Here is a 43102-nt window from a genome sequence, read left to right as displayed (position 1 = left end):
TGCAACATCTGTGGACGCCCCCTTCAGGGCAAGGGAAAACTTCAGAATTGCGGTGACGCGTAGTCGGATGCTGCCATCTGTCCGGCCTCTTACGCGGTCACGGACCGCCGGCCTGCATGGGAGTTCGCGGATCGGGTCCAGATCAAGGTCGCGTACTCAAGGTACGGTGTTGCACACTGGTTTTCCCGATCCCGTCTCGCCGACTGTTGCGCCATGCTCTCCTTGCGCTCGCCCTACGCCTCGGTGGCCACGACGGGCTTACGCCGCCACGGCCGGAGCCTTGTACGTGCCGCCCTTGACCAGTAGAGCCCAGACAATGCGGGCCATCTTATTGGCCAGGGCGGTGGTGACCAGCATGCGCGGCTTGCGCGCGAGCATCTGCGCCAGCCACGAGCCTGCCGCTGCTCCACGATGGACGGCCCAGCGCACAACCGAGCTGGCGCCCAGAATGAGCAGCCGCCGAATGGTTCGCTCGCCCATCTTCGAGATGGCCCCAAGCTTCTGTTTGCCACCGGTCGACTTCTGCAGCGGCGTCAAGCCGAGCCAGGCGGCGAAGTCTCGCCCGGCGCGAAAGCCCTCCGGCGCGGGCACGAGGGCGGTGATCGCAGTCGCCGCGATCGGACCAATGCCGGGGATCGTCATGAGCCGGCGCGCCACGGGGTCGGCCTTCGCACGCCGGTTGATCTCAGCATCAAGGTCGTCAATCTGCTTTCCGAGTGCCTCGAGCGTCTTGATCAGCACCTGCAAGATGATCTGCGCGGCCTCCGGGAGAGCTGACGCAGGATCCTCAACCAGGGCAGTCAGCCGATCAACGTGATCGGTCCCCTTTGGGACAACATGGCCGTACTCGGTCAGGTGCCCACGCAAAGCGTTGATGCACTGCGTACGTTGTCGCACCAGCAGGTCACGGGTCCGGAATACAAGCGCGTTCGCCTGCTGTGCTTCAGTCTTCACCGGCACAAAGCGCATGCTCGGCCGCTGCACCGCCTCACAGATCGCCTCAGCATCCGCCACATCGCTCTTTTGCCGCTTGATGAACGGCTTCACATAGGCGGGCGGGATCAGCCGCACCGTATGGCCCAGCTTGCCGATCTCCCGTGCCCAATGGTGTGCTCCGCCACAAGCCTCCAGCGCCACAACACACGGCGCCTGCCCCGCGAAGAACTCGAGTACTTTGGCCCGCGCCAGGCGCTTGCGAAGCACCACCCGCCCGCCCGCATCAGCGCCATGGGCCTGGAATACCTGCTTCGCAATGTCGAGCCCGATCGTGCTAGCCTGTCCCACGGACGCCTCCTTTGGTGGTTGCTCAACACCTCCACTTTGGCACGTCGATGCCGTCGGGGGGCGTCCACCCCATCAAGCTCAATGCACGCGCGAAGCAGTGCTTGCCGTTAGACTCTCCAATCGGCAGCAGAACCGAACCATCTTCCGGTGGTGCCCAGCGCCACTGCCCCGTCCCCGCCTGCCACCGATCGCGGCCCGCCTACCGAGGCGCTGGCCGGCCTGGTCGAGCGCGTCACCTACCACAATTCCGAGAACGGCTTCTGCGTGCTGCGGGTGAAGGCGCGCGGGCACCGGGATCTCGTGACGGTGGTCGGGCACGCCGCCTCCATCGCGGCCGGCGAGTGGGTCCAGCTCTCGGGCAGCTGGGTCAACGACCGCGCCCATGGCTTGCAATTCCGGGCAGGATTTTTGAAGGCAACCCAGCCCACCACGGTCGAGGGCATCGGGAAGTATCTTGGCTCCGGGATGATCCGCGGCATCGGCCCGGTCTACGCGAGGAAGTTGGTCCGGGCCTTCGGAGCGGCCGTCTTCGACTTGATCGAGGCCGAGCCCGACCGGTTGCGCGAGGTCACCGGCATCGGGCCCAAACGGGCAGCCCGCATCGTCGCCGGCTGGGCCGAGCAGAAGGTGATCCGCGAGATTATGCTGTTTCTGCATGCCAATGAGGTCGGCACCTCGCGGGCGGTGCGGATCTACAAGACCTATGGCGCGAACGCGGTCGAGGTCATCACCGAGAACCCCTACCGGCTCGCGCGTGACATCCGCGGCATCGGGTTCCGGACGGCCGACATCGTGGCCGGCAAGCTCGGGATCGTGCCCACGGCGATGATCCGGGTCCGCGCCGGCATCTCCTTCGCCCTCGCCGAGGCCACCGGCGAGGGCCATTGCGGCTTGCCCGTCGGCGATCTGACTGCGCTCGCGGGCAAGCTTCTGGAGGTCCCCCCTGAGCTGATCGAGACTGCCCTCACCCTCGAGCTTGAGGCAGGTGAGGTCGTGGCCGACACGTTGGAGGAGGAGCGCTGCGTGTTCCTGGCCGGCCTCTACCGCGCCGAGCAAGGCATAGCCGAGCGGCTGGGGCGCCTCGCTGCCGGCCGGCAACCCTGGCCGGCGATCGATGCGGACAAGGCGATCCCCTGGGTGGAGGGACGCACCGGCCTCTCCCTGGCCGGGAGCCAGCGACAGGCGCTGCGGCTTGCCCTCGCCTCCAAGGTGCTGGTGGTTACCGGCGGCCCTGGCGTGGGCAAGACCACGCTGGTCAACTCGGTCCTGAAGGTGATCCGGGCCAAGGGGATAGAGGTGGCCCTCTGCGCACCCACGGGCCGCGCGGCCAAGCGCCTGACCGAGAGCACTGGGCTTGAGGCCCGGACCATTCACCGCCTGCTGGAGAGCGATCCCAAGACAGGCGGGTTCAAGCGCGACGAGACGAACCCTCTCAGCTGCGAGCTGCTGGTGGTGGACGAGACCTCGACGGTGGATGTGCCGCTGATGCGGGCCTTGCTCCGGGCGCTGCCGGACGAGGCGGCATTGCTCTTGGTGGGCGACGTGGACCAGCTACCGAGTGTCGGGCCTGGGCAGGTGCTGGCCGACATCATCGGCTCGGGCGCCGTCCCGGTGGTGCGCCTGACCGAGGTGTTCCGCCAAGCGGCCGAGAGCCAGGTTGTGGTGAATGCGCATCGCATCAACCGCGGCCAGCTGCCCGAGCTCAAGGCCGCCGCGGGCAGCGACTTCTTCTTCGTCGAGGCCGAGGAGCCCGAGGACGGTGTCCGCAAGTTGCTGGCCATGGTGCGCGAGCGCATCCCGGCCCGCTTCGGGCTCGATCCGGTCCGCGACGTCCAGGTGCTCTGCCCGATGAACCGGGGCGGCCTTGGCGCACGGGCCCTGAATATCGAGCTGCAGCAGGCGCTCAACCCACCCGGCGAGCTCCGGGTCGAGCGCTTCGGCTGGACCTTCGGCCCCGGCGACAAGGTCATGCAGGTGGCCAACAGCTACGACCGGGAAGTGTTCAACGGCGACCTTGGCGTGATCACGGGCATGGACATGGATGAGGGTGAGCTCACGGTCAGCTTCGACGGCCGGGAGGTCACCTACGGCTTTGGCGAGCTCGATGAGCTGGTGCTGGCCTACGCCACCACTATCCATAAGGCGCAGGGATCGGAGTATCCGGCCGTGGTGATTCCCCTCACGACACAGCACTACGCCATGCTGGCGCGCAACCTGCTCTACACCGGCGTGACCCGGGGCAAGAAGCTGGTCGTGCTCGTCGGGCAGCGCAGGGCCCTGGTCATTGCCGTCCGCAACGGGGGTGCGCGCCGGCGCTGGTCGAAGCTCCGGGAGTGGTTGGCGCCCCGCGGCACCTTATTTGTCGCCTCCACAGCCGTGAAGAGCTGAACATGCCGCCACGTGCCCGGGTCTCCCGCTCACGCCTTACCCCACCACCGGTGGCCGATGAGGAACCCGCGGCGCCCTCCCCCGCCCGCTCGAAGCCGAAGAGGACCACATCCCGGTCCCGCACCCTCAGCATCGAGGCGCTGGAGCAGTTGGGCGCGCGACGGCTGGCCGAGCTGCTGATGGCGCAGGCCAAAGGTGATGCCGCGCTGGCCCGCACGCTGCGCCTGGCACTCGCCGGGACCGATGGCGGTGGCCGGCTTGCCACCGAGGTGGAGAGGCGGCTGCGCACCATTGGGCGCTCGCGGGGGTTCGTCGAGTGGGACAAGGTGCGCCCCCTCGCCCGTGAGCTCGACAGCCTGCGCGAGACGATCGCCGGACCGTTGGCCGCGACGGATCCGCGCGCGGCCGTGGCGCAGATGCGGCTGCTGCTCGGCCTCGCAGATAACGTGTTCGGGCGCAGCGACGACGGCAGCGGCACGCTGGGCGAGGTGTTCCGGCAGGCCGGCGCCGAACTCGGGCGGCTCTGGGCCCTGCTGCCGCACCGCGATCCGGTGGCGCTGGCCGGCGAGGTGCTGGTGCTCTGGGATGCCGATGGCTACGGCGAGACCGACCGGCTGCTGGAAGCGGCCGGCCCGGCGCTCGGCCCCGAGGACCGGGCGGAACTGCGCCGGCTGCTGGAGGCGCGTCTCGCCGCGCTGCCGCGTTCCCGCAAGCCCGGCGCGTTCGACAGCTGGCATGGGCGGGGTCAGATCACCTTCCGCATGCGTTGCCTGGCTGACCTCGAGGGGGACGTTGACGCCTATATCGCCGCCACCAAAGCAGGCGGTCGGGCGGAGAACCTCGCCGGCGACATCGCCGAGCGCCTGATCGCTCATGGGCGTCCGAGCGAGGCGCTCGCCTGGCTGGACCGGGCGCCCGACCGGCACGTGAGCGAGGAGGTCCGGCACACGGACCTGCGCATCGCGGTGCTGGACGCGCTCGGGCGGCGCGAGGAGGCACAGGCACTGCGCTGGACCGCGTACCAGCGCTGGCTGACGCCGCAGCACCTGCGCCCCTATCTGCGCGGCCTGCCGGATTTCGACGACGTGGAAGCGGAGGAGCGGGCGGTGGCGCACGCGCTGGCACATCCCGACCGCAACCTGGCGCTCAGTTTCCTGATCAGCTGGCCGAACCTCGAAGCGGCGAACCGGCTGGTGCGGGCGCATCATGGCGAGATGGACGGGCGCGACTACGGCCGGCTCCGCCCTGCGGCCGAGGCGCTGGCCGAGCGATATCCGGCCGCTGCAACGCTGCTGCACCGGACCTTGGCCGAGGACGTGCTGCGGCGGGCCTCCTCGCGGCAGTACCAGTATGCGGTGCGCGACGTCGGGCCTGCACCAGCCTCGCGCCACTGCTGCCGGAGGAGCCCGGCCTCGAGAACCATGACGGGTTCCTGACGCGCCTCAGGCGTGAGCATGGCCGTAAGTCCGGGTTCTGGGCTCTGCTGGAGGGTCGCATCTGATGGCGGCCTGTCCTGCTGGTTCATGATCGCTACGTCTCAGGCTAGCCTCACCCAGTTCTCATTCAGTCAGCCGGAGCATCCGGTCGACAACTTCGGCCGTCTTGATGAAGAGATCTATGCTCTAGTTGTGACTGATTAAGTTGGATCAGCTGTTACAGACGCCTCCCGCAAAGGGTTCAAAGGTGACAGATCGTGCTTTCCGTCGCCAGATCCGCATCTGCAACGGCTTGGATGCGGCTTGAGGCTTATTGTAGGGAAAGAGAGTTGCGGAAAGTGGAGGAGGCCAGCCCCACCACACCTCTTCTCGTGCTTCTCCTCCCTCGTCCACACATCTTACGCCGTAAGATGTCGAGCATGTTTTGTGGTGTGAGACCACGTTGCTGACGACGGGTTGCCTCGGCCCGAGGCGGCTATCATAGTCGGTCAATGGTAAACGGCCGTATTACGTGGGGACGAGCATGGCAAAGGCAGCAGGGAGCAGAAAACCCGCCAGGGGCACGATGAAGGATTCGGTACCCGCTACCATTCAGCCGACTCACCCCAAGATCCTGGTTTGTTCGTCCGGTAAGGGCGGCAGCGGCAAGACATGTCTCACCCGGAACTTGGCCGTCTTCGCGGCACATGCTGGCCTACGTGTGGCAACCATCGACTTAGATCCACAGCGTGGCCTAACAAATTGGTATGCGGTCCGCCCGGCTGAAGCGGCCGCTATTCCGAACGTGGCCATTCCTTTGTCGAACCTTAGAGAGGCCATGCGCCAAGCCGAGACCCTAGGGGATCTCGACCTCGTTGTTATAGATACTCCGCCTGGTGTCGATGCGTCGCCAGCAGAGATGCGTCAGCTCCTCCTGCTGGCTGACTTTGTCCTTGTGCCCACAGGGCAAGGAGCCGGTGACCTGAGGTCCGTTGTTGAATGGATGGCTTTCATTCGCCGTGAGCAGCGGCCGTCTGCCTTCGTCCTTAACCTCACTGTCCGAACGGCAGGGAGCTTTGATCGGGCCAAGCAGCGCCTTATCGAAGCTGGTGACCTCTGTCCCTTTGACATCCGACTATACGAGAGCATCCGGGTCAGCGATGAAATCGGCCTCGGGGTGGCCGAGATGAAAGGCGCTAATGGCCTATCTGACATCCGGGGCGTCTTTACTTTTGCAATGCATGCTCTTGGAATGAAGGTGCCTGTCGATGTCTAAACCGCCCTTGAAGACTTTCTCGGCAAAGGACATCAAGGCCCGGGCGGCTGCCGCGCCTATCGTGTCCACAACTTCCCGTGTCGAGGATTTTGCTGCTACCATACTCCCCTTGAACCGGCCCGAGGACTATGTTCGCGAGATCGGGAAGCTTTGGGACGAGGCGCAGCGACGCTTCTTGTCAATCGGCCGCTACTTACGGCATGCTATCCAGGCTAACCGCGGTGAGTTCGAGGCCAAGATCTTGCCTCAGCTTCCATTCGGCCGAGCTGTGGCATATCAGCTTCGAGAGGTCGCAGAAGCTGTCGAATCGGGACGCTTCAGTGAGACTGAGCTCCCACGGAGCTACAGCGCGGCCTATTACCTAACCCTGGTTCCCGAGCAGCACATTTCGTTGGCACGAAATCGCGGATTGGTTCGCCCCCAGGCAGCGCGCTCCGAAATAATGCGCTTCCTGGCTGAGATAAAGCCTGTGGATGCATCGGCTTCAAAGCGGAGGGAGAACCTTCTGAAACGCCGTGACATCCTTGTCCGGCAGATGGCGCGGATCCGCGAAGAGATAGCTGAAATTGAGAGTGAACTTGGCCCCGGACCTTTGTTCATAGAAGGTCAATCCGAAGCCATGGGTTGAAATCGGGGGCCGTAGTGTGTTGCGTCGGTCGGCCTGGCGATCCGCCCGGGGTCGGCTAATGAGGGAACGATGCCCTGCCATCCTCGGAAGGTGCCGAGCTTGTCATTCAAGGCGAATGCCCACCGTGGCCATCGCGTTCCGAAGCAGCGGTTCCGGGCAACGAACTGGAGTAAGTACGACACCGCCCTGCGTGGGCGTGGCAGTCTAACGGTCTGGTTCACGGACGCGGCGATCGCGGCATGGTAGGCTAAGCTGCGGACCACGCGCGGCAGTCGCCCTATTCCGTCTGTCGGTCCGCCAGACCGAGGGCCTGATCGGCTCCACTTTAGATCTGCTCGGTCTCGATCTGGCTACGCCGGTCTGTCGCACTCATGTCGCCAGGCGGAGGCAGTGGAGGCGCCACAATCTCGCCCCGTGGACCCGCTGGTGGACAGCACGGGGCTGAGGCTGTGCGGGCCTGGCGAGTAACTGATTGAAAAGCACGGAAGCAGGACGCGCCCGTTGTGGTGGAAGCCGCACATTGGTGTCGACGCTGACACTGGACGGATCATCGCGTCGTCATTGACGTCGAGCGATTCCGATGACGCCTGTAAACAGGACGGTGTCTGCGGCGAGGTCGCCGCAAGGGGCACCCCGATGCTGCCCTGATCGTGCGAACCCGGTCCAGTGCCGAGTGCGACGGCCGAGACGGCACTAACGCAGCTCGACCATCACCTCGGGACGATTGCCGATCGCGGACGCACTGCTGGCATAACGCCCCGGCTACAAACTGGCGCACCCTGGTCGAGGCGGATGATGCGCGCTTCAAGCGGGTCATTGGCGGCGGATTGCGCTCGCGCACGGACCGTCGCCGCGCTGAACCGCATGCTTGAGCTCGGACGGCCGGAGTATCTCCGGCTCGCATGACTGCGGGCCCGGTGCCTGCGTTCCTGCGTCTTCAAGGCTCGTCCATGCAACGCAATCAGGGAGGGAGAGACCAAGGATTGTATCTGCTTCTAAAGATCACACCGTCCGCCGTGACGGCTCCTTGGGGTCGTGATCTCTGGCAGCACAAGATTTCCGCCGCCTGCCAGGAAGGGGTGGGCAGCCGTGATCTTTGGAAGCAGTCCTTACCGACTCATCGGTCGCCGATGAGCTTCTCGGCCACTGGCGGTCGGGACGGGTGCAGCACGAGGCCACGCCCTTCGATGTCCTCGTCCACACGAGCTTCTGGATAGACTGCCAGAGCCAGCTTTAGGTTTGGCACGAACTTGGTCTTGAAGTTGTTCATCTGCGCGAAGCCGGTGCCGAACTGGGTCTTCAGGGCGCGCCAGGACAGCGGCGTAGGCTTGGACAGGCTATGTAGCCGGTAGGCGAGCCAGACATAGATGTCGATTGCCATGCTGTTGTTAGAGATGGCTCTAATAGCCGACTCCTGAATGGGGACTGGATGCCTCTTAAGGCCCTCAAAAAAGGCCTCGGATAGCCGTGCAGTCTGGGCAAACAGTGTGCCGTGCACCTCATCCTCGGCAGGCTCCAAGAAGATGGCGCTATCCATGATGTTCTGGTTCGCCAGTCCCACTCTGTTGCCTTGCCGGACTTCGAACGTGAGGCGGCAACGGCTGATACGTTCGGTCTGGTCTCGTACGATCGACAGATTTTTGCCGCCCACCGGAATGCCCATCCTCCCCATCCAGTCGCGCAGGCTCGTTCCGAGCACTACGTCACGGCTGCCCGTACGCAGGGCCTCCGATTGCAGATAAATGAGGATCAGGCGGGCTCTGCTTCCATAGGGCACACCAACGTGGACTGGCTCTCCTCCGGGACCACGACGCATGCCGGGCTCAACAATGAGGCAGTATCGGTCAGCAACAACCTGCCAGCCCTTACTATCCAGGAGCCTTCGATGAGGGAGGGCGGCTTGACACCATCCGCTATAAAGGAAGCCGATGCTGCCGTCCTCATCGGCCATGTAGGTGGCTGCGGCCTCGACCACGCGACGGTCGAAGTCGAGTTGCAGGGTTGCTTGCCGCCCCTTTGCTTCCAGGATGTCGTGCACCGTTCCCATGCGTCCGAACATACCTGTTCCGGTCCATCTGTCGCCGTGCACTTTGGAAGCATCAGCTACTAGGTAAGATATTTGATTCTTCTACTTGTAGTGCGCTCCCAGAGTGCACGGGATAACCCTCCTAAGCGTCTGATTTCTCAGCCCGCCTTTTGAGGCCACTTTTCCAAAGTGCACGGGAGTGCTTCCAAAGTGCACGCCAGTGACGGTGGGCCACGCATCGCGACTCGACGCCACCTTCCATCTGCCGCCCAGCCCTCTATATGCATGCATTGACGACATGCGCAGCAGGGGGACGCCATGGCTACTCTCACCGTCCGCAACCTCGGCGATGACGTGGTCCGAGCACTGCGCATCCGGGCGGCCGAGCATGGCCGGTCCGCCGAGGCCGAGCACAGGGAGATCCTCAGGCAGACCTTGACCGGCGATCGCCAGAGCTCCCCCCGCACAGCCGCCGCCGAGCGCCTGGCCGAGTTCCGCCACCGGACTGCTGGCCGCGGCTCCGCCACTGTCGCCGAGCTCCTTGAGGAATCTCGGGCGGGCAGGGCAGGGGACCTCCTCGGCAAGCAGGGCGCCCGGTGACGCTGGTCGTCGACGCCTCGGTCGCGCTGAAGTGGGTGCTGGACGAGCCTGACAGCCATCTTGCCCAGGCACTGGCCGAGGGCGAGGAGGAGCTCCTGGTGCCGGACTTCCTGTTGTATGAGGCTTGCAACGTCTGCTGGCTCCAGGTCCGTAAGGGTAAGTGGTCGGCAGACGAGGCGAGAGAAGGGTTGGCACTGCTCCGCGCCCTGGTGCCGCCGACTGCGACCGGCGACCTAGAACTGCACGACGTCGCCCTCGACATCGGCTTGGCAGTCAACCACTCGACCTACGACACCCTCTATGTGGCCTTCACAGTCGCGACGGGTGCCCGGGGCGTCGTCGTCGCCGACGGGCCGTTCTTTGCCGACATGAGCCGACATCCGGATCCTGTGCTGGCGGGCATGCTCATTCCGCTTGCCGACTGGGGGCAGGGTAGGGAGCGCGCGTGACTGAGGAAGAGATGGCCACCCTGCGGCAGCGGGCATTCCGCGAGGAGTGGGACCAGCACCGCTTTGGATGGTGGCCTTTGGCGAGGTGACGGCAGATGAGGTGTCCGAGCGCGCCCAGATCCGCGAAGGCGCGCAAAAGCTGAAGGGGCCGCCACAGGAGCAGTGGCCGCCTTTCCAAGTTCGCTGGGACCTCTCGGTCGAAGCTCGACCCATGCGGCAGTTCGAGCTCGAGCTCAGCCTGAGCAGGCCTACTATAAACCCTTTGCCGGCTGGCTGCGGGACCGACTGGAGAACGCGACAGAGGTGATGGCTGTTGGTGGCAACATCCTGAAGGACAAGTGGGACACACCCGATGTCATCGGGGTGCTCAAACCTCAGACTGGCGGAGGAGGACTGTTCCCCTTCGCCCCACCTACCACATCCTCAGCAGTTCAGAGGCAGAGGAAATCGCGGAGAACGGCGATCTGGACGCGAGGGGACGGGTCGTCTCCTACCCCGAGGCGACCCACTTTGGCATGGATGATGGCTTCATCGTCGTCCGGTTCACCTCGGAGGGGCTGGCGGAGGAGTGGCTCTCGTCGATCGGCGTTGCTGGCGCGGGAAATGGCTCTGATCCTCACGAGCCGTAAGGTGCTGGGGGAGGCGAAGAGCCGAACGGGGTGCGCCTTCAGAGCGTCAGCCCAGCCGCTATCACTCGCCGAAGATCAGCAAATCTAGGCCCAGCAGGCATCTCCCGGCAGCCCTTAGGCACGATAATCCTGCATTATCGTGCCCGTGGGGGAGAAGGGGGCGGATTGCCATGGGAGCACCTGCTCTGGCACCTTGGGGCGGGCCGCGGAGGCGGACGCGGGGGCGTCGGCTGGACGGCTCGAGAGGGGCAGGGGGCTGGATGAGGTCGACAGGTTCGAATGGCGGGAAGTCAGCAAAATCAAGGCGCTTGCGTCCTCCGGTGACAGAGGAGGGGGCATCGGTCGGTTCTCGCCCGGACAGCGGCCTCGTCCCTGCTCAGGCGGACATGACCCTGCCCGCCCGCGCCGCACGGCTTTTCGGTCCCTTTGGCGGCGTCGAGCTTGAACTTCCGTCCCGATCCGCCGAACTCGAGCGGTCGCCGCCGAGCGTTGCCCAGCGCGCGGCCTCCTCGGGCACCGAGGGGTGATGTGACAGACCGACCCTCAGGTCGTCCTGCCCCTCTACCCCCAGCCGTTCGGCGCCTGGTGGGGGAGGTCCTTCCACCCGAGGCCCTGGCCGTGCTCGCCGGGCCCGTCGGCGAGGCCGTGGCGCGCGCGGCTGGCTATGCCGGGCGCGCGCTCTCGCACAACACCAAGCGGGCCTATGAGTCGGACTGGCGCGCCTTTTGCCGGTGGTGCGAGGCGGGCGGCATTTCTTCTCTTCCGGCCTCGCCGGTGGTGGTCGCCGGCCACCTCGCCAGCCTCGCCGGGACCCTCGGCCGCAGCGGGCTGCGCCGGCGGCTGGCCGCCATCGCGCACCAGCACCGCGGGGCCGGGCATCCCTGGGAGACGCGGCACCCCGCGATCGCTGCCACGATGCGCGGCATCCTCGCGACTCACGGCAAGACCGCGCGTCCGGCCGCAGCCCTGACCTCGGCCGAGGTGAAGCGGCTGCTCGCAGCCTGCGGAACGGACACGGCCGGGTACCGCGACCGGGCGCTGCTGCTGCTGGGCTTTGCCGGCGCCCTGCGGCGCTCGGAGCTGGTCGCGATCGACCGCGAGCACCTGCGCTTCACGGGGGAGGGGATGACCCTGTTCATCCCGCGCTCCAAGCGGGATCAGGAAGGGGAGGGGGCCACGATCGGGATCCCGCGCGGGCTGAACCCGCTCTCCTGCCCGGTGCGGGCGATGGAGGAGTGGCTCCGGCGCACGCGGATCGAGTGGGGGGCGGTGTTTCGCCGGCTCAGCCCCGGGGGCGCGCTGGAGGACCGGCTGAGCCCGCAGGGGATGTGGAAGATCCTGCGGCGTCGGGCGGAGCTGGCCCGACTCACCGTGGATGAGACGGAGCGCCTGTCCCCGCACGGGCTCAGGGCGGGGTTCATCACCGAGGCCTATCTCAAGGGCGCGCTCGACGAGCAGGTGATGCACCACACGCGCCAGAAGAGCATCGCCACCACCCAGGGCTACCGGCGCCGGGCCAAGATCACGAGGGACAGCCCGGCCCGGCTGCTCGACCTGTGAGTCGCGGGGCGGGCGGGCGGAGGATGGGGGAGGGCTGCGGTCGTGCGCGCGATGGCACGCGTCAGCGGTTCAGGACGCGGCGGCCTTCCTCATACGCGGCCTCGGCACCTGAGAAGCCCTGGGCGGCGCGGGAGACGAGCGTCGTCCCGCGCCAGATCGACCAGCGCCAGCTGTTCCGGCCAGAGCCCTCCTTGCTGACCCGGATCTCCTTGGCCTCGGGAACGTCCTGCATGGGGCGGAGTTGTTTCGCGAACATGGCCGGCCTCTAAGGACGTCAGCGAGGGATGCCAAGTCAGAAGAGCGAGACCATTGCTGCCGGGGATCGGGAGGACGCGCCGACCCCGCTCTGGCAGCCCACCCCTGTCCCGGTGGATTGGCTGTACAACGTCCTGACCGTCGGCGGCCTCGGTGAGGCGGTCGCGCGCTTCCAGGCGGCCGCGGCCGGTCCGGGCGTGATCCCCTGGACACTGGATCTCGCCGCCATGGAGGAAGAGTTCCTCCTGCCCATGGCTGGCCCGCAGGACGGGGTGCGGGCGATCAGCCTCTCGGGTGCCAAGATCCTCGCCCGCCGCCTCCGCGACGCCGCGGCCGCCAACCACCAAGCGGCCCTCGCCCGGATGGCCACGGACCGCAGCTGTCCCTTCGACCTGCACCGGCTGCTGCCCGTGCCAGCTTCGATCCTCGCCCTGGGGCCGGAGGAGGGGGCGAGTCGGGACTGGCTCCGCCGCCACTGGAGCGTGACTCGTCCGCTCCGCCACGTCCAGGTCCTCCCGAGCGACCTCGATGGCCGCAAGAAGAGGATGGGCCAGATGCGGGTCGGGTTCTGGTCGGCCGATTGGTCGCCCTGGCAGGCCGTCGCGCGCCTGCGCCGCACCTGGCCCGACCTCTCCCTCGACCTGCGGCCGGACTACGCGCCGGGCGCGGCGGGTGGTACCGGGGCTGACCAGGGCGGGGCGGGCCGGGAAGGCAAAGGTCGAAAGCCCAGCAGCCTGCGCGGGCGTGTCGCGCGTGGCTGAGGCCGACCTCCTGGAGGCACCGGGTGAGAGCCCGGACCGGGAGGGGAGGGAGGGCCGCGCCTCCGAGGGCGACGCCACCCCGCATCTGAGCGTGGAGGGCTTCGAGGGGCCGCTCGACTTTCTGCTGGAGATGGTCCGCCGCCAGCGGGTCGACCTTGCTCCGCTCTCCATCCTGGCCCTGACCGACCAGCTGGTCGCGGCCGTCGAGAATAGTGGGGGCAGGATCCGCCTCGAGCGCCGGGCGGAGTGGCTGGTGATGGCAAGCCAGCTCCTGCTGCTCAAGGCGCAGCTGCTGGCGCCTGCCAGCCCCGAAGCGGCCGAGGAGGCCGGAGCGGAGGCGCGCAGGAGGCTGGCCCAGCTCGACGAGCTCGCGCGCATGCGGGCCGGCGCCGACTGGCTGGCCTCAAGGCCGCAGCTCGGGAGGGCGGTGTTCGGCAGGGGAGGGAGCACGCCACCCCCGGCGCGGCCGCAGACGGAGCTGTATCTGGCCTTCCTGGAAGCCACCCTCGTCCTGCTGGAAGGCCGGGAAAGGCAGGGTGCCGAACCGCCGCCCAGCTATCGGCCCAGCCCGGCAGACCTGTGGCGCATCTCCGATGCCCTGGAGCACATCACCGCGTTGCTCCAGCAGAAGCCAACAGGCCTGCCCCTCGAGCGCTGCCTTCCACCCATTCCACCGCGCCTGCCCGACCGGCCGATCCGCCTCCGGGCTGCCCTCGCCAGTACCCTCGTGGCCGGGCTGGAACTGGCGCGCGACGGCTCCCTTGAGCTGGATCAATGTGAGCCTTTCGCCGCGATCAAATTTCGCGCGGTTCACGCGTGACGGGCGTTGGACGCTTGGCGATGACGGCCACTTCTCCTCCAGAATAGCAGATGCGAAACATGACGCTGGACAAGCGCATCCGGCTTCCTGCCCCCCAATTTTGCCTTTTGAGTTCAAGAGATGTCCGACAAGCATGATTGGCGGCGCGACCGCAAATCCCGCAAGCGCGGGTCCGATGACGACATGCCACAGGACGGCGGCTGGTCCGTGCCCGCGTATTCGCCGTCCGGAATTTCGGCGTTCTCACGGCAGCCCTCCGTTACATCGGACCCGGAGGTCGGTGCTGTGGTCAAAAGGTTTGATGCTGAGAGGGGCTTCGGCTTCGTCGCGCTCGATAGTGGCTCAGGTGATGCCTTCTTGCACATCAGCGCCCTCCAAAAGGCTGGGGCGGATGCGGTCGCCCCAGGCACCCGGTTGAGGGTGCGGGTGGGCCAGGGTCAGCGAGGGCCGCAGGTCACAGAGGTGCTCGAAGTCGGAGACATCGATGAGACCTCGCCGCCACCGCGAGTGCCCCGGGCGGCTCCACCGATCTTCGGATCGACACAGACTGGGCAGGGGGAGGAAGTCCGCGGCACGGTGAAATGGTACAGCGCCGAAAAGGGCTTCGGCTTCGTCGCACCGAATGAGGGCGGCAAGGATGTGTTCGTGCACGCCTCGGCCTTGGAGCGAAGCGGCACGGCGCCGCTCTCGGAGGGCCAAGCTGTGACCATGCAGGTGGTCCAGGGCAAAAAGGGGCCGGAGGCAAGCACCGTTAAACCGGGTCCCAGTAACCAGAGCCTATAGGGCCGTATCCAAGGGATATGATCCTCACAGCCCATGGACGCGGCCGTCTCGCGTGCGTTCTGGTCTGACCCGGGCGAAGGCAGCCATCAGCGCTGACCAGACCACGAGCACACACGGCATAGGCTGGACGAACTGCTGCCCTGGAACTGGCGCAAGGCCTGCGGGGATGCGGCTGCGGCCGAGGCAGCCTGACCATGACCGCGCCCAGCTGCGTGTTCACCATCGCCCATGTCGCCTTGATGCTCGGCGGGAACGAGGAATGGCTGCAGGATCTCGCCAGGTAACTCGAGCCCGAGGACGGTCGCCTCTGGATTTACGGCACCGATGATCGCGTGACGTTCGAATTCACCGAACGGGGCATCGAAAGCCTCAAGGAACTCAGCCTCGACCAGAAGCGGTGAGCGCGGTCAGCACGTCTGCGCTCGATAGACCGCGGTCCCGGCCGGATGGATGCGTCAATGTACGGAGCGGGGGTGGTCGCGTGACCGTCACTGCCCACCACCGCGTCCAGAGCTTGGTCGCGGGAACGCGGCCCGGAGGCTCGGACGACGTGGGCGTGGGCGAAGCCGGAGAGCTGATTCTCGTTCAAGAGGCTGTCAGGATAGCGCACTGAGATCCGCTGCGGGGCGTCGGTCCCCAGGATGAGGGCGCCGAAGTTCGGCAGCACCTTAGCGGCAAGGCCGAGATACTGGTCCGAGATCGGGCTGTGGCAGACGACGCGACAAAAGCCGGTGGCCTGCTGCTCGTTGAGCCGGGCATGCTCCCCCTGAGGTTCGCCGTCGTAGGAGGCGAGAACCACCGGCTTGGCCCGCCCCGCGAGCGTCACGGCCAAGCGTCAGGTGATCTGGACGCCCAGGGTTGCCGCCAAACAGTAAAAATCGAGCGGGCCATTCGGATTCCAGCTTGTCGTCCGCAACTAGCCCGTCCAGTATGGCTGTCAGACAGCTTTACCGCTCGGTCGATGCGGTCGGCCTCGGGCCTAGGAAGGACAAGGAATGCAGGTCCCAGTGAACAAGATCGCCGTGCTGGTCGGTGACGGCTATCAAGAAATGGGCTTCTGGTACCCGCTCCTCCGCTTCCGGGAGGAGGGCGTCAGCGTCACAGTCATCGCAGAAGCCGCTGATCAGGAGTACCGCGGCGACCTAGGCTATCCCGTCATCGCCGACATTGCGATGAGCGACGCCAGGGTGTCGGACTACGACGCCGTCATCCTTCCGGGTGGTGCCGAAAATGACCTTACGCTCGGCTTCGTCAGCGAGGCTCAGCGCGCCGGCCTTGTGATCGGTGCATCCGCCACCGCCGCGAAGGCACTTTCCATTGCCGGGACGGGTAGGACCGCGATGGACGCCGTCGCCGAGCCCGTGGTCACCGATGGCCGCCTCGTCACTGCCCGTAGCGCCGATGACCTGCCCGGCTACTTCCTGGCCCTGACCTCCGCGCTCGCCACGGCGCGTGCCTGATCTCCAAGACGCATCGAACGGACGAGGACCCGAATCATGGCAGCCATCCGCACAGTGCTCGGCGACATCTCTCCCGATGAGGCGGGTGTCACACTCACCCATGAGCACCTCCGCTACGCCTATGCCGGCACGGAGTTCGACCATCACAACGCGTGGACCTTCGAGGAGACGGCCGCCGACGTCACCCGCGCTCTCAACGACGGCATGGAGCACGGCATCCGCACCGTCGTCGACATGACGCCAGCCGAGATTGGGCGACATCCCGAGCTCTTTGCGGAAACATCACGCCGCAGCGGCATGCATGTTGTCGCTGTCACCGGGTTCTTTCCGGAGAGCGCCGGAATGGGCATCCCCTTCCATTGGCGCCGGACCTCGCTCGAGTACACGACCGAGATGCTCGTCCGGGACCTGACGGAAGGCATGATGTATGATGGCTACAAGACGCCCTATAAGGCCGGTCTGCTGAAGTGCTCGACCGGCGGTCTCGGTGCCAACGAGCCGACGCCGATGGGCGATGACGGCCGTCGCATCGGCAAGTTCGAGCGCCACGCCATCGCCGCCGTAGCGCGCGCTCAGCGCCAGGTTGGCTGTTGCATCAACACCCACACCCAGCCGCGCGACTACGCCCTTACGAATCCCGGCATCGAGCTGCTGGACGAGATCGAGATGAATGGTGGCGACCCGACCAAGGTCATCATCGGCCACGCCTTCGTCCACCCGAATGTCGACCAGCTCCTCGCCATCTGCAAGCGGGACGCCAACCTGCAGATCGACCATATCGGCATTCCCTGGCAGAACGAGAGTGCCGATCAGCTGGACGAGGATATCGCCAATGCCGTCTGCGCCGTGGCGGATGCCGGTTACCTCGACCGCATGGTCTTCTCCTATGACCGTTTCTTCAGCCATGCTCGCGGACCGGTGTCGAAGAACGAGCCCGAGCAGCTGAACGAGATAGTCGAAATGGGATACCTCTTCGAGAAGTTCGCTCCCCGCTTGGAGAAGAAGGGCTTCGGCAAGGCCGAGATGCACCAGGTCATGGTCGAGAATCCGAAGCGGCTCCTCGCCTTCTGACGCCACAACGTCTGGGCCGGCCCGCGCCGGGCCCGCCCCCATCCGGATCCGGAGCGTCTCATGAACCTTGCCAATGCGCAGATCGCCGTCCTCGCCGAGAGCCAGTACCAGGAGCTGGAGCTCTGGTACCCGCTGCTTCGCCTGCGTGAGACGGGCGCCAATGTCCTCGTCGTCGGCCCCGCTGTCGGCCAGATCTACTCGAGTAAGCTCGGCTACCCCGTCCGTGCCGATATTGCTGCCGCCGACGTGCGGGCCGCGGATCTTGATGCCGTCATCATCCCCGGCGGCTTCGCGCCCGAGGGCATGCGCCGCACCCCCGCCATGGTGAACCTGGTACGGGACGTGCAGGCCCAAGGTGGTCTGGTCGCGGCGATCTGCCACGCCGGCTGGATGCTCGCCTCCGCCGGCATCGCCCGCGGCCGCAACATGACGTGCGTGTCCATCATCAAGGACGACGTGATCGCCGCCGGTGGTAAGTATGTGGACGAGCCAGTTGTGCGGGACGGCAACGTCATCACCTCCCGCCTGCCTAGCGACCTGCCGGTCTTCTGCAAGGAGATCGTCTCCTATCTGCAGTCCACGCCGTCCCGCCGCGCCAGCAACGCCGCCACCCTGCCGCGCGGCGGCAAGGCGTCCACGGCGAACTTCGTGAAGCCGGCCAAGCTCGTCATGGCTGCGCGCGGCAAAGCCTCAGCCAACTACACCACCCTTGTCGTCGGCGGCGAATACGCGGCCTGAACGGGGGGGGCGCCCGCGAACCGGCGGGCAGCACGCCAGCGTCCCACCAGCACCGATGCATGATCTCAGGAGAAAATGAGTATGTCATACATCAACTGGCGTCAGGCGCGGCGGCGCGTGCTGCCTGCTCTCCTCGCGGCGGCCCTCGCCGCGCAGCCCATGTCGGTCGCCACCGCCGTAGCACAGACTGCCCCGGCCACGGCCACGGCTGAATCCGCCCGCGCCCTGCTGCCGCCTGAGGTCCGCGCCCGCGGCACTCTCATCGCCGGCATGCCGCTCGACTTCGAGCCGTACAACTACCTCGACGCGCAGAACAACAAGCTCGGCCTGGACGTGGACCTGTTCAACGCCGTCGCCGAGGTGCTGGGACTGCGCCCTGACATCCAGCGCATGGGCTTTGCCTCGATCATTCCCTCGGTCGCCAGCGGCCGCGTTGATGTGGGCATGTCTGCCATGGCGATCACGCCCGTGCGCCTGCAGCAGGTCTCGTTCGTGCGCTACGGCATCTACGCGAACGGACTGATCGTGCGGAAGGGTAACCCGAGCGGCATCACCACCACCGATGCCTGTGGCCATTCCGTCGCTGTAGAGAAGGGCACTCAGCCCCTGATCGTCTGGACCGACAAGTCCAAGGAGTGCGAGGCTGCGGGCAAGCCGCCCATCCGGATCCTGGTTTTTGACGGCAAGGGCCCGCAGGTCCTCGCCGTGGAATCCGGCCGGGCCGATGCCGCCGGGGTCGGCTTCGCCACCGCCCTGGTCGCCATCCACCACTCAGACGGCCGGCTGGATACGGCTCCGGGCGGTCCGGTCCCCGGTGCCTCCTCGGACTCCGGCATCTCCTTCAGCCGCCAGCGCGAGCAGCTGGGGCGGGCTATCGAGGCAGCGCTGCAGGTGCTGGCAGCTGACGGCCGCTACAAGGCGATCTTCGAGAAGTGGTCCATGCCGGACTCTCAGTCCACGCCGCAGCTGCGCCTGGCGGCGCAGTAGCGGCCAGAGAGGGGGGCGTGTCATGAGTGGGCGGCAGGCGGCGCACGCCGAACCGGGGGATCTGACCGAGGGCCTCGTGCTGGACGCCCTCGTTCCGCGCCGCCATCCATGGCGGGTTGTCGGCATGGTCGTGGTTGCCATCCTCGTGATGGTTGTTGCGCACTCCGTCCTGGGGAACCCCAACTTCCAGTGGCCCGTCGTCGCCCGCTACATGTTCCACAAGGACATCCTGGAAGGTGTGCTGCTCACCATCCAGCTCACCGTCACGGCGATGCTGATCGGGACGGCGATTGGGGTGGTCGTGGCGTTGATGGGCCTCTCCTCCAACCCGCTCCTCTCCCGCGCCGCCACGCTCTACGTCGCCGCTTTCCGCGGCGTGCCGGCTCTGGTCCAGCTCCTCTTCTGGTACAACCTCGCCGCGCTCTATCCGACGATCGCGATCAGCATTCCCTTCGGTCCCACGCTCCTCTCTATGGACGCCAATCTCGCCATCACCCCGCTCATCGCAGCCAATCTTGGCCTCGGCCTGTGCGAGGGGGCCTTCATGGCGGAGATTGTGCGGGGCGGCATTCTCAGCGTTGACCGTGGCCAGACCGAGGCCGCGCTCGCGGTCGGCATGAGCCGCGGCCAGGCAATGCGCCGGATCATCCTGCCCCAGGCCATGCGCGTGATCGTGCCGCCCACCGGGAACCAGGTGATCGGCATGATGAAGCACACCTCGCTCGCCAGCGTGATCTCGGTGACCGAGCTGCTGGCCTCCTCCGAGCTGATCTACACCCGAACCTTCGAGACGATCCCGCTGCTGATCGTCACCTCCATCTGGTACATGGCCCTGACCGCTGTCCTGTCTCTCGTGCAGCGCGCCATCGAGCGCCGCTTCGCCCGCGGGGATCGCGAACTGGGCCTATCAGTGGGTGCCCGCCTGAGGGAGTGGCGCGCCAGACGGGCGCTCGCCTCCGTCGAGGGAACGGCGGGCCCATGAGTACCGCGCTGATCCAGGCCCAGCAGGCCACGGTGTCCTCGTCCCCGGCTGTGCCGCCCATGATCATCGTCAAGGGGCTGTACAAGTCCTACGGCCCTCTGAAGGTGCTGCACGACATCAACCTTGATGTGCAGCCCGGGCAAGTCGTCTGCCTCGTCGGTCCCTCTGGAGCCGGAAAGTCAACCCTGCTGCGCTGCATGAACCATCTCGACCGTCCAAGCGGAGGCGTCATCGTCATCGACGGCGAGTTCGTCGGCACTCGGCGGGTCGGCAACCGCCTGCATGAGGCCGAGGAGCGAGACCTGTGCCGCGCCCGGCAGAAGACCGGCATGGTCTTCCAGCGCTTCAACCTCTTCGGCCACCTCACCGCACTGGAGAACGTGGCCCTCGCGCCTACCGTCGTGAAGGGCGTCCCCGCCGTGCAGGCCCGGGCCCATGCCCTGGCGCTTCTGGACCGCGTGGGTCTTGCGGCGAAGAAGGATTTCTACCCGCGTCAACTCTCCGGCGGCCAGCAGCAGCGCGTCGCCATCGCCCGCGCGCTCGCCATGGAGCCGCGCGTGATGCTCTTCGACGAGCCCACCTCCGCCCTCGACCCGGAGTTGGTCGGCGAGGTGCTGGAGGTGATGCGAGAGCTGGCGGAAAGCGGCATGACCATGGTCGTTGTCACCCATGAGATGGGCTTCGCCCGGGATGTCGCGGACGAGATCGTCTTCATGGATCGCGGCGCGATCGTCGAGCGTGGCGCGCCCGAGCAACTGCTCCGCGATCCGCGCGAGCCGCGCACGCGGGAATTCCTCGCCCGCATTCTGTGAAGCGCGGACGGCAGAGACGGAAGGATAGACACGTGGCTGATCTGCACGAGCTCGTCGCCAGGGCGGGCGCGAACGACCTCGCCTACACCGATCCCAGCTTTCCCGACCGGCCGATGATGTTGCGCAGTGCCTGCCCGCGGGGCATCGGGCCGGAGACGCGCGTCGTCTTCGCCTATCACGGCGCCGCCCGGAACGGCTGGGACTACCGTGACTTCTGGCTGCCCTTCGTGGACGAGGCGAATCTCCTCGTCATCGCCCCGGAATTCCCGCACGAGACCTTCCCCGGTACCGGCCTGTACAACTTCGGCGCGGTCACGGAGGAAGACGGCACGCCGCGCCCCCGTGCCACCTGGTCCTATGCCATCCACCGGCGCCTCTTTGCGGATTTGCGGGCGGCAGGGATCGTTCGGTGCCGTGGGTACGGGCTCTTCGGTCATTCGGCTGGCGGCCAGGTGGTGCAGCGCCTCATCTCCCTCGGCCAGCAGGAGGATGTGGAGGTCGCCATCGCCGCCAATGCCGGAACCTATGGCATGCCGCAACTCGATGTTGCCTATCCCTACGGCCTCGGTGGGCTTGGGCTGACGGAGAATGACCTCCGGCGGGCGTTTGCCTTCCCGCTCACCATCATGGCCGGTACGGAGGACACGGACGCCAGCGGCCCGGCCTTCCCGAACGAACCTGAGGCGATGGCCCAGGGCGAGCACCGCTATGCCCGCGCGCAACGCTGCCTCGCCATCGCGCGGGAACAGGCTGCGCGCCTGTCCACACCCTGCCGGTGGCGCCTGCTGGATGTGCCGGGCGTGGGCCACCATGGCGCAGAGATCACGGCCTCCGCGGCAAGGGTGATGGCGGCGGAGCTGCCGCAGTTCCAGGTGGCGCCGGCCTGACGCGGCAAATGGGAGGAAGGGCCGGAAGGACCCCCTCCCAACACTACGCGGCCCGGATCTGGCGGGTCAGTCCTACGGCCCGTCGAGGCGGTCCCGAGCCCCGTCGAAGGCCCTCAGATGCATTTCCATCGCGTGCCCCGCTGCATGTGCGTCTCCACGAGCCAATGCATCAAAGATGGCCTGATGCTCTGCTACCTCCGCAAGGCGCCGCTCCGGCAGGACGATCTTCGTTGTCGCCTGTTCGCGGAGCGTCGCACGCAGTTCACCAACTAAACGGACGAGAATAGGATTACCCGTTGCCTCGGCAATGCCGAGGTGAAAAAGGTCGTCGATCTCGTGGCGGCGCTTCTCGTCCTCCTCTGTTCTCAGAGCCTGCTGCAACTGACCGAGTTGGCGCACCTGCTCCGGGCTACGCCGCACGGCGGCCATGCTTGCTGCGGGCACTTCCACGAGGAGCCGCACTTCCGTCAGATCGTTGCTGGGGAAGCGGCGCGTCAGCTGAGTCGTGTTCACCTGCCTGGAGACGACGAAAGTCCCCCGCCCGGTACGGGAGGCCGTTAATCCCAGTGCGTTCAGCCCAACCAATGCCTCGCGTACCATAGGCCGGCTGACGTTGAAGGATTTCGCGAGCGAATTTTCTGATGGAAGCTTCTCGTCCACCCGGAAGTGACCGGACTCGATCAGCGAGACAAGCTGCGCGCGCACATCATCCACCACGGAACGGCGGTTCACTCGGATGATGGGGTCGCGCTCCGCCCCGGGGAGATCAGCCGGATCTGGCATATCCTGCATAAGAGAGCTTCACGCCCTTTGGAATTCGGGTCCTCATGCCATGGCCCCACGCTGTGTCGCAATAAGCAAGCTCGCCTTCAGGGGCTGCGTGGCGGCACGCGCCGCTGGTTATGGGCTCGCTCACTACCTTGTGCTGCTTGCCCCGGCTTCACTGGTTTCGACGATCCGGCGCAGCGTTAGGCGCGGCAGGTGTCGCGGATCACTCGCCAGAAGCTCCGCTCCCTCTCCGGACATGATCGGCACATCCGGCGGTAGTGCTTCGAGGTTAGCTCGTTCCTCGGCGGCCACTCGGCGGTCCAGTGCCACAATGTCCTTCTCAGGCACATCAACTTCACGGTCGTTCCGCGCCTCCAGGCGGCTGACGACGGACCACCGGTCCGCCAGCGGAGCGGCAGCGGTGAGCATCACTCGCTCCAACCCCGATGCATAGGACAGCCGTAGGACGCGCGTGGCCGGCGCCCACCAACTCACGCTACCGGACACCGGCCCGTTTCCACCCGGAAGCACGAAGCGTACGACCTGGCCGAACCCCAGATCCTCGACCGAGCGTATCTCTGCGCCCGCGAGCTGAGAATCCCTCATGAGGTCGAGCGAGGAGTCCGCCAGCCGGAAAATGCTCACGCGCCATCGCTCATGAAGAGTTTGCACTACACGGAAGTGCGCCAATCCCAGCTCCGGCACCTTTGGGACAGGCACCATCGGCTTCTCCGTCGCCACCCAGGCTAGTCCGTACAGACCAACGGCGAAGTACGGCCTCACATGAGCACGCGGACCAGGCACCAGAGCCGGCCGCTGCGGGATCCGGACGCAATGTCCGCCGGCGTCGAACTCCCAGTGGTGATGTGGGCAGACCAGCCGGTTACCGCAGACCTCGCCCGGCGACAGGCGCACCGCCTCGTGCCCGCAGCGATCGGCAAGAGCTGAGACCACGCCGTCGGATCCCTGCCAAACGACCATATCCTGTTGGAAGAGTGAGAAGGCTTGCGGAGCGCCGGCCAGCCGGGCTTGCGAGCTGATGGGATACCAGAAGCGGCGGAAGACGGGGAGGTCGGCAATCTTCAAGGCACGGCATCTCTGGCTGGGAACGGCGCCCATCGGGTTGCCGCTATCCTGGGATACAGGGCAATGGGTCTTCTCTAGCTACTCGGAACCCAGCAGCGTTGCCAGTGTCGCGGTTGGCTCGACCGGCATGGTCGTCGATGGCTGTGCTCTCTCCTCCACGTTCATGGCGCGGTTATCCGACATCACGGTGCGCGGACAAGACGCGACCCGCTGCCGCTGTTCTCACCGCGTAGGCGCCCCAGCATTCTACCGTTCCGCCGATCCGCGCGATTCGCCGTCAGTATGGTCCCGTTGCGAAGCTTGCGGTGAGATGCGAGTGACCACGCCGGGCAACAGATCAAACCGCAATCTGGAGCTGGTTGTCGATGAATTTGGTTTGCGCTCGCATGTCTCGTCCACCGATCCGCCGCACTTGCCCCTTCCTGATCATTCCCATCGCCTCGTAGCCAGCCAGTGTTCGTCGTGCCGTATGGAAACTGCCGAAGCGAGCCCCGGCCTGACCAGGCGTTTCACGCGCCGGTGGTCCTGTTCCACAATATTGTTCAGGAACTTACATTGCCGCAGGCGGGAGAAGCGCCACAGCTCGCCCTCCTCCTTCAGCTGCTCGATGGCGGCACGGGCAATGACACGCTTACCGGCGGCGCCGGAGACGACGTCCTGACCGGTGGCGCGGGCCGCGACACGCTCAACGGCGGCTCCGGCAATGATCACCTGATCGGTGGCCTGGACAGCGACACCATGTCGGGCGGCTCGGGGAACGACACCTTCACCTTCACCCAGCTTCTCGACTCCAAGGTCGGCAGCGGCCATGACACCATCCTCGACTTCGGCCATGGCGACGTCATCGACCTCTCCGTCATCGACGCCCTGCCGAGCACCAGCGGCGACGATGCCTTCACCAAGCAGGCTGGCGAACTGCACGCCATCCAGTCCGGCGCCAACACGTTGGTCCAGGTCGATCTGACCGGCGACGGCAAGGCCGACTTCCAGATCGAGTTCTCCGGCCACCACGCCATGACCGCATCCGATTTCATCTTCTAAGCACCGCTCGACACACCAGCACCACCGGCCTCGGCTCCCCCCAGGAGCTGGGGCCGGATTGCGTCCCCCGGAGGGTTGCTTCTCCTCCTGCAGACGGACCAGCTCCGCCCGTTCGCGGCCCTCGCCGCACCTCGCTTTTATTCGTGTCGTAGATATGTTGTATCCACCACCTCAAGTGGTCCTTTGTCGGGAAGTGCCCCATATCAGGGCCAACAAGACGACGACGAACAGCCGCCGTCATCCACGAAAAGGATACGGTACGATGTCTAACATTTCGAAGACCCTCCGGGCGCTTGGCCTTGCCGCGGCCCTGCTGGGCCCGATGATGGCCGCCCCGGCCTTCGCTGACGGCGAATACATTGCCGGCCCGACCGCAGTTGGTTCCTGGGCGGATGCTCACCCCGAGAGCCGCACGCCGCTGGCTAGCCAGGGCACGGCCATGACCCAGGGTCAGGCCGCGCTCCAGTCTCTGGAGCAGTCCGGCGCCACGGGCGGTGGCGGTCAGCACGCCTGATCACTGCACTCCGCAGATGAACTGACGGAGGGCCGCTGGAAGAATCTGGCGGCCCTTTTCTTTGGGCAACGCGGCTTCGCCCAGGCGCGAGCGCTAACCTTCAACCCTGGAGATGCAGCCATGTCTTGCGGCTTTATCGTCCGGATCTACCGAGATGCTGCGGCTGACGAACGCGGTGTGATCGAGACGCCGCCCTTCCCCACCTACGCCGAGGCCCGCGCATTTGGCCTGCGGCAGATCGACAAGGGGATGACGGTCGTGAGGATCTGTGCCCCTAAGAAGGGCAAGCCTTCCGCCTGGTGTGTCAAGGAGACGTTCAGGCGAGTGGTGGAGAGTAACGTGACGTCCGGCTATGAGGTCCTTGATGACCGTTGCGCCGGATTTAGGACAGCCGCCGGCTAGCAAGGCGGCCAGTACGCTTGATCGGCGCAGTTTAGAGGTCCGCTCGCATCCCATGGCCGGGGTGGCCAATGACGAATCTACTCAGAGACCATAAGCGGTAAGCGGGGTCATCAGGCATAAACCCCCAAAAAAAGCCCCGGCTGGATTTCTCCAGCCGGGGCTCAAAGCCCATCGCAGCGCGTGCGCTACGACGGTGAAGCCAGGGGAGCGACGGAGCCCGTCGCTCAACCCTTAGGCGAGGCGCAGATTGCCGGCCGAGAGCTTACCCTGCTGGCCGCTCTGCACGTCGTACTCGATCTTGTCGCCTTCACGCGGCTCCTGCATGCCGGCGCGCTGGACGTCGGAGATGTGCAGGAAGACGTCCTTGGAGCCGTCCTCAGGCTGGATGAAGCCGTAGCCCTTGGTGCCATTGAACCACTTAACGGTGCCGATAGACATGATTTGATTCCGATCAAAACGGAAAACCGGTGAGCAACATTACGCACCGGATCATCTTCACTTTGAGACGGAAACAAACCGATGCTCAAATGAATGAGCAGAATAAGCAAACCGAAACAACGAACCTGACGAAGCCTATATGGGCGCGATTGCTCTATTTTGCAAGTTTAATCGGGCGTCGGCTTTTCCGGCGGCCCGAATTTGAATTGTTCTTGATGATGTCAGGATTTTTCTTGATGCGCAGCCCCTACCCTCCCCGCCGCTCATGAAACCAGGCCACCGCGCCGCAGCGGGGCAGCACCTTCTGGGCATACCGGGCCGGCATGGTGGGCGACTTCCACCGGCCGGCCGCCGCCACGTTGGAACGGCCCAGTATCGCCTGCACGACGTGCAGCTTTGCTGCCGTAATCCAAGGAATGGCTGGCGTGGGAGCTTCACACGTCGCCCTAAAAGGGGGCCGCCGGGGGCGCCTGGCCCCCTTTTCTCATAGCCGCCCCGCGTGCGGCCGGTCATCAGCCGTCTTTGATGATCGCTTTGATCCGGCTGGCCAATGCTTCCATCGCGAATGGCTTGGTGAGCACGTGCATGCCGGGCTCCAGGTGGCCATTGCTGATCACCGCGTTGTCCGCGTAGCCGGTGATGAAAAGAACCTTGAGGTTCGGACGAACTTGGCGGCCCGCATCGGCCAACTGGCGTCCATTCAGGCCCCCAGGCAGCCCGACGTCGCTGATCAACAGGTCAATCCGAACCTGTGACTGAAGCAGCTTCAGCCCGGATGGTCCGTCCGCCGCTTCGATCGCCGCATAGCCGAGGTCCTCCAGCACCTCGGTCACGAGCATCCGCACGGTCGGCTCGTCATCGACGACCAACACCGTCTCGCCGTGTTCGGCCCTCGGCCCCGTGGAGAGCTCCGCCAGGGGCTCCGCATCCTCCTCTGCGCCTCGATAGCGCGGCAGGTAGAGGCACATGGTCGTGCCCTGGCCCAGTTCGGAATAGATCCGCACCTGCCCGCCGGACTGGCGCACGAAGCCGTGCACCATGGAAAGCCCCAGCCCGGTCCCCTGGCCGATGGGCTTGGTGGTGAAGAAGGGATCAAAGACCCGCTCGATCACCTCGGGGGCCATCCCCGTGCCGGTATCGGTAACGCAGAGCGAGATGAATTGCCCGGGCGGCAGATCCCGCTCCTGCGCTATGCGGGCGTCCATCCACATGTTCGTGGTCTCGATCGTGATCCGCCCCCCCTCGGGCATCGCATCCCGCGCGTTGATGCACAGGTTCAGCAGCGCGCTCTCCAGCTGGTTCGGATCGGCCAGCACCGCCCACAGTCCCGCGCTCCCGATCACCTCTACCGTGATCGCCGGGCCCACAGTGCGCCTGATCAGATCCTCCATCCCCGCAATCAGCCGGTTGACGTTGGTCGGCCTGGGATCCAGCGTCTGCCGTCGCGCGAAGGCCAGCAGCCGATGCGTCAGCGCTGCCGCCCGCCCCGCAGCCCCCTTGGCGGTCGCGACGTAGCGGTTCAGGTCGTTCAGCCGCCCCTGCGCTATGCGTGTCTCCAGCAGCTCCAGGCTGCCCGATATCCCGGCGAGCAGGTTGTTGAAGTCATGCGCGAGCCCGCCGGTCAGCTGACCTAGCGCCTCCATCTTCTGCGCCTGGAAGAGCTGCTCGCGGGACTGCTCCAGCTGCAGTTGGGCCTCGCGCCGCTCGGTCAGGTCGCGGGTGACCTTGCCGAAACCGATCAGCTCCCCATCGCGGCGGATGGGGTCGATGACGACCATGGCCCAGAAGCGGCTGCCATCCTTGCGGACGCGCCAAGCCTCGGTGGTGAAGCGCCCTGTTTCGAGGGCGGTCTGCAAGGCCTGCTGCGGCGCCCCGCGGAGGCGGTCCTCCTCCGTGTAGAACCGGGAGAAGTGCTCGCCGATAGTCTCCTCAGCCGTGTAGCCCTTGATTCGCTCCGCGCCCATGTTCCAGCTCACTACCCGCCCTTGGAGGTCGAGCATGTAGATCGCGTAATCCACCACACCCTGAATGAGCAGTTGGTAGAGGTCAGCGGCAGGAAATGGTTTGGAGCCGTTCATTGGATTACAGAAGCCTGCATCACCCGAAGCACGTTCATAGCCCCACTTTCGCCGCCGCATTGTCCACGAACAAGCCTCCACGCCTCTGCTGGTTGAAGGCCCCAATCGTTCGGCTGCACCGCTCAGTCGCAACGTCCACGGCATTCCGGCCTCGATTGGAAGATGCAGTGAGGCGGGGGTAACTCCCGATTTCCTTGAACTATGCGATGCCGCGCTGCACGCATTCCGCTGGATTCCTAGCTAGGGATGGAGGGCCCGCAGCCTGTACCGGAACTTGGCGTGAAGGGCTTTGGGCGACCGCAGCTTCCGACAGGAGCATCACCGCAATAACGCCGACGGTCTTTCCCATGTCCATCATTCCCGCCGCCCCTCATAGAACGGCGGCACAGCCCCACGGCTTGCCACCATCCGCTCTGCATAGCGCGCCGGCATGGTCGGGGAGCGCCACCGCCCGGCCTGCATGATCGCCGGCAGCTCGGTGCCGCTGGCGGCCAGGTCCTGCGTCATCCCCACGCGACAGGAGTGCCCGGAGACGCCGTGGGCATTGAGCCCGGCCAGGGCCGCCACGCGCTTGAGGATGCGCGACACGTCAGCGGCCGGAAGTCGTCCCCCGACCCGGCCCGCCTTGTTGACGCTGCGGAAGACCGGCCCTTCCGCGATCCCGGCTGAATCCAGCCAGCTGCGCAGATGGGTGACAGTGCGCGGCGACAGCCACCGCACCTCGCCCTGGCCCTCCTGGTCCGTCTTGCTGCGCGCGATGAGGACAGTGGCGGAGCCATCTTTGGCGAAGGTCAGGTGCGCCACATCCAGCGCCACGGCTTCCGACCGGCGCGCGAGCAGATCCCGCATCACCAGCATGAGGGCGAGGTTGCGCAGGGTGGCGCGGGAAGGGGAGGGGCCTGCTGCCCGGATCGCCAGGCGCACGTCATCATCCACCAACGGGGCCGCCTGCCGCTGGCGAGTGCCGGCGGCGCGGGCCATGCGCTTGAGGGCCAGGCGGACCACCTCGGCCTTGGTCGGATTCTCGACACCAGCGGCGCGGTGCATGGCGCCGATCGCCCACATGGCCTGCGGATCCCGGAGGGTGCGCGGCCAGCCTGCGCCAGCTCATCGACGTAGAGGGCGACGGTGGCGGCCGAGGCAGGGAGGGGGTCAACGCCCTTCCGGCCGGCCCAGGCGGTAAAGGCAGCCGAGGCCTTCCGCAGGGCCCGTTCCGTCTCCGGAGCCAGGACACCGCGCGCAGCCTTGGCATGCTCCTCCAGCCGCACCGCCAGATCGGACGGCAGGGCAGGGGAGACGACGGCGGGGAGGGTGGTGCTCATTCCGACCCTTCGTCGGGCCGCTTCTCGCGGATAGCCCCGCGGTAACGCTCCTTCATCTCCTCGACCCTCTTCTCCACCAGGGTGTTGCCCGCGAAGGGAGCCGCCAGGGCGTCAATGGCGCCCTCCATTTCAGCCATGGCCCTTTCGACGCTGGCGAGATTGTCGGGATCAAAGGTTAGGTCCATCGACCAGCGCTCGAGGGCGGCGGTGAAGGTCGCCAGCTCGGCTGGAATGTCGCGCGCCATGCCTCAGCCCTCATCATGCGTGGTAACTGCCATTGTCGGACATCAGGAATACGGGGGCGTGAGGAGGCGGGTCAGGCCGGGGCAACCGGGCACTTAGCTCACGCTAGGCACGATAATCATAGAAGCTGTGCCTAACTGCCCATCGACAGCGTCCGGCCGGATGGAGCTAAAGCCAGCGCTCGTCTGACACTCCCTGACAGCCGATTCTGGCGGGCCACAAGGGGCCCTGCCGATGTGACTGGGTCTCGTGATCTATCGACCCGGTATGTCAGCCATGCCCGGCGGCGCAGGCTGTGCAAAGCAGCGTCGGAAGTAGCGCGCGCCACGAGCGCCGCTCAATGCCCCACAGCATCAGACCGACATGTGGTAGGGATATCAACGTGATCAGACCATGCGGCTGCCTGGTCTTTGACAAGGAGGGTGCAGAATGTCACGCGACCGGCACGGCGCGAGCGGAACACCAGGACCACGCCCGAGAACGGATCCTGCCCCAGCATCTCGGCGGCCAGCGCCGCCAGGCCATGCGCCCCCTTGCGGAAGTCCACAGGCTGCGTGGCGAGGAGGATGCGTGCGCCCGCCGGGAGCGCGATCACGCCTCCAGCGCCGCGGCCAGCCGGGCGACCACAGCCGCGTCCGCCTCACTCCCGACCCGCAGCACGCGGCCGTTCCGCAGCACAACCTCGATCGCTGCCCCGACCGTCTCCCGGACGGGCGACGCGACGACCTCCGGCACCGCGACCGGGACGCCTGGCCCGACCACCAGCGGCACCAGCTGCGGCGGGCGCGGGACCGTCTTGCGTTTCACCGGCCTGCCCTCGGCCTCGCGCCGCCAACGGTGGATCAGGCTCGGCGAGATGCCGTGCCGCTGGGCCACCTCCAGCACCCGTGCCCCCGGCTCGGCAGCCTCGACCAGGAACACCGCCTTCTCCTCAGCCGTGTAGTCCCGCCGCGCGCCGCGGGTGACGATCTCCACCCGCTCCATCGCTCCAGTGCTAGCACCGGTGCTGGCATTCGTGTTCGCCACCCATCGCGCCATCGCAACACCTCCGTGGCGGACTACCTCGCGAGGTCAAAGACAGCGCGCAAGAAGGGCCTCTACGCCGCGCTTACCGTGAATGCTGGCCGTGCTCGTCATGTCGGGCCGCATCGACGGGCAGGTCGCCACGTCCGTGATCACCTGCGCCATGTCGTCGTCGCACGTCTCCGTCACGTGCACCTTGTAGCCGGTCCAGTGCAGCTGCCGCTTCATGCTGAAGTGCGCCTCCGGGTCATAGGGTGACTGCACGCGCTCGGCCACTGGCGGCAGTTCTGTCGTGGAACGCCAGCGCAGCCGCCCGGCCTTGCGGGCATAGTGCACGCGCCACACGTCGCGCAGCGTCTGGACCATGGGCAGTGCGCAGGCTGCGGCCGGTGCGCCTGGCCCGTCCAAGGCAGCCAGGAGGAGGAAGCCGTCCTCTCCTACCAACAGGGCGAAGGCCTCACGCTTGCCCTGCCCCTTGGGCAGGCGGTACTCCTCGGTGCGGCGGCCATACCGCTCGAACCATTCCGGCGGCGAGATCGTGCGCAACCAGTCCGGCACGACGGCGGCAAGGTCGTCGAGGGTGGCGCGAAGCGTCTCGGCCACGAGCTCCAAGAGGTTCAGGTTGTGCACAGCAGCCAGTACGTGTGTGCTGTCAGTGCGCTGCCTGCCACGAGCCTTGACCAGGCCGCGCTGCTTGAAGCCCTCGAGCATCTGGTCGAGCAGAAGGTGCTCTGCCCGGCCCGCCACCAGGCGGGCCCGGAAATCGCTCAGAACACTGAAGTGGAAACCCGGGTTGGTCAGTTCGAGCCCGAGCGCATACTTCCAGTCGATGCGGGCCCGCACAGCGTCCGCCGCCTGACGGTCACTGAGCTGCTCGAGAAACTGCAAAACCGTCACCAGGGCCAATCGCCATGGCGCGAGCCCCGGCTGACCCCGACTGGAGTACAACGCGCGGAAGTCCGCGTCCTCGAAGAGATCGGAGAACTCGTCTCTAAACCGCATCACCAAGCTGCCCCTGGGGAATGCGGCTTTGGCAACCCGCGCCGTCTCGGTCGGGATCTCGCCTATGGACATCGGGTGCAAGCTCATTGGGGAGACTCGTGGGAGCCGCCTTGACCGGGCAACCGGTCCAGATCTCAAAATTCGACCCGTTCTGATGACCTTGTATCGTCCCCCGACATTGCCAGTTCAGGTGGTATCGCCCCGAATTAACCGACAGTATCAGGTGTTTTTGCGTATAAACGGCGTGCTGCATTACCTCTGGCGAGCGGTGGACCAGCACGGCGTGGTGCTGGACATCCTCGTTCAGGACCGGCGGAACGGGAGTGCGGCCAAGCGGTTCTTCAAGCGCCTGCTCGCGGGCCTCAAGTACAAGCCGCGCCGGCTGGTCACTGACGGGTTGAAGAGCTACGGCGTGGCAAGGCGCGAACTCCTACCCGAGGTCCGGCATCGCAGCAGCCGTTACCTGAACAACCGGGCCGAGAACTCGCATCGGCCCACCCGACGGCGGGAGCGGCAGATGCAACGGTTCAAGTCGGCTGAACAGGCCCAGCGGTTTCTCTCAGCGCACAGCATGATCTATGGCCATTTCCGTCCACGCCGGCACCTGATGACGGCCGGCGAGTATCGGCGCGCCCGCACCAAGGCCTTTCGCAGCTGGCAGCAGGAGACGTGCGCCCAAGCGGCATCATGATCCTGCCGCACCCTCGATCATGCGGCCGAACTTGCCTTCTCGTCGAACAACTTGCCAATGCCCTCCAGCGCCACAACACACGGCGCCTGCCCCGCGAAGAACTCGAGTACTTTGGCCCGCGCCAAGCGCTTGCGAAGCACCACCCGCCCGCCCGCATCAGCGCCATGGGCCTGGAATGCCTGCTTCGCAATGTCGAGCCCGATCGTGCTAGCCTGTCCCACGGACGCCTCCTTTGGTGGTTGCTCAACACCTCCACCTTGGCACGTCGATGCCGTCGGGGGGCGTCCACCCCATCAAGGTCCCGCCGCGGCACGGCGTGGCGGCTTTCCGCGTCTGCGGCGCGCCAAACTCGGCGGGCTGCGGATCTGCATGCCAGTGTCCGAGGCACGTACCCGTGCTCAGCGCGATTTTCCCCAGGCGCTTAGAGCGAAATGCCGGCATCACGGATCACCCGCTCCCACTTCCGAGCTAGGTCTACCATCACTGCCTTTACCTCATCCGGTGAGCGCGGAGGAGCGACCACGAAGCCTTGTGTCTTGAGAATCTCCTTCGTCGAGGCTTCGGACAGGACCTTAGTGATCGCTTCGTTTAACCGCATCACGACTGCCGCGGATGTGCCGGCTGGTGCGTAGAGCACGTTCCAGCCGGACGACTCGAAGCCTGGAATGCCAGCCTCCGAGAGGGTAGGGACGCCTGGCAGCATGTCCACCCGTTCGGTCGAAGTGACAGCAAGCGCTCTCAGCCGGCCGTTGGTGATCTCCGGCAGCGCGAGGGGGAATGTGCTGAAGATCATGGAAACACGCCCCGCTATGACATCCACCAGGGCAGGTGGAATGCCGAGATAGGGGACATGGAGCGTATCCACTCCCGTCATCCGGTTGAACAGCTCGCCACTCAGATGGCCAGGGCCGCCGATGCCATATGATGCATAGGCCACCTCGCCTGGATGCGCGCGCGCGTAAGCGATCAGCTCGGCCAAGTTCTTTACGGGCACCTGGGGGTGCACGACGAGCACGAAGGGAATGGAGGCCAGCTGCGCGACGGGGGTAAGATCGCGCTGCGGATCGTAGGGCAGCGACCGCATGAGAAACTTGTTCAGCTCGACACTGCTGCTGGCCGAGAGCAGCGTATAGCCGTCGGGCTCGGCGCGAGTGACGAGCTGCGTGCCGATCACCGTTGTTCCCCCAGGGCGGTTCTCAATCACCAACGGCTGGCCCAGTATCGCCGAAATCTGGGGCGCAATAGCACGGGTAAGCAGATCGACGCTGCCACCAGCGGTAAGAGGGACGACTACTCGGATGGGCCGAGTCGGATAGGCTTCCTCCGATGCGGCCCTGGCGGAGCCCTCACCTTTCCAGGCCGCCAAGCCTGCCCCGAACAGTCCCAGCCCGGCACGTCGTCCGATACCCGTCATTCCGTCGCTCCCTCTTCCAAAACTGTTCGCCCGCAACCTTTGTGACACGCCCTTTTCTGGACCCGCCGGCAGTGCTGGCGCACCGGTGCGTACTCCGCAGAAGCGAGCCGCCGCAGGAGGCGAAGCTTTACCTTCCGGCACGCGGCCGTGGGACATCGAGATGGTCTCGCAGTGTGGTGCCCTCATAGGCGGTGCGGAAGAGACCGCGACGCTGCAGGATCGGCACGACCTCGTCGATGAAGATATCGAGCATTGAGGGAAGCACCGGTGGCATCAGGTTGAAACCGTCCGCGGCGCCGTCCTGGAACCACTCCTCGATCAGGTCGGCGATCTGCTCCGGCGTGCCGACCGTGGTGAAATGACCCCGCGCGCCTGCCAGATAGGATAGAAGCTGCCGTAGCGTCGGCTTCTCACGCCGCACGAAGCTGACAATGACCTCGGTCCGGCTTCGTGCCGCCTGAACCGTGCTGGGATCCGGGAAATCCTCGGGCGAGAGCGTTTTGTCGAGCGGCAAGTGCGAGAAGTCGTACCCCCCGAAACGCGTGCTGAGGCGCTCGCGGCCCACCGCAGGATCGGTGAGATCGTTCAGCTCGTCGGCAAGACGTTGCGCGGCAGCCTCGGTAGGTGCGATCACCGGGCTGAGGCCTGGCAGGATCAGCACATGCTCGGGCCGCCTGCCCTCGACCTCAGCGAGGGACTTCAGATCCGCATAGAAATCCCGCGCCGCCTGCTTCTCCATCTGCGCAGTGAACACGGCCTCCGTGTGGCGCGCGGCGAAGCGCCGGCCTGTTTCCGAGGAGCCCGCCTGCACGAAAACCGGCCGGCCCTGCGGCCCGCGCGGCATGTTGAGCGGCCCTGCAACCTGATAGTACTGGCCGGCGTGATCGATCGGCCGGATCGCCTCCATCCGCGCATAGTCGCCGCCAGCGCGGTCGTCGAGCACCGCGTCGTCCGCCCAGCTGTCCCACAACGCCTTCACCACCTGCACGAACTCTTCGCCGCGCGCATAGCGGTCATCATGGCTGACCAGCTGGTCCCCTCCGAAGTTCCGCGCCGCGGCAGGTAGCCAGGAGGTCACGATGTTCCAGCCTACGCGCCCGCCGCTGATGTGGTCGAGCGAGCCGAATTGGCGCGCGAGGTTGAAGGGTTCCGAATAGGTCGTGGAGGCCGTGGCGATCAGCCCGATGCGGCGTGTCGATCCCGCGATGGCGGCCAGGGTGGTGATGGGCTCCAACCAAGTGCTGGGCGCGTGCCGGGCTGTGTTCGCAAGGGCGAGCGTGTCCGCGAGAAAGATGGAATCGAAGAATCCCTCCTCGGCACGGCGCGCGAGATCCCGAAAATACTCGATGTCCGTCAGCGCGCGGGGCGAGGCCTCGGGATGCCGCCAGGAGGCCTCGTGATGGCCGCGGCTGTGGATGAAGAGATTCAGGTGAAGCTGGCGTGTCATCGCTCGCCCTCGTTCGAACGGTTGGTCTAGATCCCGCGGGAGCGCGGAACGCGGCACGGCATCAGCGATAGCTGACGACGTGCTGGCGCTGCGTGCCCAGCCCCTCGATCCCAAGCTCCACCACGTCGCCGGGCTTGAGCCAGACCGGCTCCGGCTTCTGTCCCATGCCGACTCCCGAGGGTGTGCCGGTCGCGATGATGTCGCCGGGCATGAGCGTCATGTAGCGGCTGACATAGGAGATGATGGCCTTCACGCCGAAGATCATTGTGCGCGTGTTGCCATCCTGCATACGCCGGCCATTCACGGAGAGCGACATGGGAAGAGCTTGCGGATCCGGCACCTCGTCCTTCGTCACGAGCCAGGGGCCGGCCGGCCCGAAAGTGTCGCAGCCCTTGCCCTTGTCCCACTGGCTACTCTGCATCTGAAAGGCCCGCTCGGAAACGTCGTTGACAACGCAGTAGCCGGCGACGAAATCCAGCGCCTTCTCCTCCGGCACGTTGCGCGCAAGCGCGCCGATCACCACGCCCAGCTCCACCTCCCAATCAAGCTTAGTGGAGTTCAGGGGCTGGATGGTGTCATCATTAGGCCCGCAGATCGCGGAGTTCGCCTTAAAGAAGACGATCGGCTCCGAGGGGATCGGCAGGCCAGATTCGGCGGCGTGCTCGGAGTAGTTCAATCCGATGCAGATGAACTTCGAGGCGTTAGCGACTGGCACGCCATAGCGCGGCTTGTCCTCGATCAGCGGCAGGTTCGTGGCACTGATGGCAGCCAGCTTGGCCAGGCCCGCCGCCGAGAGGGCGCTACCGTCGATATCCGGCAGGACGGCGGAGAGGTCGCGAAGGCGCCCTTGGTCATCGACCAGAGCGGGCTTCTCCTGACCCGGTGCGCCAACGCGGCAAAGCTTCATGATTCCTGCTTTCCTGAGATGATATGGTCGCCACGGCCGGCGAAGGGAATGGTGGCCAGGCCGACTTCAGCCGCCTGATGACGCCGGGCCGCCTCCCTGCCTGGCCTTCATGCCGGACCGGCTGGCGGTGTCGAAGCTGTCCAGGGCGGCCCGGTTCACCTGAGCGTCGTCCAGCTCAGGCCAGTAGCCCGCCGGAAGCACCATGCTCCCGCGCTCGAAGGGCGGAGGGTTACGGAGCAAGGGGCTGGACAGCTTCAAATATCCGTTCATCTCCCCGGCATTGTCGATCACCTGTGGCGCGACCGCCGCCTCCATCCAGCAAATGATCTCCGTGGCCACGCCGTCGCCCATCACCAGGCCCAGCCCTGCCTCACGTGCAATCCGGCCGGCCGTGACGAGGCCGTCGAGCGTTCCGAACTTCTTCAGCTTAATCTTGACGTAACCGACGCCGGGGATCTCACCAGCACGGCGGATGTCGCCAGTGTCGTAGATGGACTCGTCCAACATGACCGGCACGGTGGAAACGGCGGCGACGGCGGTATTCGCGTCCCAATCGTCCATGGCACAGGGCTGTTCGAACAGCTCGATCCCGCCCGGCTCCAGCTCCCCGGCGAAGCGGATGCCATCCTCGCGGCTGAATCCCCGGTTGGCATCCAAGCGCAGCGTGGCGCGTCCCCGCACCAGCTGTTGGATCTCGCGCACCCGCCTCGTATCCGCGGCGGCCTCGAATCCAACCTTCACCTTCAGGGCGCCATAGCCCTCGGCGAGCAACTCCTCGAGCTCCGCCTCCAGCGACGGCCCGGAGGTAGCATGGATCGGGGCCAGAAGTGGAATCCGGCACTCCCGGTCCATCCGCAGCGCGGGGTGCCGGCAGGCCATCTCGATGGCCGTGCCAAGGACCGTCACCGCATGGGAGTCGCCGGGCAAGGACCGGGTCAGCATCCCGATCGCCTCCCTCGGCTCCATCCCGACAAGGCGCGCGGCATGCCCGCGCACGAAGGCCCATCCGCTCTCCGGCAACTCATGCCCGTAACCTGGGCTGATGACCGCCTCGCCAAAGCCGACGCGCCCATCCGACAGGGTCACGCGCGCGACGATCGGGTCGAAGGCCGTGAAGGTGCGCGAAGACACCTTGTACGGAACCCGGATCGGAAGGTCGAGGCGCCAAGCCTCGACCCTGACCACACGGACGGCCATGCGACTGCCTCAGACCGTCGCGTAGCGCAAGCCGGAGACCTGCGTGCGCCGGAGAAGCCGGCGGGTGGACGGATCGAAGGGATCGCGGCGATGCATGGTCGAGTAGTTGTCCCACATCACCACGTCGCCCACGCGCCATTCCTGGTACCAGCACAGCTCCGGCTGCGTCGCATGGGTCCAGAGCGCGTCGAGCATCCGCTCGCTCTCCTCGAGCGACAGGCCCGGAATATAGGCATTCAGGCGCCGCCCGAGATACAGGGCGAGGCGCCCGGTGCTGGGATGCCGGATTACCAGCGGATGCACCGCGCCCGGCACCGAGCGGGCATCATCCGTTTCGCTGAAGCCGCGCCGCAGCTCGCCCGCGCTGTTGCGGCTCGCATCATGCTTGCAGCTGTGCGTCTCTACGAAGCGCTTCAGCTCCGCAGGCAGGGTCTCATAGGCTCGGTACATGTTCGCATAGCCGGTGTTACCGCCCTGCGGCGGAACCTCGACCGCATAGAGGCAGCTCGCATAGGGCGGCTCCTCGGCATAGGACATGTCCGTGTGCCATTTCGACTCCCCGTCACCGAGGCCGCCGATCGGTCGGCCATTCTCGATGATGTTGGAGATCAGCAGGACATAGCCGGGCTGCTGGTCCTCGCCCCGGCGCGCCGAGGCGATGGGCGCGCGGTCGAGCTTGCCGAAATGCGCCGAGAAGCCGGTGAGCGCCTCGTCGTCCAGCTCCTGCCCGCGGAAACGCAGGACGAGGTGGTCGCCCCAGGCCTGCTTGATGCCGGCGACCGCTTCCGCCGAGAGCTGCCTGGAGAGATCCAGGCCGATGATGTCGGCCGCCAGGGCGCCCCCGGTCGGAACGGCGGTGACGCCACCAGCATAGGTGACCGGAGCGGCTGCATCCAACGGCATGATCATTCTCCTGGTATCAGGCGATGTCGCCCATGCGTGAATTAGCCAGCCATCTCGCCGGGCCGCGACTTCATAGTTCTGGGGGTGCCCAAGGCACCGAAATGCAGCCTTTCGCGCTTCGGCGGCGGTTCCCCGCGCGTTGCCGCGGCCTCCGCCAGAATCCATTCGCGGAAGTGCGTGACCGGGCGCGCCACATGCCCTTTGGGCCAGATCAGATGATAGGCCTCGTCACGCGGCAGGCGCAGGGAGAAGGGCGCGATCAGCCGGCCTGCCTTCAAATCCTCATCGACGAAGGGAAGCCTTGCCATCGCGATGCCCAGGCCGTGTAGCGCCGCCTCGCAGACCAGCGCGAAGGAGTCGAAGCGCGGCCCGCGTTCACCACTGATCCCGGACATCCCGGCCGCCTTGAGCCAAGCTGGCCAGTCATCGGCAGCGCTGGACACATGCAGCAACGTCCGCCCGGCGAGGTCCGCTGGCGAGTTCAGAGGGCCCTTGCGCAGCAATTCGGGGGAGCAGACGGGGAAGAGCTCCCCGGGAAACAACAAAGCCTGGTTCAGCCCAGGCCAGTCCTCGCCGAGCCGGACGGCAACATCCATATGCGCGCCGAGGAAATCGGTGCCGCGTTCCGTGGTGGAGAGGCGAAGTTCCACCTCGGGGTACATGGCGTGAAAGCGCGGGAGCCGAGGAATGAGCCAACGCAGTGCGAAGTTCGGTAGGGTGCTGACCGCCAGCGCCTGCGGCCCCTCACCGCCCCGCAACTCCTCCGTCGCATCCGCGATCCGCTCAAAGGCCTCACGCAGGACCGGGAGATAGGCGGCGCCGCGCTCCGTAAGCATGAGCCCGTTGTGCAGGCGCTGAAACAGGCGAACGCCAACATGCTCTTCCAGGCTCTTGACTTGGTGGCTGATAGCCGTCTGCGTCACCATCAGTTCGGCCGCCGCCCGCGTGAAGCTGCCGTGACGCGCGGCGGCCTCGAAGGCGCGCAGGGCATTCAGCGGCGGAAGGCGCCGGCGCCGGTCCTCCGTGCTTCCGGCCCCCGGCGCGGAAGGAGAAGCGGGTACGGCGCCTTCCTCACGGATCTCAGTCGATTCGAGCGCCGTTCCCGGGGGCACCTAGGCCTCCTCCTCCATGGCTTCCCGTGCGACGCGGCGGCTGTAGCCCAGGGCCCAGGCGATGACCTGCAGCACCAGGAGCAAGCCACTCACCGACAGCAGGATCCCCAGCGCCGGGCCGGTGACAAAGGCACCCCAGTCGCCGGCTGACATCATCAGGGCGCGGCGGAAGCTCTCCTCAAGCCGGTCACCCAGAACAAGGGCAAGCAGGAGCGGCGCCATGTCGTAATCGAACTTGCGCAGCAGATAGCCGGCCAACCCCGCGACCATCATCACCCAGACGTCAAAGCCGGACGAGTTCACGCTGTAAACACCGATTACACAAATCGAGATAATGACCGGTGCCAGAGCAAAGTAGGGGATGCGCAGCAGGTTTACGAAGAGCCCGACCAGGGGCACGTTGAGCAGCAGCAGGACGGCATTGCCCACATACATGCTGGCCACGAAGCCCCAGAAAACGTCGGACCGCTCCACCAGCAGCATGGGCCCGGGCTGAATACCGTGAATCATCAGGGCCGAGAGGAGGATGGCGGTGGCGGGAATGGAGGGTACGCCGAGCACCAGCAGCGGGATCATTGCCGTGCCGGTGGTTGCGTTGTTCGCCGTCTCCGGCCCGGCCACGCCCTCGATCGCACCCTTGCCGAAGCGTGAGGGATCGCGGGCCAGGCGCTTCTCCACCGCGTAGGAGACGAAGGTGGACACGACATGGCTCACGCCCGGTATGATCCCGAAGACCGAGCCGATGACCGATCCACGTGCCACGGCGGGCGCGGCCTGTCGCAGCGCGGCGCGGTCAGGCAGCATCTCGCTCAGCTTCGGGTGGACCGGGCGCAGATTCGCCATCCGCTCCAGGCTGAGCAGGATTTCCGAGACACCGAAAAGACCGATCGCCAGGGCCACGAAGTCGAGCCCGTCCGACAGCTCCAGGCTGCCGAGAGTGAACCGCGGAACGCCCGTGAGCTTGTCGAAGCCGATGGTTGAGAGGAACAACCCCGCCGCAAGCATTGTCACCGTCTTGGCGAAAGGCGTGGGCGAGACCAGCGCGATGACGGAGAGACCGAGCAGGATGACCACCGCCTCGGCCGCCGGATCGATCGCCAGCATCGCCTCCGCCAGGGGAGGCGCCAGGAACATCAGCAGCACAATTGAGACAGTTCCGCCGACGAAGGACCCGAGCGCCGCAATTGTCAGCGCATGGCCCGCACGGCCCTGCCGCGCCATCTCATGCCCATCCAAGCAGGTCATCACCGAGGCGGCCTCGCCGGGGATGCGGACCAGGATGGAGGTAGTCGATCCGCCATACATGGCGCCGTAGAAGATGCCGGCCAGCATGATGATGGCAGAGGTCGCGTCCATGCCGAAGGTGAGCGGCAGCAGCAGGGTCATCCCTGCCAGCGGGCCGAGGCCCGGTAGGATCCCCACCACCGTGCCCCAAAGGCAGCCGAGCAGGCAGTAGCCGAGATTGGTCGGCGTGAGTGCTGTGCCGAACCCTGCCATGAGCTGGTTGAAGGCGTCCATTGACCTGGCCTCAGAACGGTCCGGCCGGAAGCGAGGCCTCCAGCAGTCTTGCGAAGAACAGCCACATCGCGCCCGCAAGCGCGGCCGCTAGCAGCGCGCAGACGACGAGCCGCAGCGGTGAGAGAAGGCGGAGCATGGCGAAGATGAACAGCCCGAGCGCGAGCGGCGCGCCCAGGGTCTCGAACAGGGCGGCCAGCAGGAACAGCGCGATTAGCGCGAGCCCGGTCACCCTGTCGACCAGCCGCACCTCGCGATCGGCGCCCTCCGCGCTGGATGAGCGCCCGGCCTTGAACAGCGACCAGAGGCCGGAGAGGAGCAGCACCCCGCCCGCCACTGCCGGCACGAATCCGGCCGCCGGGAGAGCCACGCTGCCGAGATCGAGATCCAGGGCACCGCGCAGCATGCCGGCGCCCGCGCAGGCGAAGGCTGCGGCGATCGCCATCTCGCCCCGGCGGCGGCGCACGGACAGGAGGGGTGGGGGAGAGAACACCGACATCGCGGTCTGGCTCCCTTCGGCATCGGCCACGAGGGGCGGCACAGCGTTCATGCCAGCCTCACGATAGCAGGCCGATGTCTTTCAGAACCTGCGTATCGCTCGCCGCCTGCTCCTCAAGCATGGCTGCGAAGGCGGGGCGCGTCATGCTGCCGTCCAGTGTAGCGCTGTCACGCAGATAAGCCTGGAAGCGGGCGGAGCGCACCACCTTACCGATTTGGCCGTAAAGCTCCTCGATCACCGGCTCCGGCGTACCGCGCCGCAGGAACATGCCGCGCCAATGATAAGCGATGATGTCGATGCCGGCTTCGCGGAAGGTCGGGATATCGTTGAAGCGCCCGAGCCGGTCCTCGCCCGTCTGGGCCAGCACCGTCGTCCGCTCACGGAACGTCTCATAGACGCTGATATTGCTCATCGAGGCTTCGAGATGGCCGCCCATTACGCCGGTGATCGCGCGCGAGCCACTGTCGAAGGGGATCCAGGTGAAGCGGGCCCCTGCCTTCGCGGCGGCGCGAAGCATGGCGATCTGGTGAGGCCCACCCAAGGCGAAGCCGCCAATCCGGACTGCGCCGGGGCGCTTGCGCATTGCCTCCAGGAAGGCGGCGAGATCGGGATAAGCGCCCTGCTTTACATAGAGCGCGAAAGGATCGAGCTGGAGCCGGTACAACGGCTCAAAATCCGTCCAGCGGTGCTGGGCCGTGGGAAGCTGGAGGATGGAGGTGATGCCAGTGCCATCCGAGAAGACCGTGCGCCCATCGGCGGGAAGTTGCTTGAGCATCGCCATCGCTACCTGGCCGCTGGCGCCCGGCCGCGCATCCACCACCACCGGATGTCCGGCGATCTGCTGCCACTCCTCGGCCAGCAGCCGCAGCATGACATCCTGCGGGGCACCCGGATTCGAACCGTGGAGAATCCTCAGGGCTTGGCCTTGAGCCCTAGCCAGCCTCGGTGCCACAAACGGGGCAAGCGCCAGAGTCCGGGTCAGAGTTCGCCTTCGGATCATAGTAGTTCCTCGCTGATTGTTCTTGCGCCCCGGACGGAAGGGGTTCGGGCAACACTTCCGCAGGCTGTCCGCTGAGTAAATGGGACTTGGCCTCAGTCTGGTTGAGAAAAACTTGGCCAGGGCAGCGCTATGTCGGCCTGAAGATTGAAGGAAGGCGCGACACGTCACACGTGAGGCGGTCCCGCCAGCAGCGAATAAGCAGTGGGACTGCCGCGAAACTGGGGGTCAGGCGACGATGGCCGCTTGCGGGTGACAGTCGTTGGCAGCCGAGAAGCGCTGGCCGAAACCGGTGCCGAGCGTGCCGTTGTAGACGGCGCAGCGAACCTGGAGCAGCCGGCCGGCGCCTCGGCGTGACCAGCGCATCTGCTGCGACTTGTTCATGCGGCGGTTCACCAGGAAGTTGGCCGTGCCCTCGGTCAGCGCCGTGCCGACCCGCAACCCGGCCCGGTGCCGCTCGCCGTAGTTGACGAGCCAGTCGCTCTGCCCGACGAGGTAGCCGTCCAGCGCCCGCAACGCGGTCCACAGCTTGCGCGAGGGCGCGATGGACCTGTGGATGCCGGTTTCGCCCCGGAAGTGGTGCATGACCGCGCGGATGCGATCGATGCTGATCCCGGCATCCTTGGCCTTGCCGTTCCACAGCCGCCAGCGCAGGCGCTCGACCTCTTCGACGATCACCGCCTTCGCAACCG

The 43102-nt window shown here is 66.2% G+C and carries 46 protein-coding genes and 2 pseudogenes; 24 read left to right on the top strand and 24 right to left on the bottom strand.

Annotated elements, in window-relative coordinates; genetic code table 11:
• Nucleotides 1-258 precede the first annotated feature (258 nt).
• Nucleotides 259-1284: an IS110 family RNA-guided transposase gene (locus ACO1BU_RS26035; protein ID WP_424138883.1), complete on the bottom strand. Its 1026-nt coding sequence runs from the start codon at nucleotides 1282-1284 to the stop codon at nucleotides 259-261.
• A 150-nt stretch (nucleotides 1285-1434) separates the two neighbouring features.
• Between ACO1BU_RS26035 and recD2 the strand changes: the two genes are divergently transcribed.
• The 5 genes and pseudogenes from recD2 to ACO1BU_RS26010 all read left to right on the top strand — a co-directional run.
• Complete coding sequence (recD2, locus tag ACO1BU_RS26030) at nucleotides 1435-3672, top strand: SF1B family DNA helicase RecD2 (RefSeq protein ID WP_424138882.1); 2238 nt, start codon at nucleotides 1435-1437, stop codon at nucleotides 3670-3672.
• Between the two features lie 2 nt (nucleotides 3673-3674).
• Nucleotides 3675-5108 carry a DUF6880 family protein gene (locus ACO1BU_RS26025; protein ID WP_424138881.1) on the top strand — a complete coding sequence of 478 codons (1434 nt, stop codon included), beginning with the start codon at nucleotides 3675-3677 and terminating at the stop codon, nucleotides 5106-5108.
• A 523-nt stretch (nucleotides 5109-5631) separates the two neighbouring features.
• On the top strand, nucleotides 5632-6363 hold the full coding sequence (locus ACO1BU_RS26020; RefSeq protein ID WP_424138880.1) for a ParA family protein: 732 nt from the start codon (nucleotides 5632-5634) through the stop codon (nucleotides 6361-6363).
• A gap of 7 nt (nucleotides 6364-6370) precedes the next feature.
• Entirely contained in the window at nucleotides 6371-6991 is a 621-nt protein-coding gene (locus tag ACO1BU_RS26015) for a hypothetical protein (protein ID WP_424138879.1), read from the top strand.
• 99 nt (nucleotides 6992-7090) lie between these two features.
• Nucleotides 7091-7245 (top strand): annotated as a pseudogene (locus ACO1BU_RS26010) (IS5/IS1182 family transposase); the annotation flags it as partial.
• A gap of 863 nt (nucleotides 7246-8108) precedes the next feature.
• Here ACO1BU_RS26010 and ACO1BU_RS26005 read toward each other — a convergent pair.
• Entirely contained in the window at nucleotides 8109-9050 is a 942-nt protein-coding gene (locus tag ACO1BU_RS26005) for a replication protein RepA (protein WP_424138878.1), read from the bottom strand.
• A 285-nt stretch (nucleotides 9051-9335) separates the two neighbouring features.
• Between ACO1BU_RS26005 and ACO1BU_RS26000 the strand changes: the two genes are divergently transcribed.
• From ACO1BU_RS26000 to ACO1BU_RS25985, 4 genes are all read left to right on the top strand, one after another.
• Entirely contained in the window at nucleotides 9336-9617 is a 282-nt protein-coding gene (locus ACO1BU_RS26000; RefSeq protein ID WP_424138877.1) for a FitA-like ribbon-helix-helix domain-containing protein, read from the top strand.
• Nucleotides 9614-10066 carry a type II toxin-antitoxin system VapC family toxin gene (locus ACO1BU_RS25995; RefSeq protein WP_424138876.1) on the top strand — a complete coding sequence of 151 codons (453 nt, stop codon included), beginning with the start codon at nucleotides 9614-9616 and terminating at the stop codon, nucleotides 10064-10066. Before ACO1BU_RS26000 ends, ACO1BU_RS25995 begins: the two co-directional genes overlap by 4 nt.
• Before the next feature lie 1015 nt (nucleotides 10067-11081).
• Nucleotides 11082-11222, top strand: coding sequence for a hypothetical protein (locus tag ACO1BU_RS25990; RefSeq protein WP_424138875.1), 141 nt, complete (start codon nucleotides 11082-11084; stop codon nucleotides 11220-11222).
• A gap of 58 nt (nucleotides 11223-11280) precedes the next feature.
• Nucleotides 11281-12255, top strand: coding sequence for a tyrosine-type recombinase/integrase (locus ACO1BU_RS25985; protein WP_424138874.1), 975 nt, complete (start codon nucleotides 11281-11283; stop codon nucleotides 12253-12255).
• Nucleotides 12256-12316: 61 nt separating this feature from the next.
• Here ACO1BU_RS25985 and ACO1BU_RS25980 read toward each other — a convergent pair whose 3' ends face one another.
• Nucleotides 12317-12511, bottom strand: a complete 195-nt coding sequence (locus ACO1BU_RS25980; protein WP_424138873.1) for a hypothetical protein — start codon at nucleotides 12509-12511, stop codon at nucleotides 12317-12319.
• A gap of 28 nt (nucleotides 12512-12539) precedes the next feature.
• Between ACO1BU_RS25980 and ACO1BU_RS25975 the strand changes: the two genes are divergently transcribed.
• The 3 genes from ACO1BU_RS25975 (at nucleotide 12540) to ACO1BU_RS37770 (ending at nucleotide 14874) form a co-directional block, all read left to right on the top strand.
• Nucleotides 12540-13271, top strand: coding sequence for a hypothetical protein (locus tag ACO1BU_RS25975; RefSeq protein ID WP_424138872.1), 732 nt, complete (start codon nucleotides 12540-12542; stop codon nucleotides 13269-13271).
• Nucleotides 13255-14091, top strand: coding sequence for a segregation and condensation protein A (locus tag ACO1BU_RS25970; RefSeq protein ID WP_424138871.1), 837 nt, complete (start codon nucleotides 13255-13257; stop codon nucleotides 14089-14091). The genes ACO1BU_RS25975 and ACO1BU_RS25970 overlap by 17 nt, the downstream gene beginning before the upstream one ends.
• A 183-nt stretch (nucleotides 14092-14274) precedes the next feature.
• Entirely contained in the window at nucleotides 14275-14874 is a 600-nt protein-coding gene (locus ACO1BU_RS37770; RefSeq protein WP_481133241.1) for a cold-shock protein, read from the top strand.
• 313 nt (nucleotides 14875-15187) lie between these two features.
• On the opposite strand, the gene ACO1BU_RS25955 is transcribed toward ACO1BU_RS37770, so the two are convergent.
• Nucleotides 15188-15706 carry a hypothetical protein gene (locus ACO1BU_RS25955; RefSeq protein WP_424138870.1) on the bottom strand — a complete coding sequence of 173 codons (519 nt, stop codon included), beginning with the start codon at nucleotides 15704-15706 and terminating at the stop codon, nucleotides 15188-15190.
• 163 nt (nucleotides 15707-15869) lie between these two features.
• On the opposite strand from ACO1BU_RS25955, the gene ACO1BU_RS25950 reads away from it, so the two are divergent.
• The 7 genes from ACO1BU_RS25950 to ACO1BU_RS25920 all read left to right on the top strand — a co-directional run bounded on the left by ACO1BU_RS25950 (nucleotide 15870) and on the right by ACO1BU_RS25920 (nucleotide 21811).
• Complete coding sequence (locus tag ACO1BU_RS25950; RefSeq protein ID WP_424138869.1) at nucleotides 15870-16334, top strand: DJ-1/PfpI family protein; 465 nt, start codon at nucleotides 15870-15872, stop codon at nucleotides 16332-16334.
• A 36-nt stretch (nucleotides 16335-16370) separates the two neighbouring features.
• Complete coding sequence (locus tag ACO1BU_RS25945) at nucleotides 16371-17405, top strand: phosphotriesterase family protein (protein WP_424138868.1); 1035 nt, start codon at nucleotides 16371-16373, stop codon at nucleotides 17403-17405.
• Nucleotides 17406-17465: 60 nt separating this feature from the next.
• Nucleotides 17466-18143, top strand: coding sequence for a type 1 glutamine amidotransferase domain-containing protein (locus ACO1BU_RS25940; RefSeq protein ID WP_424138867.1), 678 nt, complete (start codon nucleotides 17466-17468; stop codon nucleotides 18141-18143).
• Nucleotides 18144-18224: 81 nt separating this feature from the next.
• Entirely contained in the window at nucleotides 18225-19130 is a 906-nt protein-coding gene (locus ACO1BU_RS25935; RefSeq protein WP_424138866.1) for an ABC transporter substrate-binding protein, read from the top strand.
• Nucleotides 19131-19152: 22 nt separating this feature from the next.
• Complete coding sequence (locus ACO1BU_RS25930; RefSeq protein WP_424138865.1) at nucleotides 19153-20112, top strand: amino acid ABC transporter permease; 960 nt, start codon at nucleotides 19153-19155, stop codon at nucleotides 20110-20112.
• Entirely contained in the window at nucleotides 20109-20924 is an 816-nt protein-coding gene (locus ACO1BU_RS25925) for an amino acid ABC transporter ATP-binding protein (RefSeq protein ID WP_481133240.1), read from the top strand. Before ACO1BU_RS25930 ends, ACO1BU_RS25925 begins: the two co-directional genes overlap by 4 nt.
• Nucleotides 20925-20956: 32 nt before the next feature.
• Nucleotides 20957-21811, top strand: coding sequence for an alpha/beta fold hydrolase (locus ACO1BU_RS25920; protein ID WP_424138864.1), 855 nt, complete (start codon nucleotides 20957-20959; stop codon nucleotides 21809-21811).
• Between the two features lie 72 nt (nucleotides 21812-21883).
• Here ACO1BU_RS25920 and ACO1BU_RS25915 read toward each other — a convergent pair whose 3' ends face one another.
• Both ACO1BU_RS25915 and ACO1BU_RS25910 read right to left on the bottom strand, forming a co-directional pair.
• Complete coding sequence (locus ACO1BU_RS25915) at nucleotides 21884-22543, bottom strand: FadR/GntR family transcriptional regulator (RefSeq protein ID WP_424138863.1); 660 nt, start codon at nucleotides 22541-22543, stop codon at nucleotides 21884-21886.
• Nucleotides 22544-22726: 183 nt separating this feature from the next.
• Nucleotides 22727-23665, bottom strand: a complete 939-nt coding sequence (locus tag ACO1BU_RS25910; RefSeq protein ID WP_424138862.1) for a Rieske 2Fe-2S domain-containing protein — start codon at nucleotides 23663-23665, stop codon at nucleotides 22727-22729.
• 555 nt (nucleotides 23666-24220) lie between these two features.
• Here ACO1BU_RS25910 and ACO1BU_RS25905 point away from each other — a divergent pair.
• The 3 genes from ACO1BU_RS25905 (at nucleotide 24221) to ACO1BU_RS25895 (ending at nucleotide 25622) form a co-directional block, all read left to right on the top strand.
• Nucleotides 24221-24706: a M10 family metallopeptidase C-terminal domain-containing protein gene (locus ACO1BU_RS25905; RefSeq protein WP_424138861.1), complete on the top strand. Its 486-nt coding sequence runs from the start codon at nucleotides 24221-24223 to the stop codon at nucleotides 24704-24706.
• 262 nt (nucleotides 24707-24968) lie between these two features.
• Nucleotides 24969-25220 (top strand): hypothetical protein, encoded by a 252-nt coding sequence (locus ACO1BU_RS25900; RefSeq protein ID WP_424138860.1) that lies wholly within the window; start codon nucleotides 24969-24971, stop codon nucleotides 25218-25220.
• 120 nt (nucleotides 25221-25340) lie between these two features.
• Entirely contained in the window at nucleotides 25341-25622 is a 282-nt protein-coding gene (locus ACO1BU_RS25895) for a hypothetical protein (protein ID WP_424138859.1), read from the top strand.
• Nucleotides 25623-25853: 231 nt separating this feature from the next.
• Here the strand turns inward: ACO1BU_RS25895 and ACO1BU_RS25890 are convergent, their stop codons facing one another.
• Nucleotides 25854-26060: a cold-shock protein gene (locus ACO1BU_RS25890; protein ID WP_424134959.1), complete on the bottom strand. Its 207-nt coding sequence runs from the start codon at nucleotides 26058-26060 to the stop codon at nucleotides 25854-25856.
• Between the two features lie 29 nt (nucleotides 26061-26089).
• Between ACO1BU_RS25890 and ACO1BU_RS25885 the strand changes: the two genes are divergently transcribed.
• Nucleotides 26090-26329 carry a hypothetical protein gene (locus ACO1BU_RS25885; protein WP_424138858.1) on the top strand — a complete coding sequence of 80 codons (240 nt, stop codon included), beginning with the start codon at nucleotides 26090-26092 and terminating at the stop codon, nucleotides 26327-26329.
• A gap of 243 nt (nucleotides 26330-26572) precedes the next feature.
• On the opposite strand, the gene ACO1BU_RS25880 is transcribed toward ACO1BU_RS25885, so the two are convergent.
• The 6 genes from ACO1BU_RS25880 to ACO1BU_RS25855 form a co-directional block, all read right to left on the bottom strand.
• A complete protein-coding gene (locus ACO1BU_RS25880; protein ID WP_424138857.1) occupies nucleotides 26573-28138 on the bottom strand; it encodes an ATP-binding protein in 1566 nt (521 codons plus the stop codon).
• Nucleotides 28139-28492: 354 nt separating this feature from the next.
• Nucleotides 28493-29203, bottom strand: a complete 711-nt coding sequence (locus ACO1BU_RS25875; protein ID WP_424138856.1) for a tyrosine-type recombinase/integrase — start codon at nucleotides 29201-29203, stop codon at nucleotides 28493-28495.
• Between the two features lie 253 nt (nucleotides 29204-29456).
• The gene (locus ACO1BU_RS25870; RefSeq protein WP_424138855.1) at nucleotides 29457-29705 is read right to left on the bottom strand and encodes a hypothetical protein; all 249 of its coding nucleotides are present in this window, start codon (nucleotides 29703-29705) and stop codon (nucleotides 29457-29459) included.
• A 335-nt stretch (nucleotides 29706-30040) separates the two neighbouring features.
• Nucleotides 30041-30298: an IS66 family insertion sequence element accessory protein TnpB gene (tnpB, locus tag ACO1BU_RS25865; protein ID WP_424138854.1), complete on the bottom strand. Its 258-nt coding sequence runs from the start codon at nucleotides 30296-30298 to the stop codon at nucleotides 30041-30043.
• Entirely contained in the window at nucleotides 30295-30741 is a 447-nt protein-coding gene (tnpA, locus tag ACO1BU_RS25860) for an IS66-like element accessory protein TnpA (protein ID WP_424138853.1), read from the bottom strand. Before tnpA ends, tnpB begins: the two co-directional genes overlap by 4 nt.
• Before the next feature lie 33 nt (nucleotides 30742-30774).
• A complete protein-coding gene (locus ACO1BU_RS25855) occupies nucleotides 30775-31800 on the bottom strand; it encodes a transposase (protein WP_424138884.1) in 1026 nt (341 codons plus the stop codon).
• Nucleotides 31801-31951: 151 nt separating this feature from the next.
• Between ACO1BU_RS25855 and ACO1BU_RS25850 the strand changes: the two genes are divergently transcribed.
• Nucleotides 31952-32419, top strand: a complete 468-nt coding sequence (locus ACO1BU_RS25850) for a DDE-type integrase/transposase/recombinase (RefSeq protein WP_424138852.1) — start codon at nucleotides 31952-31954, stop codon at nucleotides 32417-32419.
• Nucleotides 32420-32436: 17 nt separating this feature from the next.
• On the opposite strand, the gene ACO1BU_RS25845 is transcribed toward ACO1BU_RS25850, so the two are convergent.
• The 11 genes and pseudogenes from ACO1BU_RS25845 to ACO1BU_RS25795 form a co-directional block, all read right to left on the bottom strand.
• Nucleotides 32437-32640 (bottom strand): hypothetical protein, encoded by a 204-nt coding sequence (locus tag ACO1BU_RS25845; protein WP_424138851.1) that lies wholly within the window; start codon nucleotides 32638-32640, stop codon nucleotides 32437-32439.
• Nucleotides 32641-32840: 200 nt separating this feature from the next.
• Nucleotides 32841-33833, bottom strand: a complete 993-nt coding sequence (locus ACO1BU_RS25840) for a Bug family tripartite tricarboxylate transporter substrate binding protein (protein WP_424138850.1) — start codon at nucleotides 33831-33833, stop codon at nucleotides 32841-32843.
• Between the two features lie 127 nt (nucleotides 33834-33960).
• Complete coding sequence (locus tag ACO1BU_RS25835; protein WP_424138849.1) at nucleotides 33961-35280, bottom strand: LLM class flavin-dependent oxidoreductase; 1320 nt, start codon at nucleotides 35278-35280, stop codon at nucleotides 33961-33963.
• A gap of 61 nt (nucleotides 35281-35341) precedes the next feature.
• On the bottom strand, nucleotides 35342-36187 hold the full coding sequence (locus tag ACO1BU_RS25830) for a fumarylacetoacetate hydrolase family protein (RefSeq protein ID WP_424138848.1): 846 nt from the start codon (nucleotides 36185-36187) through the stop codon (nucleotides 35342-35344).
• A gap of 66 nt (nucleotides 36188-36253) precedes the next feature.
• Nucleotides 36254-37384, bottom strand: a complete 1131-nt coding sequence (locus ACO1BU_RS25825; protein ID WP_424138847.1) for a mandelate racemase/muconate lactonizing enzyme family protein — start codon at nucleotides 37382-37384, stop codon at nucleotides 36254-36256.
• Nucleotides 37385-37393: 9 nt separating this feature from the next.
• Complete coding sequence (locus ACO1BU_RS25820; protein ID WP_424138846.1) at nucleotides 37394-38287, bottom strand: TauD/TfdA dioxygenase family protein; 894 nt, start codon at nucleotides 38285-38287, stop codon at nucleotides 37394-37396.
• A 41-nt stretch (nucleotides 38288-38328) separates the two neighbouring features.
• Nucleotides 38329-39399, bottom strand: a complete 1071-nt coding sequence (gcvA, locus tag ACO1BU_RS25815) for a transcriptional regulator GcvA (RefSeq protein ID WP_424138845.1) — start codon at nucleotides 39397-39399, stop codon at nucleotides 38329-38331.
• A complete protein-coding gene (locus tag ACO1BU_RS25810) occupies nucleotides 39400-40917 on the bottom strand; it encodes a tripartite tricarboxylate transporter permease (RefSeq protein WP_424138844.1) in 1518 nt (505 codons plus the stop codon).
• 10 nt (nucleotides 40918-40927) lie between these two features.
• On the bottom strand, nucleotides 40928-41464 hold the full coding sequence (locus ACO1BU_RS25805) for a tripartite tricarboxylate transporter TctB family protein (protein WP_424138843.1): 537 nt from the start codon (nucleotides 41462-41464) through the stop codon (nucleotides 40928-40930).
• 7 nt (nucleotides 41465-41471) lie between these two features.
• On the bottom strand, nucleotides 41472-42284 hold the full coding sequence (locus ACO1BU_RS25800; protein WP_424138842.1) for a tripartite tricarboxylate transporter substrate binding protein: 813 nt from the start codon (nucleotides 42282-42284) through the stop codon (nucleotides 41472-41474).
• Nucleotides 42285-42638: 354 nt separating this feature from the next.
• A pseudogene (locus ACO1BU_RS25795) lies at nucleotides 42639-43102 on the bottom strand (hypothetical protein); the annotation flags it as partial.

Origin of the sequence: Roseomonas chloroacetimidivorans (assembly GCF_049629625.1) — a bacterium.
Taxonomy (GTDB): Bacteria; Pseudomonadota; Alphaproteobacteria; order Acetobacterales; family Acetobacteraceae; genus Roseomonas; species Roseomonas chloroacetimidivorans.
Note: the sequence above shows the minus strand (reverse complement) of the source record. Positions and strands in the feature narration are given on the sequence as shown.

What these genes read in the sequence shown, in the direction of transcription:
- ACO1BU_RS26020 (WP_424138880.1), top strand. Translation starts at nt 5,632, where the DNA reads ATGGCAAAGGCAGCAGGGAGCAGAAAACCCGCCAGGGGCACGATGAAG.
- ACO1BU_RS25900 (WP_424138860.1), top strand. Translation starts at nt 24,969, where the DNA reads ATGTCTAACATTTCGAAGACCCTCCGGGCGCTTGGCCTTGCCGCGGCC.
- ACO1BU_RS25950 (WP_424138869.1), top strand. Translation starts at nt 15,870, where the DNA reads ATGCAGGTCCCAGTGAACAAGATCGCCGTGCTGGTCGGTGACGGCTAT.
- ACO1BU_RS25830 (WP_424138848.1), bottom strand. Translation starts at nt 36,187, where the DNA reads ATGAAGCTTTGCCGCGTTGGCGCACCGGGTCAGGAGAAGCCCGCTCTG.
- ACO1BU_RS25890 (WP_424134959.1), bottom strand. Translation starts at nt 26,060, where the DNA reads ATGTCTATCGGCACCGTTAAGTGGTTCAATGGCACCAAGGGCTACGGC.
- ACO1BU_RS37770 (WP_481133241.1), top strand. Translation starts at nt 14,275, where the DNA reads ATGCCACAGGACGGCGGCTGGTCCGTGCCCGCGTATTCGCCGTCCGGA.
- ACO1BU_RS25820 (WP_424138846.1), bottom strand. Translation starts at nt 38,287, where the DNA reads ATGCCGTTGGATGCAGCCGCTCCGGTCACCTATGCTGGTGGCGTCACC.
- ACO1BU_RS25945 (WP_424138868.1), top strand. Translation starts at nt 16,371, where the DNA reads ATGGCAGCCATCCGCACAGTGCTCGGCGACATCTCTCCCGATGAGGCG.
- ACO1BU_RS26000 (WP_424138877.1), top strand. Translation starts at nt 9,336, where the DNA reads ATGGCTACTCTCACCGTCCGCAACCTCGGCGATGACGTGGTCCGAGCA.
- ACO1BU_RS25975 (WP_424138872.1), top strand. Translation starts at nt 12,540, where the DNA reads ATGCCAAGTCAGAAGAGCGAGACCATTGCTGCCGGGGATCGGGAGGAC.
- ACO1BU_RS25940 (WP_424138867.1), top strand. Translation starts at nt 17,466, where the DNA reads ATGAACCTTGCCAATGCGCAGATCGCCGTCCTCGCCGAGAGCCAGTAC.
- ACO1BU_RS25925 (WP_481133240.1), top strand. Translation starts at nt 20,109, where the DNA reads ATGAGTACCGCGCTGATCCAGGCCCAGCAGGCCACGGTGTCCTCGTCC.
- ACO1BU_RS26025 (WP_424138881.1), top strand. Translation starts at nt 3,675, where the DNA reads ATGCCGCCACGTGCCCGGGTCTCCCGCTCACGCCTTACCCCACCACCG.
- ACO1BU_RS26005 (WP_424138878.1), bottom strand. Translation starts at nt 9,050, where the DNA reads ATGTTCGGACGCATGGGAACGGTGCACGACATCCTGGAAGCAAAGGGG.
- ACO1BU_RS25980 (WP_424138873.1), bottom strand. Translation starts at nt 12,511, where the DNA reads ATGTTCGCGAAACAACTCCGCCCCATGCAGGACGTTCCCGAGGCCAAG.
- ACO1BU_RS25930 (WP_424138865.1), top strand. Translation starts at nt 19,153, where the DNA reads ATGAGTGGGCGGCAGGCGGCGCACGCCGAACCGGGGGATCTGACCGAG.
- ACO1BU_RS25840 (WP_424138850.1), bottom strand. Translation starts at nt 33,833, where the DNA reads ATGACGGGTATCGGACGACGTGCCGGGCTGGGACTGTTCGGGGCAGGC.
- ACO1BU_RS25825 (WP_424138847.1), bottom strand. Translation starts at nt 37,384, where the DNA reads ATGGCCGTCCGTGTGGTCAGGGTCGAGGCTTGGCGCCTCGACCTTCCG.
- ACO1BU_RS25800 (WP_424138842.1), bottom strand. Translation starts at nt 42,284, where the DNA reads ATGCTGCGGCTGCTGGCCGAGGAGTGGCAGCAGATCGCCGGACATCCG.
- ACO1BU_RS25870 (WP_424138855.1), bottom strand. Translation starts at nt 29,705, where the DNA reads ATGGCGCGCGACATTCCAGCCGAGCTGGCGACCTTCACCGCCGCCCTC.
- ACO1BU_RS25880 (WP_424138857.1), bottom strand. Translation starts at nt 28,138, where the DNA reads ATGAACGGCTCCAAACCATTTCCTGCCGCTGACCTCTACCAACTGCTC.
- ACO1BU_RS25855 (WP_424138884.1), bottom strand. Translation starts at nt 31,800, where the DNA reads ATGTCCATAGGCGAGATCCCGACCGAGACGGCGCGGGTTGCCAAAGCC.
- ACO1BU_RS25895 (WP_424138859.1), top strand. Translation starts at nt 25,341, where the DNA reads ATGTCTTGCGGCTTTATCGTCCGGATCTACCGAGATGCTGCGGCTGAC.
- ACO1BU_RS25935 (WP_424138866.1), top strand. Translation starts at nt 18,225, where the DNA reads ATGTCATACATCAACTGGCGTCAGGCGCGGCGGCGCGTGCTGCCTGCT.
- ACO1BU_RS25990 (WP_424138875.1), top strand. Translation starts at nt 11,082, where the DNA reads ATGACCCTGCCCGCCCGCGCCGCACGGCTTTTCGGTCCCTTTGGCGGC.
- tnpA (WP_424138853.1), bottom strand. Translation starts at nt 30,741, where the DNA reads ATGGCGCGATGGGTGGCGAACACGAATGCCAGCACCGGTGCTAGCACT.
- ACO1BU_RS25805 (WP_424138843.1), bottom strand. Translation starts at nt 41,464, where the DNA reads ATGAACGCTGTGCCGCCCCTCGTGGCCGATGCCGAAGGGAGCCAGACC.
- ACO1BU_RS25835 (WP_424138849.1), bottom strand. Translation starts at nt 35,280, where the DNA reads ATGACACGCCAGCTTCACCTGAATCTCTTCATCCACAGCCGCGGCCAT.
- ACO1BU_RS25810 (WP_424138844.1), bottom strand. Translation starts at nt 40,917, where the DNA reads ATGGACGCCTTCAACCAGCTCATGGCAGGGTTCGGCACAGCACTCACG.
- ACO1BU_RS25875 (WP_424138856.1), bottom strand. Translation starts at nt 29,203, where the DNA reads ATGTGGGCGATCGGCGCCATGCACCGCGCCGCTGGTGTCGAGAATCCG.